General features: G+C 72.7%; 49 protein-coding genes and 1 riboswitch. Of the genes, 22 read left to right on the plus strand and 27 right to left on the minus strand.

Translation table 11 applies throughout. From position 1 onward, the window contains the following. Both purQ and purS read right to left on the minus strand, forming a co-directional pair. The coding region (gene purQ / locus VFV89_RS08580; RefSeq protein ID WP_329705508.1) for a phosphoribosylformylglycinamidine synthase subunit PurQ at positions 1 to 434 on the minus strand (434 nt) is incomplete at its 3' end. After that, positions 431 to 685, minus strand: a complete 255-nt coding sequence (purS, locus tag VFV89_RS08585; RefSeq protein WP_329705509.1) for a phosphoribosylformylglycinamidine synthase subunit PurS — start codon at positions 683 to 685, stop codon at positions 431 to 433. The genes purS and purQ, both read right to left, overlap by 4 nt. 93 nt (positions 686 to 778) lie before the next feature. Here purS and ppdK point away from each other — a divergent pair, with 93 nt between their 5' ends. After that, entirely contained in the window at positions 779 to 3,442 is a 2,664-nt protein-coding gene (ppdK, locus tag VFV89_RS08590; RefSeq protein WP_329705510.1) for a pyruvate, phosphate dikinase, read from the plus strand. A gap of 4 nt (positions 3,443 to 3,446) precedes the next feature. On the opposite strand, the gene VFV89_RS08595 is transcribed toward ppdK, so the two are convergent. Then, on the minus strand, positions 3,447 to 3,671 hold the full coding sequence (locus VFV89_RS08595; protein ID WP_329705511.1) for a hypothetical protein: 225 nt from the start codon (positions 3,669 to 3,671) through the stop codon (positions 3,447 to 3,449). A gap of 86 nt (positions 3,672 to 3,757) precedes the next feature. On the opposite strand from VFV89_RS08595, the gene VFV89_RS08600 reads away from it, so the two are divergent. Next, entirely contained in the window at positions 3,758 to 4,273 is a 516-nt protein-coding gene (locus VFV89_RS08600) for a general stress protein (RefSeq protein ID WP_329705512.1), read from the plus strand. An 18-nt stretch (positions 4,274 to 4,291) separates the two neighbouring features. On the opposite strand, the gene VFV89_RS08605 is transcribed toward VFV89_RS08600, so the two are convergent. The 4 genes from VFV89_RS08605 to VFV89_RS08620 are packed head-to-tail and all read right to left on the minus strand — an operon-like array spanning position 4,292 to position 7,521. Further along, positions 4,292 to 4,531 carry a hypothetical protein gene (locus tag VFV89_RS08605; RefSeq protein ID WP_329705513.1) on the minus strand — a complete coding sequence of 80 codons (240 nt, stop codon included), beginning with the start codon at positions 4,529 to 4,531 and terminating at the stop codon, positions 4,292 to 4,294. A 13-nt stretch (positions 4,532 to 4,544) separates the two neighbouring features. Continuing rightward, entirely contained in the window at positions 4,545 to 6,170 is a 1,626-nt protein-coding gene (locus VFV89_RS08610; RefSeq protein ID WP_329705514.1) for a long-chain fatty acid--CoA ligase, read from the minus strand. A gap of 20 nt (positions 6,171 to 6,190) precedes the next feature. After that, complete coding sequence (locus VFV89_RS08615) at positions 6,191 to 6,613, minus strand: SRPBCC family protein (RefSeq protein ID WP_329705515.1); 423 nt, start codon at positions 6,611 to 6,613, stop codon at positions 6,191 to 6,193. Further along, positions 6,613 to 7,521 (minus strand): phosphoribosylaminoimidazolesuccinocarboxamide synthase, encoded by a 909-nt coding sequence (locus VFV89_RS08620; RefSeq protein WP_329705516.1) that lies wholly within the window; start codon positions 7,519 to 7,521, stop codon positions 6,613 to 6,615. The genes VFV89_RS08615 and VFV89_RS08620 overlap by 1 nt, the downstream gene beginning before the upstream one ends. Positions 7,522 to 7,595: 74 nt before the next feature. Between VFV89_RS08620 and VFV89_RS08625 the strand changes: the two genes are divergently transcribed. Beyond that, positions 7,596 to 8,213 carry a hypothetical protein gene (locus VFV89_RS08625; RefSeq protein ID WP_329705517.1) on the plus strand — a complete coding sequence of 206 codons (618 nt, stop codon included), beginning with the start codon at positions 7,596 to 7,598 and terminating at the stop codon, positions 8,211 to 8,213. 2 nt (positions 8,214 to 8,215) lie between these two features. Here VFV89_RS08625 and dacB read toward each other — a convergent pair whose 3' ends face one another. Beyond that, a complete protein-coding gene (gene dacB, locus VFV89_RS08630; RefSeq protein ID WP_329705518.1) occupies positions 8,216 to 9,673 on the minus strand; it encodes a D-alanyl-D-alanine carboxypeptidase/D-alanyl-D-alanine endopeptidase in 1,458 nt (485 codons plus the stop codon). A 54-nt stretch (positions 9,674 to 9,727) separates the two neighbouring features. Between dacB and VFV89_RS08635 the strand changes: the two genes are divergently transcribed. Then, a complete protein-coding gene (locus tag VFV89_RS08635) occupies positions 9,728 to 10,222 on the plus strand; it encodes an inorganic diphosphatase (protein WP_329705519.1) in 495 nt (164 codons plus the stop codon). Here the strand turns inward: VFV89_RS08635 and VFV89_RS08640 are convergent. From VFV89_RS08640 to VFV89_RS08665, 6 genes are all read right to left on the minus strand, one after another. Continuing rightward, on the minus strand, positions 10,188 to 12,176 hold the full coding sequence (locus VFV89_RS08640; RefSeq protein WP_329705520.1) for an acyl-CoA dehydrogenase family protein: 1,989 nt from the start codon (positions 12,174 to 12,176) through the stop codon (positions 10,188 to 10,190). The two genes, VFV89_RS08635 and VFV89_RS08640, sit on opposite strands and share 35 nt — an antisense overlap. A gap of 23 nt (positions 12,177 to 12,199) precedes the next feature. Continuing rightward, positions 12,200 to 13,546 (minus strand): C40 family peptidase, encoded by a 1,347-nt coding sequence (locus VFV89_RS08645; RefSeq protein WP_329705521.1) that lies wholly within the window; start codon positions 13,544 to 13,546, stop codon positions 12,200 to 12,202. Positions 13,547 to 13,759: 213 nt separating this feature from the next. Then, a complete protein-coding gene (locus VFV89_RS08650) occupies positions 13,760 to 14,806 on the minus strand; it encodes a phosphatase PAP2 family protein (RefSeq protein ID WP_329705522.1) in 1,047 nt (348 codons plus the stop codon). 67 nt (positions 14,807 to 14,873) lie between these two features. Beyond that, positions 14,874 to 15,896 (minus strand): ABC transporter ATP-binding protein, encoded by a 1,023-nt coding sequence (locus tag VFV89_RS08655; RefSeq protein WP_329705523.1) that lies wholly within the window; start codon positions 15,894 to 15,896, stop codon positions 14,874 to 14,876. Beyond that, on the minus strand, positions 15,896 to 17,536 hold the full coding sequence (locus VFV89_RS08660; protein ID WP_329705524.1) for an ABC transporter permease: 1,641 nt from the start codon (positions 17,534 to 17,536) through the stop codon (positions 15,896 to 15,898). The genes VFV89_RS08655 and VFV89_RS08660 overlap by 1 nt, the downstream gene beginning before the upstream one ends. Before the next feature lie 19 nt (positions 17,537 to 17,555). After that, positions 17,556 to 18,578 (minus strand): thiamine ABC transporter substrate-binding protein, encoded by a 1,023-nt coding sequence (locus VFV89_RS08665; RefSeq protein ID WP_329705525.1) that lies wholly within the window; start codon positions 18,576 to 18,578, stop codon positions 17,556 to 17,558. Between the two features lie 20 nt (positions 18,579 to 18,598). Then, positions 18,599 to 18,705, minus strand: a riboswitch (TPP riboswitch). A 37-nt stretch (positions 18,706 to 18,742) separates the two neighbouring features. Between VFV89_RS08665 and VFV89_RS08670 the strand changes: the two genes are divergently transcribed. Next, positions 18,743 to 19,660 carry an alpha/beta hydrolase gene (locus VFV89_RS08670; protein ID WP_329705526.1) on the plus strand — a complete coding sequence of 306 codons (918 nt, stop codon included), beginning with the start codon at positions 18,743 to 18,745 and terminating at the stop codon, positions 19,658 to 19,660. Further along, the gene (locus VFV89_RS08675) at positions 19,657 to 20,091 is read left to right on the plus strand and encodes a GNAT family N-acetyltransferase (protein ID WP_329705527.1); all 435 of its coding nucleotides are present in this window, start codon (positions 19,657 to 19,659) and stop codon (positions 20,089 to 20,091) included. The genes VFV89_RS08670 and VFV89_RS08675 overlap by 4 nt, the downstream gene beginning before the upstream one ends. Positions 20,092 to 20,164: 73 nt before the next feature. On the opposite strand, the gene VFV89_RS08680 is transcribed toward VFV89_RS08675, so the two are convergent. Genes VFV89_RS08680 through VFV89_RS08695 form a run of 4 tightly spaced genes read right to left on the minus strand, consistent with a single transcriptional unit; the run spans position 20,165 to position 24,375 of the window. Next, a complete protein-coding gene (locus VFV89_RS08680) occupies positions 20,165 to 21,232 on the minus strand; it encodes an MBL fold metallo-hydrolase (protein ID WP_329705528.1) in 1,068 nt (355 codons plus the stop codon). A gap of 9 nt (positions 21,233 to 21,241) precedes the next feature. Next, positions 21,242 to 22,057, minus strand: a complete 816-nt coding sequence (locus tag VFV89_RS08685) for an SDR family oxidoreductase (RefSeq protein ID WP_329705529.1) — start codon at positions 22,055 to 22,057, stop codon at positions 21,242 to 21,244. Further along, positions 22,054 to 23,166, minus strand: a complete 1,113-nt coding sequence (locus tag VFV89_RS08690) for a diacylglycerol kinase (protein WP_329705530.1) — start codon at positions 23,164 to 23,166, stop codon at positions 22,054 to 22,056. Before VFV89_RS08690 ends, VFV89_RS08685 begins: the two co-directional genes overlap by 4 nt. Before the next feature lie 36 nt (positions 23,167 to 23,202). Then, complete coding sequence (locus VFV89_RS08695; RefSeq protein ID WP_329705531.1) at positions 23,203 to 24,375, minus strand: NADH:flavin oxidoreductase; 1,173 nt, start codon at positions 24,373 to 24,375, stop codon at positions 23,203 to 23,205. A gap of 50 nt (positions 24,376 to 24,425) precedes the next feature. Between VFV89_RS08695 and VFV89_RS08700 the strand changes: the two genes are divergently transcribed. After that, a complete protein-coding gene (locus VFV89_RS08700) occupies positions 24,426 to 24,782 on the plus strand; it encodes a hypothetical protein (protein WP_329705532.1) in 357 nt (118 codons plus the stop codon). Then, on the plus strand, positions 24,779 to 25,513 hold the full coding sequence (locus VFV89_RS08705) for a DUF3817 domain-containing protein (RefSeq protein ID WP_329705533.1): 735 nt from the start codon (positions 24,779 to 24,781) through the stop codon (positions 25,511 to 25,513). The genes VFV89_RS08700 and VFV89_RS08705 overlap by 4 nt, the downstream gene beginning before the upstream one ends. Positions 25,514 to 25,523: 10 nt before the next feature. On the opposite strand, the gene VFV89_RS08710 is transcribed toward VFV89_RS08705, so the two are convergent. Continuing rightward, positions 25,524 to 26,342: a DUF427 domain-containing protein gene (locus VFV89_RS08710; RefSeq protein ID WP_329705534.1), complete on the minus strand. Its 819-nt coding sequence runs from the start codon at positions 26,340 to 26,342 to the stop codon at positions 25,524 to 25,526. A gap of 10 nt (positions 26,343 to 26,352) precedes the next feature. On the opposite strand from VFV89_RS08710, the gene VFV89_RS08715 reads away from it, so the two are divergent. After that, positions 26,353 to 27,165, plus strand: coding sequence for a putative protein N(5)-glutamine methyltransferase (locus tag VFV89_RS08715; RefSeq protein WP_329705535.1), 813 nt, complete (start codon positions 26,353 to 26,355; stop codon positions 27,163 to 27,165). Between the two features lie 105 nt (positions 27,166 to 27,270). Here the strand turns inward: VFV89_RS08715 and VFV89_RS08720 are convergent, their stop codons facing one another. From VFV89_RS08720 to VFV89_RS08730, 3 genes are read right to left on the minus strand one after another with little or no spacing between them, the layout of a single operon-like run. Next, positions 27,271 to 27,825 carry a TOPRIM nucleotidyl transferase/hydrolase domain-containing protein gene (locus VFV89_RS08720; protein WP_329705536.1) on the minus strand — a complete coding sequence of 185 codons (555 nt, stop codon included), beginning with the start codon at positions 27,823 to 27,825 and terminating at the stop codon, positions 27,271 to 27,273. A gap of 4 nt (positions 27,826 to 27,829) precedes the next feature. Beyond that, complete coding sequence (locus VFV89_RS08725; protein ID WP_329705537.1) at positions 27,830 to 28,735, minus strand: alpha/beta fold hydrolase; 906 nt, start codon at positions 28,733 to 28,735, stop codon at positions 27,830 to 27,832. A gap of 59 nt (positions 28,736 to 28,794) precedes the next feature. Next, positions 28,795 to 29,943: an acyl-CoA dehydrogenase family protein gene (locus VFV89_RS08730; RefSeq protein ID WP_329705538.1), complete on the minus strand. Its 1,149-nt coding sequence runs from the start codon at positions 29,941 to 29,943 to the stop codon at positions 28,795 to 28,797. A 108-nt stretch (positions 29,944 to 30,051) separates the two neighbouring features. Here VFV89_RS08730 and VFV89_RS08735 point away from each other — a divergent pair, with 108 nt between their 5' ends. The 9 genes from VFV89_RS08735 to VFV89_RS08775 are packed head-to-tail and all read left to right on the plus strand — an operon-like array spanning position 30,052 to position 38,027. After that, positions 30,052 to 30,741 carry a helix-turn-helix domain-containing protein gene (locus tag VFV89_RS08735; protein ID WP_329705539.1) on the plus strand — a complete coding sequence of 230 codons (690 nt, stop codon included), beginning with the start codon at positions 30,052 to 30,054 and terminating at the stop codon, positions 30,739 to 30,741. Between the two features lie 55 nt (positions 30,742 to 30,796). Next, entirely contained in the window at positions 30,797 to 31,666 is an 870-nt protein-coding gene (locus VFV89_RS08740) for a carbohydrate kinase family protein (protein ID WP_329705540.1), read from the plus strand. Continuing rightward, on the plus strand, positions 31,663 to 32,583 hold the full coding sequence (locus VFV89_RS08745; RefSeq protein ID WP_329705541.1) for a pseudouridine-5'-phosphate glycosidase: 921 nt from the start codon (positions 31,663 to 31,665) through the stop codon (positions 32,581 to 32,583). The genes VFV89_RS08740 and VFV89_RS08745 overlap by 4 nt, the downstream gene beginning before the upstream one ends. A 45-nt stretch (positions 32,584 to 32,628) precedes the next feature. Next, positions 32,629 to 33,828 (plus strand): hypothetical protein, encoded by a 1,200-nt coding sequence (locus VFV89_RS08750; protein WP_329705542.1) that lies wholly within the window; start codon positions 32,629 to 32,631, stop codon positions 33,826 to 33,828. Next, a complete protein-coding gene (locus VFV89_RS08755) occupies positions 33,825 to 34,166 on the plus strand; it encodes a hypothetical protein (protein ID WP_329705543.1) in 342 nt (113 codons plus the stop codon). The genes VFV89_RS08750 and VFV89_RS08755 overlap by 4 nt, the downstream gene beginning before the upstream one ends. After that, on the plus strand, positions 34,163 to 34,588 hold the full coding sequence (locus VFV89_RS08760; RefSeq protein WP_329705544.1) for a hypothetical protein: 426 nt from the start codon (positions 34,163 to 34,165) through the stop codon (positions 34,586 to 34,588). The genes VFV89_RS08755 and VFV89_RS08760 overlap by 4 nt, the downstream gene beginning before the upstream one ends. Next, positions 34,585 to 34,770, plus strand: a complete 186-nt coding sequence (locus VFV89_RS08765; RefSeq protein ID WP_329705545.1) for a hypothetical protein — start codon at positions 34,585 to 34,587, stop codon at positions 34,768 to 34,770. The genes VFV89_RS08760 and VFV89_RS08765 overlap by 4 nt, the downstream gene beginning before the upstream one ends. 17 nt (positions 34,771 to 34,787) lie before the next feature. Then, positions 34,788 to 35,846, plus strand: coding sequence for a threonine aldolase family protein (locus VFV89_RS08770; RefSeq protein ID WP_329705546.1), 1,059 nt, complete (start codon positions 34,788 to 34,790; stop codon positions 35,844 to 35,846). 42 nt (positions 35,847 to 35,888) lie between these two features. Further along, entirely contained in the window at positions 35,889 to 38,027 is a 2,139-nt protein-coding gene (locus tag VFV89_RS08775; RefSeq protein ID WP_329705547.1) for a thiamine pyrophosphate-dependent enzyme, read from the plus strand. Positions 38,028 to 38,045: 18 nt separating this feature from the next. On the opposite strand, the gene VFV89_RS08780 is transcribed toward VFV89_RS08775, so the two are convergent. The 4 genes from VFV89_RS08780 to VFV89_RS08795 are packed head-to-tail and all read right to left on the minus strand — an operon-like array spanning position 38,046 to position 43,045. Next, positions 38,046 to 39,566, minus strand: coding sequence for an aldehyde dehydrogenase family protein (locus VFV89_RS08780; RefSeq protein ID WP_329705548.1), 1,521 nt, complete (start codon positions 39,564 to 39,566; stop codon positions 38,046 to 38,048). 23 nt (positions 39,567 to 39,589) lie between these two features. Then, the gene (locus VFV89_RS08785) at positions 39,590 to 40,699 is read right to left on the minus strand and encodes an FAD-binding oxidoreductase (RefSeq protein ID WP_329705549.1); all 1,110 of its coding nucleotides are present in this window, start codon (positions 40,697 to 40,699) and stop codon (positions 39,590 to 39,592) included. Further along, entirely contained in the window at positions 40,696 to 42,051 is a 1,356-nt protein-coding gene (locus tag VFV89_RS08790) for an FAD-dependent oxidoreductase (protein WP_329705550.1), read from the minus strand. Before VFV89_RS08790 ends, VFV89_RS08785 begins: the two co-directional genes overlap by 4 nt. Before the next feature lie 4 nt (positions 42,052 to 42,055). Beyond that, positions 42,056 to 43,045 carry an AraC family transcriptional regulator gene (locus VFV89_RS08795; RefSeq protein WP_329705551.1) on the minus strand — a complete coding sequence of 330 codons (990 nt, stop codon included), beginning with the start codon at positions 43,043 to 43,045 and terminating at the stop codon, positions 42,056 to 42,058. A gap of 177 nt (positions 43,046 to 43,222) precedes the next feature. On the opposite strand from VFV89_RS08795, the gene VFV89_RS08800 reads away from it, so the two are divergent. Both VFV89_RS08800 and VFV89_RS08805 read left to right on the plus strand, forming a co-directional pair. Next, the gene (locus tag VFV89_RS08800) at positions 43,223 to 44,623 is read left to right on the plus strand and encodes an FAD-binding oxidoreductase (protein WP_329705552.1); all 1,401 of its coding nucleotides are present in this window, start codon (positions 43,223 to 43,225) and stop codon (positions 44,621 to 44,623) included. Next, positions 44,623 to 45,744, plus strand: coding sequence for an FAD-dependent monooxygenase (locus VFV89_RS08805; RefSeq protein ID WP_329705553.1), 1,122 nt, complete (start codon positions 44,623 to 44,625; stop codon positions 45,742 to 45,744). The genes VFV89_RS08800 and VFV89_RS08805 overlap by 1 nt, the downstream gene beginning before the upstream one ends. Before the next feature lie 10 nt (positions 45,745 to 45,754). Here the strand turns inward: VFV89_RS08805 and lhgO are convergent, their stop codons facing one another. After that, on the minus strand, positions 45,755 to 46,960 hold the full coding sequence (gene lhgO / locus VFV89_RS08810; RefSeq protein ID WP_329705554.1) for an L-2-hydroxyglutarate oxidase: 1,206 nt from the start codon (positions 46,958 to 46,960) through the stop codon (positions 45,755 to 45,757). Between the two features lie 92 nt (positions 46,961 to 47,052). Here lhgO and VFV89_RS08815 point away from each other — a divergent pair, with 92 nt between their 5' ends. Both VFV89_RS08815 and VFV89_RS08820 read left to right on the plus strand, forming a co-directional pair. Beyond that, complete coding sequence (locus VFV89_RS08815) at positions 47,053 to 49,305, plus strand: sensor histidine kinase (RefSeq protein WP_329705555.1); 2,253 nt, start codon at positions 47,053 to 47,055, stop codon at positions 49,303 to 49,305. Then, positions 49,302 to 49,949 carry a response regulator transcription factor gene (locus VFV89_RS08820; protein ID WP_329705556.1) on the plus strand — a complete coding sequence of 216 codons (648 nt, stop codon included), beginning with the start codon at positions 49,302 to 49,304 and terminating at the stop codon, positions 49,947 to 49,949. Before VFV89_RS08815 ends, VFV89_RS08820 begins: the two co-directional genes overlap by 4 nt. Positions 49,950 to 50,038: the final 89 nt, after the last annotated feature.

Here is a 50,038-nt window from a genome sequence, read left to right on the forward strand (position 1 = left end):
CCGCCCTCGCCGTTCTTGATCACGATGGTGACCTCGGCGCCCTCGGCGTACGACGAGGTCCACGGCGTGCGGGTGTTCTCGATGCGCAGCCGCTGGTCGCGGCAGACGAACCTGCGGTGGTCGTTGCGGATCAGCGCGCCCGGCAGCAGGTGGGACTCGCACAGGATCTGGAAGCCGTTGCAGATGCCGAGCACCGGCATCCCGCGGCCGGCCGCCTCGACGACCTCGGTCATCACCGGCGCGAACCGCGAGATCGCGCCGCAGCGGAGGTAGTCGCCGTAGGAGAAGCCACCGGGCAGCACCACGGCGTCGACGCCCTTGAGGTCGTGGTCGCCGTGCCAGAGCGCGATGGCCTCGTGGCCGGCGACCCGGACCGCGCGCTGTGCGTCGACGTCGTCGAGCGACCCGGGAAAGGTGACGACGCCGACCTTCATGCGTCACTCTGCTCGACACGGACCGAGAAGTTCTCGATCACCGGGTTGGAGAGCAGCGTCTCGGCCATCTGCCGGACCTGCTCGAGCACGTCGTCGGTGACCTCGCCCTGCACCTCGAGCTCGAACCGCTTCCCCTGGCGGACGTCGGTGACCCCGGAGAAGCCGAGCCGGGGCAGTGCACCGAGGACGGCCTTGCCCTGGGGGTCGAGGATCTCCGGCTTGGGCATCACGTCGACGACGACCTTCGGCACGGGGCGAGCCTATTGCGCTGGGCGAAGATGGTCCCGGTCGGGTCGGGTCCTTGTTCCCTGCCGGTACGTGCCACGAGACCTGATGCTCGAACCATGGGCCACTACGTCAGGGCGTTCACCGAGGGCAGCAAGGAACAGAAGGACCTCCTGGGAGGCAAGGGCGCCAACCTGGCCGAGATGACTCGGCTCGGGCTGCCGGTGCCGCCGGGGTTCACCATCACGACCGAGGCGTGCCGCTTCTACCTCGCCACCGGCACCCTGCCCCCGGGGCTCGAGCAGGAGGTCGAGGACCACCTCGCCGCTCTCGAGCTGGAGATGGGCCGCTCGCTCGGGGATTCGGACGACCCGCTGCTGGTCTCGGTGCGCTCGGGAGCCAGGTTCTCGATGCCTGGGATGATGGAGACGGTCCTCGACATCGGCCTCAACGACGAGTCCGTCCTGGGCCTCGCGGCCGCGAGCGGCAACGAGCGGTTCGCCTTCGACTCCTACCGTCGGCTGCTGCAGATGTTCGGGGCCACCGTGCTCGGCGTCGACGCCGACGCGTTCGCGGTCGAGCTCGACAAGCTCAAGGCCGAGCGCGGGACGTACGCCGACGTCGAGCTCGACGCGGCGGACCTGCGCGGGCTGGTCGCGACCTTCAAGGAGGTGATCCGCCGGCACACCGGACGCGACTTCCCGCAGGACCCGCGCGAGCAGGTGCACGCCGCGGTGCTGGCGGTGTTCTCGTCCTGGCTCACCGAGCGGGCGGTGGTCTACCGCCGCCAGGAGCAGATCCCCGACGACCTCGGCACCGCCGTGAACGTGCAGGCGATGGTGTTCGGCAACCGGGGCAGCCGATCGGGCTCCGGCGTCTGCTTCACCCGCGACCCCGCGTCCGGCGCGCCGGGTGTCTACGGCGACTACCTCGCCGACGCCCAGGGCGAGGACGTCGTGGCAGGGATCCGCAACACGGTCCACCTCACCGAGCTCGAGGCCATCGACAAGACGTCGTACGACGCCCTGCTGGAGGTGATGCGCCTTCTCGAGCGGCACTACCGCGACCTGTGCGACATCGAGTTCACCATCGAGGCCGGCCGGCTCTGGATCCTGCAGACCAGGGTCGGCAAGCGGACCGCCGAGGCGGCGTTCCGCATCGCACACGCCATGGTCGGGGAGGGGCTCATCGACCCCGACGAGTCACTTCGCCGGGTCACCGGCGGACAGCTCGCCCAGCTGCTCTTCCCGCGCTTCGACAGGTCCGCCGCGCGCGAGCTGCTCACCATCGGCGTCGGGGCCTCCCCGGGCGCGACGTCCGGCCGGATCGCGCTCACCTCCGCCAGGGCGGCGACGTGGGGTGCGCTGGGCGAGGACGTCGTGCTCGTCCGCCGCGAGACGAACCCCGACGACCTGCCCGGCATGATCGCCGCGCGCGGCGTGCTCACCGCGCGGGGCGGCAAGACCTCGCACGCCGCCGTGGTCGCCCGAGGCATGGGCCGCACCTGTGTCTGCGGCGCCGAGCAGCTCGACATCGACGTCGAGCGCGGCGAGGTCATGGTCTCCGGGCACACCCTGCAGGAGGGCGACGTCGTCTCGATCGACGGCACCACGGGCGAGGTGTTCCTCGGTGCCGTGCCGGTGACCGACTCACCGGTCCTGCGCCACCTCGAGGGGAGCTCGCCGGACGAGGCGGACGAGCTCGTCGCGGCGGTGGCGTTCGTGATGGAGCACGCCGACCGGGTCCGGCGGCTCGAGGTGCGCGCCAACGCCGACACTGCCGAGGACGCCGCCCGGGCCCGCAGGTTCGGGGCAACCGGCGTGGGGCTGTGCCGGACCGAGCACATGTTCCTGGGTCCCCGGCGCGAGCTCGTGGAGCGGCTGATCCTGGCCGCCGATGACGCCGCCCGCGAGGCCGCCCTGGCCGAGCTCCAGCCCCTGCAGCGTGCGGACTTCGTGGAGCTCCTCCGGGAGATGGACGGGCTGCCCGTCACCATCCGGCTCATCGACCCGCCCCTGCACGAGTTCCTGCCCGACCACACCGAGCTCGCGGTGCAGGTGGCCCTGGAGGACTCCCTGGGCAAGCGGGACGAACGTCATCACACGCTGCTCGAGGCCGTGGCCCGGCTGCGGGAGCAGAACCCGATGCTCGGCCTGCGCGGGGTCCGGCTCGGCATCGTCGTGCCCGGCCTGGTCGCCATGCAGGCCCGGGCGGTCCTCGAGGCGGCCGCCGACCGCGTGGAGGCGGGCGGCGACCCGCGACCGGAGATCATGATCCCGCTCGTGGCGACCGCGCCCGAGCTCGCACTGGTGCGGGCACAGGTCGAGGAGATGGCTGGGTCGATCCGCGCCGACCGCGGCGTCGAGCTGCCCGTGCGGATCGGCACGATGATCGAGGTCCCACGTGCGGCGCTCACCGCTGACGAGGTCGCGCAGCACGCCGACTTCTTCTCCTTCGGCACCAACGACCTGACGCAGCTGACGTGGGGCTTCTCGCGCGACGACGTCGAGGCGGCGTTCTTCCCGACCTACCGCGACCGCGGCATCCTGGCGGCCTCCCCCTTCGAGTCCATCGACGTGGAGGGGGTCGGGGCGCTGGTGACCTCGGCCGCAGACCTCGGGAGGCAGGTCCGGCCGGAGCTGCACCTCGGCGTGTGCGGCGAGCACGGGGGTGACCCGCGCTCGATCCACTTCTTCGAGCGGGCCGGGCTCGACTACGTCTCCTGCTCGCCGTACCGGATCCCGGTCGCCCGCCTCGAGGCGGCCCGGGCCCGGCTGGTCTGAGCGCTCACCGGTCGACCTGGTCGACCCGGTCGACCGGGTCGCCTCCGGTGTCGTCCGGATCGAGGATGGTCGCGTCGCCGTACTGGTTGACGGGCTGGTCGTCGGAGCTGAGCGAGCCGGCCTGGATGGACAGCGCGAGCACGGCGGCGGATGCGGTCAGGCCCGCGGTGTGGAACACGCGCTTGCGCCGCTTGGCCTTGCGTTCTTGGGAGGCGGAGTCGTCGACCACGGGACGAGGATGACGGGCGATCCCAAGAGAAGCCGGAGCACAGGCTGAGAGCGGGCGGGTTCGCAGGCTTCGGGCAGACTGGAGGCATGAGCATGCGCACTCCGACCTCGGGCCCCGGCGGCGCCTCGCCGCTCGGCCTGGACTTCCCCCAATCGCTGGCCGTCTACGACGACTACGCGGCCGCGCAGAAGGCGGTCGACTTCCTCTCCGACAACAAGTTCCCCGTCGAGCAGTGCATGATCGTCGGCACCGACCTCAAGCGCATCGAGCGGATCACCGGCCGGCTCACCACCGGCCGGGTCGCCCTCGGCGGTCTGCTCACCGGCATCTGGCTCGGCATCTTCGTCGGGCTGGTGCTCTCGCTGTTCGCGGACGACGAGAACTTCTGGGCCACGCTGCTCGCCACCGTGGCCTTCGGCGCCGTGTTCGGCGTCGTCTGGGCGCTCATCGGGTACGCCGCCACCCGCGGCCAGCGCGACTTCTCCTCGGTCACCGCGATCGTGGCCACGAAGTACGAGGTGCTGGTCGAGCACAAGTCGCTGGCCGCGGCCCGCGAGCTGCTGGCCAAGCTCCCGGGTGGGCTGCCGGACCCGTTCGCCTGAGCTTGGCCGGCCGACCGCCTACCGCCGGCCGCCGTACCTCTTGTCGAGGTCGGTGCCGTCGTCGCGGCGCGCCCTGCCGACGATGGTGATGATGAGCGCGACGCCGAGCCCGGCCACGATCGGCCCGACGATCGCCCAGAACGACTCACCGGACATCGAGCTGCCGCCGATCCACCCGAGCCCCTGGCCGGTCCACAGCGCGCCGACCAGGATCATCAGCCCCGCCAGCGAGAGGCCGAGCGCCCGGCGCATGGTCATCGGTCGTCCAGGGTCACTGGAGCTCGCGCTTGAGGATCTTGCCGGTCGCGGTCATCGGGAGCGACGGGACGAACTCGACGATGCGTGGGTACTTGTAGGCCGCCATCTGCTCCTTGGCCCACGCGACCAGCTCGTCCTCGGTGGTCGTGGCGCCGTCCTCGAGGATCACCACCGCCTTGACCTCCTCGCCGAGGCTCTCGTGGGGGACGCCGATGACCGCGGCGAGGGAGACGTCGGGGTGGGTCATCAGGACCTCCTCGACCTCGCGCGGGTAGACGTTGTAGCCGCCGCGGATGATCATGTCCTTCGACCGGTCGACGATGTAGTACCACCCGTCCTTGTCCCGCCTGGCCAGGTCGCCGGAGCGGAACCAGCCGTCCCGGATCGCCTCGTCGGTCGCCTCGGGCCGGCCGTAGTAGCCCTTCATGATGTTGTGACCCCTGATGGCGATCTCGCCGACCGCGTCGGGATCGCTGTTGTCGGCGTTGACCTCCTCCCAGCCACCGGGCTCGATCAGCTTCATCTCCACACCGGGGATCGGGATCCCGATCGAGCCGACGCGGGGCTCGGCGTCGGCCGGCGAGAAGCTCGCCACCGGTGAGGTCTCCGAGAGGCCGTAGCCCTCGAGGATCGTCACGCCGAACTTCTCCCGGAAGGCCCGGTGCACCTCGACCGGGAGCGCGGAGCCTCCCGCCGCGGCGATCCGGAGGTTGGCGGCGATCTTCTCGACATCGACGGACTGCACTGCCGACGACTCTGCCGATGACCCTGCCGACGACTGAGCCTCCTTCAGGGCTCCGAGCAGCCCCCAGTACATCGTCGGCACGCCGGCGAAGAAGGTGATCCCCTCGTCCTCCATCAGCCTCAGCGCGGCGCCGGCCTCGAAGCGCGGCAGCATCACGATCGTGCTGCCGGTCGCCGTTCCGGCGTTCTGGACCACGGTCTGGCCGAAGGAGTGGAACAGCGGCAGCACCAGCAGGAACCTCTCGGGGTGCTCCGGGTCGATGCCCCAGATCGACTCGCCCAGCGAGGCGTTGTCGCGCATGTTGCGGTGCCGGAGCTCGGCACCCTTCGGGTGGCCCGTGGTGCCGGAGGTGTAGAGGATCACCGCGGTGTCGCCCTCGTCGGTCTGCACGGTGTCGAACGTCGGCGCCTGGCCGCCGAGGGCCTGGCCGAGTGTCTCGACGCCCTCGAACGGCGACGCGCCGTCCATCGCCGCGGTGATGACGATGAACAGCTCGCAGCCCTCGGCGTCCTGGAAGCCGGCGTAGCCCTCCTTGCCGATCGGGAGCTCGTCGGACCCCTCGAAGCAGAAGTAGACCTTCGCGTCGGAGTCGTCGAGGTGGTAGGCGACCTCGCGCGCCTTGAGCAGCACGTTGAGCGGAACGACCGTGGCGCCGGCCTTGAGGATCCCCCAGTAGACGATCGAGAAGTAGGGCAGGTTGGGGCAGCTGAGCGCCACCTTGTCGCCGGGCTCGACGCCGCGGCTCACCAGCAGGTTGGCCACCATGTTGGCGGCCGCGTCGACCTCCGCGTAGGTCAGCCGCCGGCCGGTGGCCGGGAAGACGATGGCCTCGCGCTCGGGGTACTTCCGGGCGCTGTTCTCGAGCAGGGTGGCGAGGTTGTACGTCGCGGACACGTCGCCAACCTACTCACGAGTCACGCTCTGGACGAGAGGATCCTTGCGGCCCTTCGCAGGTCGGCGCGGACGGCCGGCACCGAGAGTGCACTGACGGCGAGCCCCACCGGGCCGAGGACGCGGATGCGGAAGTCGAACCGTACGTCGCACGCCTGCTCCCCCGTCGGGTCGAAGAGCAACGCGAGCTCGGCTCGCACGGACCGCCAGGTGCCGGACTCCGCCCACCGCCACGGTCGGTCGAACACCTCGGTGCGCATGGCCGGCCGCAGCCCGGGCCAGGTCACGTCGGTCCAGCTCTGTCCGGCGCGCGGCTCGCCGTCGACGTCCTCGACCCGGCGCAGGGAGGACTGCCACTCGGGCCGGTTGCGGGGGTCGACCAGGTAGTCGAACGCGACCTCGGCCGGCACCGCGAAGGCCACGGTGCCCCCGAGCCGGCGTTCCATCAGAACGTGAGGCCGGTGAGCAGCTCGTAGGCCTCGAGGTAGCGGGCCCGGGTCAGCTCGACGACCTCGGCCGGCAGGGGCGGCGGGGGCTCGCCCGAGGACCGGTCCCAGCCGGAGGCCCGGGACAGGGCCCAGTTGCGGACGATCTGCTTGTCGTAGGACGGCTGCGCGCGACCGGGCTCCCACTCGTCGGCCGGCCAGAACCGCGACGAGTCCGGGGTCAGCACCTCGTCGGCGAGCACCGTCGTCCCATCGGCGCGGGCGCCGAACTCGAGCTTGGTGTCCGCCAGGATGATCCCCCGCTCGCGGGCGATCCCTTCGGCACGGCGATAGACCTCGAGGGTCAGGTCGTGGAGCTCGGCCGCACGCTCGGCGCCGACGGTGGCCACCACGGCCTCGTAGGAGACGTTCTCGTCGTGCTCGCCGAGCTCGGCCTTCGGGGCCGGGGTGAAGATCGGCTCCGGCAACCGGCTGCCGTCCTCCAGGCCGGCCGGGAGCGAGATGCCGCACACCCTGTGCCCACTGCTGGCGGTGGCGCGGTAGTCGAGCAGTCCCGAGCCGGTGAGGTAGCCGCGGGCCACGCACTCGACGGGGTACATCTCGAGCCGCTCGCAGACCACGGCCCGGCCGCGCACCTCGTCGGGGACGTCGGTCGACACGACGTGGTTGGGCACCAGGTCGGACAGCTGGTCGAACCACCACAGCGACATCCGGGTCAGCAGCTCGCCCTTGTCGGGGATCGTCGTGTCCAGGATGAAGTCGAAGATCGAGATGCGGTCGCTGGCCACCATCAGCAGCCGTCCCGCGTGCGGTCCCTCGGTCAGCTCGTAGAGGTCGCGAACCTTGCCGGAGTGGAGGTGCCGGGCGCCGGCGAGTGCGGGGGCGGACTGTGCGGTGACGTCGGGCACGGCACCACTCTATGGACACCCTTGGGGACACCCCTGGCAGCGAGGCCGCATCGACCGGATGGCAGGGTCACTCCATGGCCGAGTCCGCCGAACAGGTCCACGCTCGCATCCGCGAGGTCGTCGGCGAGCGCGGCCGGCTGGCCGCGCCGCCGAGCAACGAGTGGGACAACTTCCCCTGGGAGGTCGTCGACGGTGCGATCGTGCCCCGCGTGCTGCCCCCGCCGGCCGACGAACCGGCACGTGCCGGCGAGACGTCCGACCAGCCCTGCCCGTCGTGCTTCGGCACGCCGGCGGAGAACGTTGTCTGGGACGACGACGTCTGGGTGCTCAAGCACTTCGGCCGGCCGAGCGGCCTGCCCGTCGTCCTCATCCTCGAGCCGCGGCTGCACCTCGACTTCGGCCAGCTCGACGACGAGCTCGCCTCACAGCACGGACGGATCTCCAACCGCCTGGTTCGGATCATCGAGGGGCTCGACAACGTGGCCCGCTGCCACGTGCTGCGCTACGGGGACGGCAGCGCCCATGCCCACACCTGGTTCGTCGGCCGGACCGCACGGCTCTCCGGCGTGATCGGCTCCCCCACCATCGAGTGGGACGACGTCCTACCGTCGGGACCGGAGGACGTGTGGCGTGACGACATGCGGACGATCGCCACCAAGCTCGCCAACTGGGGCGGCGAGGCGCGCGCCTGACCTCACCTGGAGGCGGTCTGCTCCCCTGCACCGCAGTGGCACGCGCCGAGCGCGCCGGCCGCGGCGTCGAGCGCGTGCTGGGCCTTGGTCTCGTCGGGCTTGTCGATCCGGTCGGCCAGCAGCGCGAACAACATCTCGTGGCCGTCCTGGTCGACGGCGATGCCGGCCAGGCTGCTGACGTTGGTCAGCGTGCCGGTCTTGGCGCGGACCAGCCCCCGGGAGTCCGGGAACGGCTTGTCGAACCGGTTGGTCAGCGACCCGGTGAACCCGGCCACCGGCAGTGCGGTCGCGATCGGGTTGAGCTCCGGGTGCGCGGGGTCGAGGGTCAGCCTGAGCACCTGGACCAGCGCCAGCGGCGTGACGCGGTTCTCGCGGGACAGGCCGCTGCCGTCGTGGATGGCGAACGGCGCTGTCACGCCGAGCCCCTGCAGCGTCGTGGTGACCGTGGCCGCGCCGTCGGCGAAGGTCCCGCTGTGCGCGACCGCCACACCGACCTGGTGGGAGACCACCTCGGCGCCCTCGTTGTCGCTGACCTCGAGGATGTGCGCGACGATCTCGCGCAGCGGCGCCGACTGCACGGCGGCCAGCTCGCGCCCGCCGGACGCGACGCCGTGGGCCGGCGAGCCGACGACCTTGATGCCGTTGGCGGCGAGCGCGGCGGCGAAGGTCTGCGCGGCGTACAGGCTCGGATCGTCGACCCGGCCGGAGCCCTCCGACGGCCGGCCCTCGTCGACCCACAGCGCGGTGACCCGCGAGACCACGTGCTCGGGGAGGTAGTGCGCCGGCCACGCCGGGTTGAACGACGGCTCGGAGAAGAGCGAGTCGTCGTAGCCGAGCCGGACCCGGGTCCGGCCCTCGGCCTTCAGCGCGGACGCGGTCTGCGCCGCCAACGTCGCGACGTCGGCGCGCTGGGGGTAGGCCGAGGGCAGCGGCTTCGACGCGAGGAAGGGGTCACCGCCACCCACGAGGACGATCCGCCCCTTGCCGCCGGCCACCACCCTCGTGGTGAACCGCGCCTCGGGGCCCAACACCGACAGCGCGGCGGTCGTGGTGAACAGCTTGGTGGTGGAGGCCGGCATCGCCGCACCCCCGCCGCCGACCCTGACCACGGGACGACCTGCAGTGAGGTCGGCGACCGCGCCGACGACGTGCTTCCCGAGCACCGGGTCGGCGAGGTAGGGCGCCACCGCGGCCTGCACCAGCGCGGGGTCGATCCGGCCCGGCGGGGTCAGCGCGCTGCCGACCGGCGCCGGGTCGGTCAGCGGCGGCAGCTCGAGCCCGGGCGGAGGAGGCACCGCGGCCGGGCCGGCCGGCGTACCGGTGTCCGCCTCGCCGCCGCCGCCGAGCCGGCCGACGAGGTCCAGGCGCCACGCGGCCACTCCCCCGAGGAGCAGCGCCACGACCACCAGCGCCACCACGGCGCGGCCCAGCGCACCGTGGCCCCGGTCACGCGCCGCCACTGGTCTCCTTCATCCGTCCTACGTGTCGAGGACATTGTGCGGGAGGATGCCTGAATGGACTTCGACGTGCTCGTGGAGATCCCGAAGGGGCAGCGGAACAAGTACGAGGTGGACCACGAGTCCGGGCGGATCCGGCTCGACCGGACCCTGTTCACCTCGACCCAGTATCCGGCCGACTACGGCTTCATCGAGAACACCCTCGGTCTCGACGGCGACCCGCTCGACGCGATGGTCATCCTGCAGGAGCCGACCTTCCCGGGCTGCCTGATCAGGTGCCGTGCGATCGGGATGTTCCGCATGACCGACGAGGCCGGCGGCGACGACAAGGTGCTGTGCGTGCCGTCGACCGACCCGCGGCTCGAGCACATCCGCGACATCAACCACGTGCCCAAGTTCGACCGGCTGGAGATCCAGCACTTCTTCGAGGTCTACAAGGAGCTCGAACCCGGCAAGTCCGTCGAGGGCGCCGAGTGGGTCGGGCGCACGCAGGCCGAGGAAGAGGTCCTCGCGTCGTTCAAGCGGTTCGAGGAGAGCCCGTCCGGTCACTGAGCCCCAGGAGCTCGGCGCTGCGCAGCATCTCCGGGGGTACGCCGAACGCGTCGACCAGGTCACCGGCCAGCGGCCGGAGCCGGCGGCACAGGGCGTTGACCTCGCGGCTGATCGCCTTGGACCGGCTGGCGGTGAGCCGGCCGTGCTCCATGAACCAGGCCCGGTCGGCCTCGATGACCGACAGGGCGTGCAGGTCGAGCAGCATGCCGAGCACGACCTTGTTGTCGCCGTCCTCCATCGCATCGACCTTGTCGACGAAGGCGTCGAGCACCAGCCGCTCGACGTGCGCGCGGGCGGCGTGGATGACGTGGTCCTGGACCAGGGAGAAGACCTCGCCGGGGTTCACGCCCTCGTCGATGCCGCGCTTGAGCCGGCGGGCGACGCCGCCCAGCATGTGCTCCTCGCGGAACTGCAGCATCGCCTGCTGGTAGGCCGAGTCGAACAGCCCGGCCTCCTGGTCCCACTCGTCGCCGCCGGGCAGCAGGTCGCGGACCCGCTCGAGCAGGTTGTGCGCGCTGGTGCGCTCGACGACCGTCTCGACGGCCAGCCCCGCGACGTAGCGCACCATGCCGAGCTGGTCGAGCTCCTCGAACTCGCTCGCGTAGTCGGTGAGCAGCCCCTTGGCCACCAGCTGCAGCAGCACCGTGTTGTCGCCCTCGAAGGTCGTGAAGACGTCGGTGTCTGCCTTCAGTGCGGTGAACCGGTTCTCGGCCAGGTAGCCGGCCCCGCCGCACGCCTCGCGGCACTCCTGGATCGTGCGGGTCGCGTGCCAGGTGCCGAGCGCCTTGGTCCCGGCCGCCCGCGACTCGAGCTCGCGGCGCTGCTTCTGCTCGTCGGGGTCGCCGTCCACCTCCCCCGAGAACACCCGGTGGCACTCGCCCGCGACGACCTCCTGCGCGAAGTGCAGGGCGTAGGTGTGGGCCAGCAGCGGGAGCAGCCGTCGCTGGTGCTGCCCGTAGTCGAGCAGCAGCTCCTCCTGGTCCTGCGAGGTCGCCTCGAACTGGCGGCGCCGCAGCGCGTACCGGATCGCCACCGCCAGGGCGACCTTGCTGGCGTTGATGCCGGCACCGCCGACGCAGACCCGGCCCTGCACGAGGGTGCCGAGCATGGTGAAGAAGCGGCGGTCGGGGTTGTCGATGTCGCTGGAGTAGGTGCCGTCCTCGGAGACGTCGGCGAACCGGTTGAGCAGGGCCTCCCGCGGGACGCGCACATGGTCGAACCACAGCCTGCCGTTGTCGACGCCGTTGAGCCCCATCTTGAGGCCGTCGTCCTCGATGCTCACCCCGGGCGCGGGCTTCCCCGCCCCCGGTCCGGCACCAGTGCGGATGGGCACCACGAACGCGTGCACGCCGTGCCGCTCGCCTGCGACCTCCAGCTGGGCGAAGACGACCGCGAGCTCCGCATGGGCCGCGGCGTTGCCGATGTAGTCCTTGTTGGCGTCCGGCTCGGTCGTGGTGATCACGAACTCGCCCGCCTCGGCGTCGTAGGTCGCCACCGTGCCGAGCGCCTGGACGTTGGAGCCGTGGCCGGTCTCGGTCATGGCGAAGCAGCCCATCAGCCGGCCGGTGATCAGGTCCGGGAGGTACGCCGCGTGGTGCGGCTCGGTGCCGAGCTGCAGGATCGCGCCGCCGAACAGCCCGAACTGGACGCCCACCTTGACCAGCACCGACAGGTCGCCGAAGGCCAGCGTCTCGAACGCCGCGAGCGAGGCGCCGATGTCACCCCCGCCGCCGTACTGCTCCGGGAAGCCCATCCCGGTCTGCCCGGTGGCGGCCATCTCGACCACGAGGTCGCGCACCCGCTCGCGGAACGCCGCCCGGTCGAGCGTCTCGGCCTCCTCGAGGACCGAGGCGTACTTCACCAGGTTGGTGCGGACCAGGTCGCGGACCTCGGCGTAGCGCCCGTCCAGCAGCGCGGTCAGGGCGGCGAGGTCGACCGACGGGTCCGTGGACACGCCGGGAGGGTACCCAGCAGCGGTCAGGGCCTCGCGAAGTAGTTCGGGGCGATCCACTCATACATGGAGACCTCTTCGACCGTCTTGCCCGGCCGCGGGGCGTGGACCATCATCCCGTTCCCGGTGTAGATCGCCACGTGGTAGATCGACGAGGGGCCGGCGTCGCTCCAGAAGAGCAGGTCGCCCGGCTGGAGCTGGGCCGCCGTGACCGGCGTCGACCGCGCGTACTGCGCGGCCGAGTAGTGCGGCAGCGACTTCCCGCCGGCGGCCCAGGCCATCATCGTCAGCCCCGAGCAGTCCCAGCTGTCCGGGCCTGCGGCGCCGTAACGGTAGGGCTCGCCGATCTGCGCACGCGCGAAGGCGATGGCGGCCGCCGCGTTGCCGCTGGGCGGCGGGGGCGGCGGGGGCGGCGGGGGCGGAGGCGGCGGGGTGGTGGGTGTCGCCGTGGGCGGTGTGGTCGGGGTCGTCGGGGTCGTCGGCGTCGGACCGGCGCTCGGGGTGGCCGCGACCGTGGGCGCCGCAGTCGGCGTCGGCTGACCGGTGGGGGTCTGCTGCTGCTGCTCTTGTTGCTGCTGTTCCTCGGCCTGCTGCTGGGCGGCGGCCGCCGCGGCCGCGGCGGCCGCGGCCTCGAGCTGGTCCTGGCGCTGGCCGGCCAGGTCGGCGCTGATGCCCTGCAGCCGTGCGAGCTGGCCGATCAGCCGGTCGCGCTCGGCGGCATAGGCACCGGCCTCGGCGGCCGCGGCCTGCTCGGCCGCACGTGCCGCGTCCCTCGTCGTCCGGGCCCGGTGGGCGGCGGCTCGCGCGTCGGCCAGCGCGGTCTCGGCGCGAGCGTCGGCGGCCTTCGCCTGCTTCGCAGCCGCGCGGTAGGCGTCGTAGCGGCCCTGCAGTGCCGACTGCGCGTTCTGGAGCGCGGCCACGCTCTCGAGCACGTCGGTGACGCCCTCGGCTGCGCTGATCGCGCCGACCGCCCCGAGCTGGGGAGACATCTGGTAGGCCGCCACCGCAGCCCCGGCGTACGCCGCCCGCTGCCGTTCGAGGTCGGCGTCGGCTGCCAACGCCTGCTGCTGGGCGAGCGCGGCCGCGTCGGCGGCCTGCTGCGCCTCGTAGCGGGCGCCGTTGAAGACCTCCCCCGCCTTGGCCGCGGCGACCTGGGCGTCCTCGAGCCGGCTCTCGGCGGCGGCCAGCCCGGCCCGCACCGACGAGACGTCGGCGGCCTTGGCGTCGACCGCGGCCTGAGCCGCGTCGACGTCCTGCTGGGTGACCTGACCGTCCGGGTCGGACGCCCAGGCTCCCGGGACCACCAGGCCCGCGGCGCACACCAGCGCCAGCCCTGCGACGCACTTCCCCACGACGTACTTCCGGGCACGCACCGGCCTCGACCCCTCATACGGTTCGCGACCGGCTCCTTCCCCGAGTCGGTCTCTGCGTGCACCTCAGTCACACGTCCCACACGTGTCACTTCTGCCGCACGAACACCAACCTAGGGCGATCTGGGGCCGCGTCAACCCGAAACGGCCAGATTTCTTCGGTTCACCGGCGTGTCGGCTTGACGGGCTACACGGATGTAATTCGCACGGTTGGGCTCAGTCGCGCAGGACGGGGACCGCCGACGTGGTCGTCGTCGGGTGCGAGCGGAGCCCCTTGCCCTCGAACTTCTGGCCGCTGGCCAGGCCACCGACGTAGAAGCTGACCAGCGCGATGAGGATGCCCGCGACGTCGTCGGCGATGTAGTGCCAGCCGAAGTATAGCGTGGCGATCGCGGTCACACCGAAGTTGACCCAGACCGCGATCCGCAGCCACCGGATGTTGATCGTGTACTGGACCATCAGCGCGACCAGCATCGTGATCCCGCAGTGCAGGCTCGCGAAGCCGGCCACCGACTGCACCGCACCTTCGACGGTGCCGGCGATGACGTTGTGGCGGGTGTCGGCCAGCGAGGCCATCAGCCGGCCGGAGGGCGTCGACGGCAGGTCGGTGTAGAGGTAGACGTAGCGGAAGCCGGGGCCCAGGGTCGGCAGCGCGTAGTAGGAGATCGTGCCCAGCGTCCAGGCCAGGCACTGCGAGGTCACGAACCAGTAGCCGTAGGACAGGTTGCGCGCCCACACCACCCACGCGGTGACGACGAGCGGCACCATCGGCAGGAACCACAGGTAGACGTAGGACAGCACGTGCGCGGCGACGCCGGTGCCGAGCACGGTGTGCAGGAACGTCGCCGGGTCGTGGCCGAACAGCAGCGCATGGTCGACCAGGTGCAGCTCGCGGTCGTACTTCGTCGAGATGACGAAGGGCAGGAACGACTTGATGTTGCGGTAGGTCACGTAGACGACGTAGAAGCAGGTGATCCCCATCGCGACGAGGGTCCACCGCTCCTTGTTCCAGTGGTTGCGCAGCCGGTCGCGGATGACCGAGGGGATGGTGCGTGGTGCCCGCCACGACCGCCAGATCGTCAGTGGCAGCAGGTCGAGCAGCAGCGCGCCGAGGAGCAGCAGCGGGAGGCGGATGTAGGACGGGCCGAGGAAGCTGCCCTCGGGGTCGACCAGCCGCTTGTCCAGGGCGATCGCCAGCGCGATGGCCCATGTCGCCATGCCGACCGCCAGGAACACCATCAGGGTCCAGGCACGGCGGTACACGCAGGTCAGTCTATGGAGCCGGGCCCCGCGTGGCTCATCGGTGCTGGCGCCGCATCACGGCGTCGATTCACCGGCCGCCGACGACCGCGGTGCGAGTCGCGTCCACCGAGAGCCGGACCGGCTCACCCGGACCCGGGTGCTGGTCGAGCGGCGCGACCGCGTCGAGCTCGCCGATCCCCTCCACGTCGACGACCAGCCGCACCTGCTCGGGCGTCGTCCGGGCCTCGACCACCGCGCCCTTCAACCGGCCGTCCGGGTCCACGCGGAACGCGCTGCGGCGTACGGCCAGCCGGACCGCCGGGATAGTCCGTGACGAAATGGCTGTGGAGAACGGTGTTCGGTGTTCCACTTCGTCACGGACTATCGCAGCGGCGGGACCCTCGAGCACCCGGGCGTAGCCGAGGAAGAGTGCGGTCTCGGCGTCGACGGGGGCACGCCAGACCTCGCCGATCTCGCCCTGCTGGACGATCCGGCCGGACCGCATCACGGCCAGCCGGTCGGCGACGGTGAACGCCTCGTCGTGGTCGTGGGTCACCATCAGCGCGGTGATCCCCTCCTGGGTGAGGATCGCACGCAGGTCGGCGGCCAGCCGTTGCCGCAGCCCCGCGTCGAGGGCGGAGAGCGGCTCGTCGAGCAGGAGCAGCCGCGGGCGTACGGCGAGGCAGCGGGCCAGCGCCACGCGCTGACGCTCGCCGCCGGAGAGAGTGGCCGGGAGCCGGTCGCCGTACCCCTCGAGACCGACCAGGGACAACAGCTCCTCGACGCGGGCCTCGAGGCCCGGGGTGTGGCGGAGCCGCAGGGCGTAGCCGACGTTGCGGGCCACGGTGAGGTGGTTGAACAGCTGCCCGTCCTGGAACATAAGCGCGAACCCGCGCTTGTGGGTCGGCACCCGGGTCAGGTCGCGGCCGTCCCAGGCGACTGACCCGGAGACGAGCGGTTCGAGCCCGGCCACCGAGCGCAGCAGCGTGGACTTGCCGCAGCCGGACGGACCGAGGACGGCGAGGACCTGGCCGTCCGGCAGCTCGAGGTCCACGTCGCGGACGGCGGGTGTGCCGTCGTAGGACACCGACAGGTCGGTGAGCCGCAGCATCAGAACGTCCCGAGCGACCGGGTGCCGAACCGGTCGACGACGAGGACGACCAGCGCGGTGGCCGCGGCGAGCACCACCGAGGCGGCCAGCGCCATGCCGAAGTTGTCGCTGCCCGGGCGGCCGATCAGCTGGTAGATCACCACCGGCAGGGTCGGGTGCTCGTCGCGGAAGAGGAACGACGTCGCACCGAACTCGCCGAGCGAGATCGCGAACGCGAAGCCCGCGGCGGCCAGCAGCGGCCTCCAGACCAGCGGGAGGTCGACGGTCGCGAACGCCCGCAACGGGCCGGCGCCCAGCGAGGCCGCGGCCTGCCGCTGGCGGTCGTCGGCGCCGGCCAGCACCGGCACCAGGATGCGCACCACCAGCGGGAGCGCGACCAGGGCCTGCGCGATCGGGACCAGCAGCGGTGACTCGCGCAGCTCGAGCGGCGGCCGGTCGAGGGTGATGAGGAAGCCGAAGCCGAGCGTCACCGCGGAGACGCCGAGCGGCAGCATGAAGATCCCGTCGAGGGTGCTGCGCAGGCGACGTTCGGCCGGGCTGACCGAGCGCCGGCTCACGACGACGGCGATCAGGCCGCCGAGCAGCAGCGCCATCCAGGTGGCGTCGACCGCGGTGCGCAGGCTGGTGACGAGAGCGCTGGTCACCGGCACCAGGAGCGCGTTGCCGGCGCCGACCGAGTCGAGGTTGCGGTAGTTGGCCAGGGTCCACTCGCCGTGCGCCCGGAGTGAGCCGAGGACGAGGGTGAGGATCGGCGCGGCCACGAGCGCCAGGGTGAGGAAGGTCAGCGCGAGCTGGCCGGCGTCCTGCCGGCGGACCGGTCGCGGTCGGGCCGTACGGCGCTCCACCGTGGGGTCCGGGACCCGGCGGAGCCGGCCGGCCAGGACCAGCAGCGCGGTGACCGCGAGCAGCTGCAGGATCGAGAGCGCGGCCGCTGCCTGCAGGTCGAGCAGCTGGGTGGTCAGCAGGTAGATCTCGGTCTCGACCGAGGAGTAGCGCAGGCCGCCGAGGGTGAGCACGACACCGAACGAGGTCGCGCAGAACAAGAACACCACGCTGGCCGCCGAGACCAGCGCCGGCCGGAGCGCGGGGAAGGTGACGGTGCGGAAGACCTGCGCGGGCGTCGCGCCCAGGGCGGCGGCCGCCTCGGCCGGCCTCGGGTCCAGGGACTCCCAGGCGACCCCCACCGCGCGGATCACCACGGCCACGTTGAAGAAGGTCAGCCCCGCGATGATCGCCACCGGCGTCCCGTCGAGACCGAGGAAGCCGAGCGGTCCGGACTCGCCGACCAGCAGCCGGAAGGCGACGCCCACCACCACGGTCGGGAGGACGAACGGCACCAGGAGCAGGGCCCGGACCAGGTTACGCAGGGGGAAGGCCAGGCGGTGCAGGACGTAGGCGGCGGGCAGGCCGAGCACCACCGAGCAGATCGTGGCCAGCCCGGCGGACCAGACCGTGAACCACAGCACCCGGTGGGTGCGTGGCCGGCCCAGGACGTCGACGACACCGCTGACGTCGAACCGGCCGTCGACCACGAAGCCGCGGCCGATCATCCCGCTCACCGGCAGCACGAAGAAGACGGCGAGCACCAGCAGCGGCCCCAGCGCGAGGCCGGCCATGGTGAGCAGCCGTCTCCCCCTCATCACCCGCTCGCTGTCCGGCTCATCGACTGGTGACGTCGCTCCAGTCGCGCAGCCACTCGTCGCGGTGCTCCGCGATCTGGGCCGGGTCGACGGTGAACGGGTGCTCCGGCTGCCTGGCGAACCTCGCCCAGTCCTCGGGCAGCGCGACGCTGGAGTCGACCGGGAAGACGTACATCGCGTCCGGCAGCGCCTCCTGGAACGGTTCGGACAGCATGAAGTCGACCAGCGCCCGGGCGCCGTCCGGGTTGTGCGCGCCGGCCAGCACGCCGGCGTACTCGACCTGGCGGAAGCACGTGTCGAGCAGCGCGCTCGTGGTCGTGCCGCCCTGGCCGTCGAGGGTGAACGCCGGTGAGGAGTCGTAGGACAGCACGATCGGCCGGTCGCCGTTGCCGCCGCCCTGGGTGAAGTCGACCTCGTAGGCGTCCGACCAGCCCTGGGTCAGCTCGGTGCCGTTGGCCATCAGCCGGCCCCAGTAGTCCTGCCAGCCGTCCTCGCCGAACTCGGCGATCGTCGCGAGCAGGAAGGCCAGGCCCGGCGAGCTCGTCGTCGCACCCGGGGTGACGAACAGGTCCTTGTAGTCCGGCTTCACGAGGTCCTCGAGGCTCCTGGGCTCCGGGATCCCCTTGTCAGCGAACCAGGTGTCGTCGACGTTCACGCACACGTTGCCGGTGTCGACCGGCGTGAGGGCGTGCTCGTCGTCGCCGGCGAGTGCGTAGGTGCTCGCACCGTCCGGCAGCTTCGCGGCGTACGGCGCCAGCACGCCCTCGTCGATCGCGCGCGAGCCGAAGGTGTTGTCGATCCCGAACACCGCGTCGCCGGTCGGGTCGTCCTTGGTGAGCACCAGCTTGTTGGTCAGCGCGCCGGCGTCGCCGGACGCCTTGATGACCAGGTCGTAGCCGCTCTCGTCCTCGAACTGCTTCTGCAGCTTCTTCGACATCACGAACGACTCGTGCGTGACCAGCACGACCTTCGTGTCGTCGTCGCCGCCGTCGCCGCTGCCGACCAGCGAGCAGGACGCGGTCAGGAGGGCGGCGGAAACCACCGCGACCGCAACGGGAATACGCCGCATCTGTTGTGACTCCCTTCGCCGGTGCTAACCGGAGCAGGTTCGGAGGGTCTGCGGCTGCACCGCACTCTCAGCGCCATCGGGCGCTCCCCTGTCGTCGTCGACCACCCTAGCGCGGCGGCATGTGGAAGATTTCGCGCATGTCCTCCCGACGGCCCAGCCGCCGCCACGAGCTGCTCGCAGCCGTCGTCCCGCGCGTGCGCAGGTCGCGCGAGCTCGACAGCCCCGAGGCGGAGCGGGCCCGGCTGGTGTCGTGGCACGCGACGCTCGACCGGCGGTTCCCGACCGGCGTGGTGCCCCTGTTCGCGCGCCGCTATGCCGTGGTCCGCGAGGAGCTGCCGGCCGGTTTCCCGTCGTACACGCTGACCCGGCGCGGCATCACCCACGGCCGGACGGTCGTCTATGTGCACGGCGGCGGGTTCGTCGCCCCGATCGACCCCTTCCAGGTGCGCTACGCCGCGCGGCTCGCGTCCGGGCTGGGCGCCCGGGTGGTCATGCCCGACTACCCGCTCACGCCCGAGCACACGTGGCGCGACGCCCACGGGCCCGTCGTCGAGCTGGTCGAGCGGCTGCTCGCGGACGGCGAGGACGTCACCCTCGTCGGAGACTCCGCCGGAGGCGGCCTGGCGCTGGCCGTCGCGCTGGCGGTCCGCGACCGGGGCGGCCCCCAGCCGGGCCACCTGCTCCTCATCTCGCCGTGGGTCGACCTCACGATCAGCACCCCGGAGACCTACGACGTCACGAAGACCGACCCGTGGCTGTTCATCGGCAAGATGCAGGCGTACGCCGAGTGGTGGGCGGGCTCGCCCGGCGACCTCGGCCGGCCCGAGGTGTCCCCGGCGCTGGCCGACCTGGCGGGGCTGCCGCCGGGCTTGATGTTCTTCGGCACCCGCGACTCGCTGGCCCCGGGCGGGCGGCTGCTCACCCGGCGCGCCGCCGAGGCCGGCTGGGAGCTCACCTCGGTCGAGGAGCCGGGGCTGATCCACGTCTACCCGATCCTGCCGTTCCTGCCCGAGGCCGGGCGGGCCTGGACGACGACGCTGGAGTTCCTGACGTGAAGATCTCAGCCGTGCCGTTCGCGGCGCTCGACCGCCTCACGGCCTACAGCCTGTGGAAGCTGCGGCAGGACGTGTTCGTGGTCGAGCAGGAGTGCCCCTACCCCGACCTCGACGGACGCGACCTGGCGCCCGAGACCCGCCACATCGTGATGGAGAACGACGACGGGGTCGTGCTCGGCTGCGCCCGCGTGCTCGACGACGGCGACGAGTGGCGGATCGGCCGGGTCGCGCTGCACCGCACCGCCCGCGGCCAGGGCTGGGCCGACCGGCTGATGGAGGCTGCGCTCCAGGTCTGCCCGGACCGCGACGTCGTGCTGGACGCCCAGACGCCGCTGGCGGGCTGGTACGCCGGGTTCGGCTTCGAGGTCTGCGGCCCGGAGTTCCTCGACGATGGCATCGCGCACCTGCCGATGGTGCGCCGGGCGGGCTGAGACACCTCCGCCGGGATAGTCCCAGACCTTTCCAACACCACTTCCGCGGGCGGCGTGTTGGGAACGTCTGTGACTATCCCGCGGCGGCGAAGCTCACGAGACCATCGGCTGCTTCGGACCGGACGGCGAGGCCACGGGCGACGAGGAGCTCGAGGTGGGCCTTGGTCTCCATGGCGGCCATGCCCCGCGCGAACACGTCGAGGTCGTCGTAGGCGGTCTCGTGCCGGGTCCAGCCCAGTTGGGTGGCGACCTCGGCCGCGGTGTGCCGGCCGCCGGCCAGCGCCGCGAGGCACAGGTCGAGCCGGTGCTCGTGGTGGACCAGCAGCTCGTCGACCCGGGCGTGCGAGGACGGAGCCACCGGTCCGTGGGCGGGCAGGATCCTCAGGTCGGGCAGTGCGCGGACCTTGGTCAGCGAGGCCATGAAGTCGCCGAGCGGCTGCGGGGTGGGTGGCACCGTGAAGCCGATGGACGGCGTGATCGTCGGCAGCACGTGGTCACCGGCGAACAGCAGCCCGTCGGCCCGGTCGGCGAAGACGTAGTGGCCGGGCGTGTGCCCGGGCGTGTGCACCGCGTCGAGCGTGCGGGTGCCCAGCGGGATGGTCACGTCGCCCTCGAGCCAGGTGTCGGGGTACTGCCACAGGCTCAGGTCGACCTCGCCGTCGTTGCGGCCCCGGTCCCAGAGCTCGGCGACGTCGGCGGCACCGGCGGTGCGCAGCACGGTGACGAACGGGTTCTCGGGCAGCGAGCCGTAGTCGCTGTGGAACAGGTCGAGCCCCGGCTTCTCGTCGATGCCGAGTGCGACGTCAGCGCCGAGCTCGTGGCCGAGGACGGTGGCCATCGTGAAGTGGTCGCGGTGGATGTGGGTGACCAGGAACCGCCGGATGTCACCGAACCCCGAGCCGATCGAGCGCAGGCAGCGGTCCAGCAGCTCACGCGCCTCCGGGATCGCCCAGCCGCCGTCGACCAGGACCAGCCCGTCGTCGCTGGCGACGACGTAGACGTTGACCGCCTTGAGCCCGTCCATGGGCAGCGGCAGCGGGATCCGGAAGATGCCGTCGGCCACCGGCCAGGCACCCTCGGCGGTCCAGTGCTCGCCCGAGTCGGGTGAGACGGCGTACGCCGTGGGCGTGGACGAGGTCACCAACGAAGCCTAGGAGGAAGGGTCGGGCTCGAGGTCGGGCAGCCCCAGGTCCATGGTCGGCTGCTGGATGCCGCCGTCGACCTCGATGAGCTTGCCGGTGACGTACTGGCCCGCCTTCGAGGCGAGGTAGAGCACGCACGCCGCGATGTCGTCGGGTTCCCCCACCCGGCCCAGCGGCGTCCTGGACTCCAGCTGCTCCATCAGCTCCGGCTGCGAGGCGACGTACTCCAGCGAGCTGGTGAGGATCGAGCCGACGTAGACGCCGTTGACCCGGATCCGGGGCGCGAGGTCCTGAGCCACCATCCTCGTCCAGTGCGCGAGCGCGGCCTTCGCCGTGCCGTAGGCGACGAAGCCGCGGTCGGCGGTCCGGCCCATCATCGAGCTGATCGTGACCACCGACTGCCGTCCGTCGGCGTTCTTGAGCATCAGTGGCACCGCGGCACGGGTCAGCGCGTGCGCAGTGCCGACGTTGAAGCTGAATGCGCGCTCGAGGTAGCCGGGAGTGGTGTCGAGGAACGCGCGCGGGAAGGTCCCGCCGACGTTGTTGACGACGGTGTCGAGGCGGCCGAAGGCGTCGTAGGCCGCCGGAGCGAGCGCGGCGACGGACTCGAGGTCGCTGAGGTCGGCGGGGACGACGACGCACTGCCGGCCGGTGGCGCGCACCTGCTCGGCGACGGCGTCGAGCTGCTCCTCGGTGCGCGCGGAGATCAACACGTCGGCCCCCGCCTCGGCGAGGGCAACCGCGGTCGCGGCACCCAGGCCGCGGCCGGCACCGGTGACGATCGCCGCCGTACCGGGCACGGCGAACCGGTCCAGGATGCTCATCGGGCGACCGGTCGGGCGACCAGGCCGCGGCCGGTCACCAGCGGCAGGTCGACGGCCCGGACGAGCCCCGGCTCGGCGGCGACCACGGCCGGCACCGTGGTGATGAGGCGCTGGGCGGTGGTGATCATCCCGGAGACGTTGTGGTCGCCGTGCTCGCCGTGGTGGGTGAGATCGACCTGCATCATCGGCTCGCCGGTGATCCGCACCCGGTAGCAGCCGCCTGACCCCGGTGGCGGCTTCTCCCACTCGGCCACCTGGTCGGGGTCGATCCGGGTGATGTGCTCGAGGACCACCCGCGGTGTGCCCTCGACCTTCCCGAGCACCGCGAACCTCACCGCACCCATCGTCCCCTGCTTCACCTCGCCGCTGACGCTCTCGGTGTCACGCTCGGCGGGCCGCCGGTCGACCTCCTCGGTCAGCGGCTCGTCGAGGGTGACGTCGAGTCCGGCTGCGATCTGGCGGACCACGCTGCCCCACGCCATGGAGAGGATGCCGGGCTGGAAGAGCATGCCGACCTCGTCCATCGGCCTGCCGAACCCGAAGATCTCGTTCATGACGACCGGCTGGTAGTAGGTCGAGTAGTCGCAGATCTCCATGACCCGGACCTCGTCGATGCGGCGGCTGAGGCTGGTCATCACCAGCGGCAGCACGTCGTTGGCGAAGCCCGGGTCGATGCCGTTGACGTGCAGGCTCGCGCCGCCGCGTGCGCACGCGTCCTCGATCCTGGCGATCATCTCCGGCGGCAGGATCTGCTCGGGCCACTGCAGCAGCACCGGGCCGCTGCTGGTCACGTTGATGCCCGCCTCGACGAAGGAGACCAGGTCGTCGATCGCCTCGAAGACGCGGTCGTCGGTCATCGCGGTGTGCACGATCGCGTCCGGGGCCAGCCCGACCAGCGCGTCCCGGTCCGTCGTGGCCATGATGCCCAGCTCGCGTCCGAGCCCGGCCAGCTCGCCGGCATCCTTGCCCTCCTTGGCCGCGGTGGACGTCCACACCCCGACCAGCTCGAGGTCGGGGTGCGCGTCGACGCCGGCGATCGCGTGCCTGCCGACGGTGCCCGTCGACCAGACGACCACGCGCAGCGGCTTGTCGGGGATGACCTGGCCCATGGGGCGAGGCTAGAACAGGTTCTAGTTCGTGGGAAGTCAGACCGGGTCCAGCACCACGCACCGGGTGCCGGAGTAGATCGTCGGCATGCACCGGTTGCAATGGATGCATGCGCCATCCGCCTGGCGGCCCGCGATGAGCTCGTTGACCAGCGTCGGCTCGCGCAGCAGCGCCCGGCCCATGGCGACGAAGTCGAAGCCGAGCCGCATCGCCTCCTCCATCGTCTCGCGGCGGTTGATGCCACCGAGGAGCATCAGCGGCATCGAGAGCCGCTCGCGGAACCGCATCGCCTTGTCGAGGAAGTAGGCCTCATGGAACTCATACTCCTTGAGGAACCGCTTGCCCGCCGGCGTGCGCATCCCCAGCCGCACCGGGAGCGGCATCGCGGCCGCGAGCTCCCTGACCGGTGTCTCGCCGCGGAAGAGGTACATCGGGTTCATCAGCGAGCTGCCGCCGCTCAGCTGCAGCGCGTCGAGCTGCCCGTCGGCCTCGAGCATCGCCGTCACCTCGAGGCTCTCATCGGTCGTGACGCCACCGCGGAAGCCGTCGCTGACGCTCACCTTCGCCGTCACCGCGGCCGCGTCGCCGACCTCCTCGCGGACCGCCTTCGCGACCTGCCGGGCCAGCCGGGCCCGGTTCTCCAGCGTGCCACCGAAGCGGTCCTTGCGGCGGTTGAGCCCCGGCGCCAGGAACGACGAGATCAGGTAGCTGTGGGCCATGTGCAGCTCGAGCACGTCGAAGCCGGCTCGCACCAGCGTGCGCGCGGTGGCGACGTAGGCCGCCGTGATCCGGGTCAGGTCCCGCTCGGACGCCGCGTGGACCAGCTGCATCGACAGCGGGCTCGGCATCCGGCTCGCGCTCAGGGCATGGACGCCGTTCGAGCGACCGTTGGCCACCGGCCCCGCGTGCCCGACCTGGCCGGCGAGCTTGGCGCCGGTGCGGTGGATCGCCTCCGCCAGCCGGGTCAGCCCCTTCTCGGTGTCGGGACCCACCACGATCTGCGCGCGGTGGGTGCGCCCCTCCGGGGCCACGGCCAGGTAGGCCACCGTGGTCAGCCCGACGCCGCCCTCGGCCACGGCGAGGTGGTAGTCGATCAGCTCGTCGGTGACCTGCCCCTCGGGCGTGCGCCCTTCGAACGTCGCCGCCTTGACCGTCCGGTTGCGCAGCGTGACCGGCCCGAGCCGGGCCGGTGCGAACACGTCGGGTGCCACCGGACCAGGTTAGAACGCGTTCCAGTTTCTGGCCACGGGACAATGGCCGGGTGTCAGTGCTCGACCAGATCAGCTGGATCGTGACCGGGTACGCCGTCCTGGTCGCGGTGCTCGCCGGCTGGTCGGCCTATCGCTGGCGGCGCCGGCCGCCGTGGCTGGACTCGATGGCGTGGATGCTCGAGGCGCTGCTGGTCCTCCGGGCGGTGGTCGGGCTGGGGTCGCTGCTGCAGGGACACCGGCCGGAGCAGGAGAGCACGCACCTGATCTACCTGATCGCGTCGGTCTGCGTGATGCCGCTCGCGCTGCGCTCGGTGCAGGGCGACGACGGCGCCTGGTCGCTGGGTGTGGTCGGGGTGGCAGCGGTCGTGGTGGCGGTGATCAGCGTGCGGATGGTGATGACGCTGTGACCGAGCCTGTGACCGGGAAGGCGACCATGACCCGGCCCGCGCCGCCGGCCGCGTCGCGGTCGGGCGCGCACCAGGTGCTCCTGCTGGTCTACGCGGTCTTCACGCTGTCGGCGGGCGCCCGGGCGGTCGTGCAGCTCGCGACAAAGGCCGACCAGGCCCCGATCGCCTACTCGCTCTCGCTCGTCGCCGCCGTCACCTACGCCCTGGGCTGGGTGGCCATCCGGCGCGCGTCCGAGGGGCACACGGCGTTCGCCTCCCGGATGCTCTGGATCGAGCTCGCGGGCGTGCTCAGCGTCGGGACCCTCAGCCTGCTGGTGCGGGACTGGTTCCCGGACGCCTCGGTCTGGTCCGACTACGGGATCGACTACGGCTTCGTGCCCGTGGTGCTGCCGGTGGCCGGGCTGCTGTGGCTGCGCGCCCAGGACCCCGAGCGCAAGGCCGGCGCCGCGACGGCGTTCCGCGTGGTCGCCTTCGCCGAGGCGCTGAGCTGGCTGGGGCTGCTCACCGGCATGTTCTTCAAGTACGTCGTCGACGCCGGCGAGCTGGGCGTACAGATCTTCGGGCCGGTGCACGGCATCGTCTTCCTCACCTACCTCGTCGTCACGCTGATCACCTGGCGCACCCAGCGCTGGTCGTTCCCGGTCGGCGTGCTCGCGCTCGCCGCCTCGGTGCCGCCGTTCTGCACCGTCGCGTTCGAGGAGTGGGCACGGCGCACCGGCCGGCTGGACTGAACGGCTCGGATCAGTCCGGCTCGGCCCAGGGCGTCCACATCCGAGGGACCGGCGTCCCGTCGATGGAGAGGTCGAGCCGCTCGGTGAAGAAGCAGACCAGCCCGCGGACCTGCTCGGCGTCGTGCAGCGGCTCCTCGTAGCTCCACGCGATCCGGTGGAGGACGGGGTCGTCGCCCGGCACCGACCAGTAGGTCGCCCGTCCCTTGTAGGCGCAGAAGGTGGGTCGCGAGTCGTCGATCACGAGCGGCACCGCCACGTCCTCGCGCGGGAGGTAGTGGCGGACCCACCCGAAGGTGCCCTCGAAGAGCCACATCGCGCGGCTGCTCTCGGCCAGGAGCCCGCCGTCCCGCTCGATCCGGACCGTCCGGCTGCTGCGGCAGACGTCGATGCGGTGGCAGGGGTCGCGGGGGTGGCTGACCAGCGGCTCGTCCTCGTCGAGCCAGTCGAACGCGCCGAAGTCGAGCACGATCAGCCCCGCCACCTCGGGGTCGGTCAGCCGGAACGCCGCACCTTCTGCCAGGGTGCCGTCGCCGAGTCGCACCGACAGGGCTTCGCCGGGCGCGGTGTGCACCGTGAACGGCACCCTCGGGTCGAGCACCGGCCGGTCCGAGCCGCCCGGCTCGCCGTCATGGGGCACGAGCTCGGCGCGCACGTCCGACTCCGGGACGGCGTACGACGCAACGACCCGGCGTGGCTCGCAGACCAGCCGGGCACTGGTCGAGTCCGCCACGGTCTCGCCGCCGTGGAGGGCGCGGACCCGCTTGACCACCGCCCGGACGCGGAGCTCCCCGTGGCCGGCGCGGTCCTGGGCGTCGAGGTCGAGGGTCATGATTCGGAGTATGGACCTCGCGGCCGCCGAGCTCGACCGCCTCGTGCGCCGGCTGCGAGCCGCGGGCTGCGTCTTCGCCGAGGACGAGGCCGCGCTGCTGGCCGAGGCGGCCACCACGCCGGACCAGCTCGAGGGACTCGTCGTACGCCGGGAGGCCGGCGAGCCGCTCGAGCAGCTCGTGGGGTGGGCGGAGTTCTGCGGGCTGCGGCTGGCGGTGGCGCCGGGCGTGTTCGTCCCCAGACAGCGCACGGCCCTCCTGGCGCGGGAAGCCTCGGCGCTGGTGGCGCCGGGTGACGTCGTGCTGGACCTGGGCTGCGGGACCGGGGCGATCGCGGCCGCGGTGCTCGCGCGGGTCCCGGGCGCCGAGCTCTACGCCGTCGACGTCGACCCGGCAGCGGTGGCCTGCGCCCGGCGCAACCTGCCCCCGGACCGCGTGCTCGAGGGCGACCTCTACGAGCCGCTGCCGCCGGGGCTGCGCGGACGGGTGGCGGTGATCGCGGCCAACGCGCCGTACGTCCCCACCGACGCCGTGGCCCTGATGCCGCGGGAGGCCCGCGACCACGAGCACCGGGTCGCTCTCGACGGCGGCGCGGACGGACTCGTGGTGCAACGCCGCGTGATCGCGGCCGCGCCGGCCTGGCTGCGACCCGGCGGCCACGCCCTGGTGGAGACCGGACGCACCCAGCTCGACGCGACGACCGCGGCCTTCCGGGACGCCGGGATGGAGGTCTCGGTGAGCTCCGACGACGAGTCCGGTGGGCTCGTGGTGCGGGGGTCGAAGTACCCCAACAGTGGTATGGCTGCCGGTTCGGCGTCGTCCTAGACTCGACCGACCGAGAGTCACTCTCGGCCGGCGACGGCTCCCATCCCCATGTACGCCGCAGCCCCGGTGGGGGGTGGCTGCGTTCGGGGGCCGTCGCCCTCGGGGTCACCCGAGTGCGTCGGCGAGCACCCGTGCCAGGGGTGCCGGCACCTCGTCGTCGCGGAGGGCCTCGACCAGCAGCCGTGCATAGCGGAGCTTGCGCCCCGACCCGGACCCGAGGAACCGGTGCAGCTGGTCCCCGGTGGGCCGGTCGCGCTGGGCAGGCTGCTGCTGGAGCCCCCGGAACGGTCCGAGGTCGCCCTCCGCCTCGACCACGGCCAGCACCCGCGCCACGCCGAGCGCCCGGATCAGCTCGTCCTCGAGGTCCTTCTCGCAGCCGTGGAACCCGAGCCCGGCCAGGTCCGTCCCCGGCCGGAGGCCGCCCCGCTCCAGCGCGTCCCGGACGTACCGCTCCTCCCCGGCGTCGTACAGCCCGGCCAGGCTGAGCCCCCGCCCGGCCGGTCCCAGCTCGGCGACGTAGCGCGCCACATTGGTGATCCCGCCCATCGCCACCACCTCGACCCCGTCGAGCGGTGCCGCGCGACGGGCCGCCAGCGCGAGGACCGCGGCGCGGTCGCTCTCACCCTCGACGAGCACCGCGACCCGGCCCGCACCCGACACGGGGCTACGCCTCGGGGGCGGACTCGGTGGCGGACTCGGTGACGAACTCGGCGACCAGCCGGTTCACGACGTCCGGCCGCTCGAGGTGCAGGAAGTGGCCCGCGCCGGCCACCATCTCGAGCCGGGCCGTGCCGGGCAGGTTCCGGGCCGCGTGCTCGGCGTACCCCGGCTGCATGGCGCCGTCGTCGGCCCCGTGGAGGACCAGCAGCGGCACCGTCGGGACCGCGCCGAGCGTCCTGGCCCAGGCCCGGTAGGACGGCGGCACCCGCCACGGTGCGCGGATCGCGCGGTAGTAGCCGACCGCCGCGGCGACGTGGTCGCGGGTGGGCCAGGCCGCGCGGACCATCGCGACGTCCTCGGCGGCGTCGTAGCCGGGCGACCAGTCCCGCCACAGCCTCGGCAGCCAGCGGTCGACGGTGCGCTCCGGCAGCAGCGGGAGCTGGTTGAAGACCGTGTACCAGCTCATCCGCAGCTGGCGCGGCGCCAGCCGCAGGCTCGCGCCCCGGACCGCTCCCAGCGGCGGGACGGCGAGCGCCACGACCCGGCGGTACGGCGAGTCCGGGTGCGCGCCGAGCGCGTTCGCGGTGATCGCGCCCCAGTCGTGCCCGACGAGCACGGTCCGAGCGTCCCCACCGAGCTCGGAGTGCAGCCCCACGGCGTCGGCCATCAGCGCACCGACGTGGTAGCCGTCGCGAGCCAGGCCGCTGGGCGCGTAGCCACGCAGGTACGGCGCGACCACCCGGTGGCCCCGCTCGGCGAGGTGGGGACCGAGGTGCCGCCAGGTCCGGGCGGTGTCCGGGAACCCGTGCAGCGCCACCACCAGCGGCCCGTCGGCCGGGCCCCAGGCCAGGCACGACAGCCGGACCGCGGGCAGCCCGACCTCGAGGACCTCGGGCTCGGTGGACGGCACCTGCTCAGGGTAGGGACGACCTCCTCAGCCCCCGGCGGCCCGGGTCGGTGATCGGCGGGTCACTCCTCGGCGGCGAGCACCTGCTGGGCCGCGAGGAGGAGCGTCTCCTCGGGCGTGGTCGGGTGGAACTTCGCCGCCCGGATGTCGCGGTAGCACCGCTCGACCACCGAGCCGCGGAAGAACGACGCGCCACCGGTCACCTCCATCGCGATGTCGCAGACCTCGATGCCGGCGAGAGCGATCTCGCGCTTGGCCAGCATCACCGAGGTGAGCGTGTCGATGGAGGGTGCCGGGTCGTCGCCGACCAGGTCCAGGGCTCCGTCGAGCGCCCACCGCGCCACCTGCAGCCGGTGCTTCATCAGCCCCACCTGCCGCCGGACGGTCGGGTTGCCCGAGCGGTGCCGCACCGACTCGACGGCCGCGGTGAACGCCGCCTCGGCCACGCCGAGGTAGGCCCCGGAGATGATCGGGAAGGCGATGCTGCCGATCACCTGGAGGGGCGGGTCGATGACGCCGTACGGCCGATTGGCCAGGACCCGCTCGTCGGGGACGAACACGTCCTCGAAGACGATGTCGTTGCTCGCGGTGCCGCGCATGCCGAGGGTGTCCCAGTTGTCGAGCACCTTGACGCCCTCCGACGCGAACGGCACGGCGAGGTTGAGGACGCGTCGCCCCTGCTCGGGGTCGTCGTAGGCGAACATCGTCGACATCACGGTGCCGACGCTCGACTGGCTGGCGAACCGCTTGCGGGCACTGACCCGGAAGCCGCCCTCGACGCGCACGGCCTCACCCTGCGGGTGGGTCCAGTCGCCCCCACCGGTGGAGACCAGGAGGATCCCCTCCTCGGCCACCCGGCGCAGGGTCGCCTCGGCACCCGGCATCCCGCGCCGGTGGCGCCACGCGGTGAAGCAGACGACGTGCTGGTGCATCGAGCTCGCCAGTGCGGTCGAGCCGCAGTGGTGGGCCAGCCGGCGCTGGAGCTCGGCGAGCTGCCGGGGACCGGCACCGAGGCCGCCGAGCTCGACCGGCACGGCCGCGGCGAGCAGGCCGGCGTCGTGCAGGGCGTCGAGCGACTCGGACACGAACGTGCCCTCGACGTCGTGCGGGCCCGCATGTCGGGCGAGCACCGGTGCCACTTGGGCGACGCGCTCGTCGAGGGAGACGCTGGGGTCGAGGGGACGGGTCTGGGGCTGCTGGAGAGTTGTCATGCCCGGAAGCGTGCAGGGCGCAACGAACCGTGCCCAGTGCAGCTTCTGGACCTCGGTGGTACAGATTCTGGACTACCGGACCGGCGCACCGGATGCCACGATGACGTGGTGCCGGACTACGGACGGTTCTGCCCCGTCGCACTCACCACCGAGGTGTTGGCGGACCGCTGGACGCCGATGATCGTGCGCGAGCTGGTGCTCGGGAACACCCGGTTCAACGACATCGCCCGCGGGCTGCCCGGCATCTCCCGCACCCTGCTGACCCAGCGGCTGCGCCACCTCGAGAGGCGCGGCTGCGTCGAACGCTGGCCGTCCTTGGCCGGCAAGGGCTACGAGTACCGGCTGACACCGGCCGGGCGCGACCTCGAGCGGGTCATCGACGCCTTCGGCCGCTGGGCCATCGAGTGGCTCTTCGAGGACCTCTACCCGCAGGAGGTCGACCCGCAGACGCTGATGTGGTGGATGCACCGCCGCACCGACCCGCACCGGTTCCCGGACCCGCGGGTGGTGCTCGAGTTCGCGTTCACTGCGCCCGACCCGATGTCGATCTGGATAGTGCTCGAGCACGGCGAGGCCTCGGTCTGCATGCAGCACCCCGGCTTCGAGGTCGACATCCACCTGCGGGCCACGACGGCGGAGTTCAGCTACCTGTTCAACGGCAGGACGACCTGGCGCGACGCGGTCCGGGACGGTCGGATCGAGGTCGCCGGCCCGCCCCGCCTGGTCCGGGAGATCCCCACGTGGTTCCTCTGGAGCCCGTGGCACGACGTGGTGCAGGAGCGGATGGCGCGGGCCTGACCGACACGGCCTGGGCCACAGAGCCTTCCCGACAGCGGGTCACTAACCTCGGTGCGTGACCCCGGAGGTAGTCGTGGTCGGCGGCGCCAACGTCGACATGAAGGCCAGGGTCGCCGCACCGCTGGTCGCGGGGACGAGCAACCCCGGCTCGGTCGTCCGCACCCCCGGCGGAGTGGGCCGCAACGTCGCCGAGAACCTCGCCCGCCTCGGCCGCGTGGTCGCGCTGGTCTCGACCGTCGGCAACGACCCCGACGGCGACTGGCTGCTGGAGTGGACCGCGACGGCCGGCGTCGACGTCGCCCCGGTGCTGCGCGGCGGGCAGACCGGGCGGTACGTCGCGGTCCTGGACGTGCACGGCGACCTCTCGGTCGGCGTCTCGGACATGGCCTCCACGGAAGCCCTGGGCCCTGAGGTGCTCGACCACGACCTGATCCGGTCCGCCACCCTCGTCGTCGTCGACGGCAACATCCCCGCCACCACCGTCGACGCGGTGCTCGCGCTGAGCGCCTCGGCCGGCGTCCGCGTCGTCATCGACCCGGTGAGCGTGGCCAAGTCCCGGCGGATCGCACCGCTGCTGCGCACCGAGCGCCCGGTCTTCGCGATCACGCCCAACGAGGACGAGCTGGCCGCGCTGGGCTCGGTCGCCGGGCTGCACCGCCGCGGCGTCGAGGTGGTGTGGGTGCGCCGGGGTGCGGCCGGCTCCACGCTGAGCACGGCCGCGGACCTCGTCGAGCTCGAGGCGCCGCACGTCGACCCGGTCGACGTGACCGGCGCCGGCGACGCGATGCTCGCGGCGTTCTGCCACCGGGTACTCGCCGGCGACGACCTCGAGACGGCCGCACGCGCCGGCCACGAGGCCGCGGCGCTGACCGTGGCGAGCCCGCACACCGTCCGGCCCGACCTGCACGCGATGATGACGCCGTGATCGAGTGGACCGACGAGGTCGCGGAGGCGGTGGACGCGGGACGGCCGGTGGTCGCCCTGGAGAGCACGATCATCAGCCATGGGATGCCCTACCCGCAGAACGTCGCGATGGCGACCGAGGTCGAGGGCATCATCCGCGAGCACGGTGCGGTGCCGGCGACGATCGCGGTGCTGGGCGGCGTACCCAAGGCCGGGCTCTCGGCCGACGACCTCGAGCTGCTCGCCAGCGACCCCACCGTGGTGAAGGCGAGCGTGCGCGACCTGCCCACGATCATCGCGCGGGGCGGCCACGGGGCCACGACGGTCGCGGCCACCATGCACCTGGCGAACCTGGCCGGGATCCGCGTGTTCGTCACCGGTGGCCTCGGTGGGGTGCACCGCGGCGCGGAGACCTCGTTCGACATCAGCGCCGACCTCACCGAGCTGTCCCGGACGCCGGTCTGCGTCGTGTGCGCCGGGGTCAAGAGCATCCTCGACATCGGCCTGACGTTGGAGAGCCTGGAGACGCTCGGGGTGCCGGTACTGGTCGACGGCAGCGACGTGTTCCCGTCGTTCTACTCGCGCGGCAGCGGCTTCCCGGCCCCGCTGCGCGTCGACGGCCCGGACGAGGTCGCGCGGGCGATGCGCGCCGCCTGGTGGCTGGGGCTCACCAGCGGCCTGGTGGTCGCCCACCCGATCCCCGAGGCCGACGAGATCCCGGCCGCCGAGATGGACCCGGTGATCGCGCAGGCGCTGGCCGACCTCGACGCCCGCGGCATCTCCGGCCGGGACGCGACGCCGTTCCTCCTCGGCCGCATCGTCGAGCTCACCGACGGCCGCAGCCTGACCGCCAACATCGCCCTGGTCCGCGAGAACGCCAGGGTGGGCGCGGAGATCGCGGTTCGCTACGCCGCCCTGCAGGGGCAGGAGCAGGAGTAGCCACCGGACGTTTGGACCCCGGCCGATCGGGCGAGGCTGGAGGTCATGGGCGACCAGATGGTGATCAGGTACGACACGTTGTCCCTCTCCCAGCAGGTGCTCGAGCGCCAGGAGGGGCACGCGCACCACATCGCGTCCTACCTCCCCGCGCACGCGGACATCGGTGACTCGACCGGTCTGCTGCTGTCGATGTTCGACCCGCTGTCCAGGCTGGCCGTGCAGGTCGGCAGCGACGCGGCCTCGGTGCTCGCCGAGCTCGAGCAGGCCATGGCCGGCGCGGTGGGCGACACCCAGGTCGACGTAGCCGACCAGGACGGCCACGTCGGGGACGCCTTCACCAAGCTGCTGGGCCGGCTCGGCCCGGACGGCGCCGACGACAGCTACCCCGAGCTCACCCACGGCCCGACGCTGCCGGCCGCCGGCGAGAGCGCGCCGAGCGACTACGGCGACGTGGAGTCGTTCTTCTGGCAGAAGGGTGAGGCGACCGTGCAGGCGATCAGCGGTGGCGTGGGCGACGTCAAGGGGCTGATCGACGGGCTGACCCCGACCAGCCAGGTGACCGAGCTCGTCGACGCCTCGTCGTTCCTGGTCGCCCCGCAGGCGCCCGACAACCCGGTGTCCGACCTGCGCTGGAGCGCCGGCGCGCTTCTGGGCAGCATCGACTGGGTCGCGGAGAAGTTCGTCGGCTTCTCGATCCTCGACCGGTGCGTGTTCCACCCGTTCGCGGGCGACTGGCAGGGGATCTTCACGTGCTCCGAGGCCTGGCACCACGCGGGCGACGCCGCACAGGCGATCACCCGCAACCACGCCGGACTGGTGGCGTCGACGCCGCAGACCTGGCAGGGGCTGTCGGGTGACTCCTTCCGCGCGGCGATGACCACGATCGCGGCCGCGACCTACGGCCTGAGCGCGGCGTACTCCTACGCGGGCGACCTGGTCAAGACGCTCTCCACGGTCACCAAGCTGGCCTGCGTCGGGATCGGCAGCCTGCTCAAGCTGATCGCAGACAAGCTGCTCAAGATGGCCGCCGAGGCGGCGACACCGCTGATCGGCTGGGCGATCGGCGCGTTCACCGCCTACAGCGACATCCAGGACATCATCACGTGGGTACGCCGGGTCAACACGCTCATCGAGACGATCTCGTCGGCGATCCAGGACTTCGCGGAGGCCAAGACCTCGGTCCTGGGCAAGTACCGCATCATCGAGGACCTCGCCCAGGGCGCGGCCGGTAGCGCCGCGGCATGAGCTCGCGCGAGGAGGAGCTGATCCGGCGGGTCGAAGCGGTCATCGCCGCGACCCGGCGGGACGCCGAGCGGGTGGCCCGCGACCACGCCGCCCTCGAGGCGCGGCGTGCGCCCGCGGCGCGCCGGGGCGACCTGGGCCGGGACTGGCAGGAGGTCCAGGCGCGGATCGACGCCGGCCGGACCACCGTGGCAGACGTGTTCGGCGGTGCGGACGAGTCGCCGGCCGCCGTCCGGCTGCGGGAGCGGTCGCGGGCGCGGCTCGAGGCGATGACGCTGCCCGACGAACTGCCCGACGACCTGGCCGCCGAGGTCGAGGCGCTGCGCGCGGAGCTCCCGTGACCAGCGTGCCGATCGAGGTCCCGGACTGGCTCGGGGCGAAGTCGTTCACGCCGCGGATGACCGCGTCCGTCGGGCTGCCGGTGAGCGACGCGCTCTCGCTCGTGGCCGATGCGCTCGTCGCGCGCGGCTACAAGGTCAAGGACCGGACCGGCTCCGGCTTCCGGGCCTCGTGGGTCGACAAGTGGGTGCTCCTCGGGATCGCCGCGGCCACCGACATCGACGTCAAGCGGACCCGGCTGGCGGTGTCCGCGGTCCCGTCCGACGGCGGCTCGACGCTCACGATCGCCGTGGAGAAGGGCGGCGAGCACCGGGCCGGCCGGCGCCGGGGCCGGGAGGCGCTGACCGAGGCGTTCCAAGACGCCCAGCGCCGCGGGGTCCCGGTCTCGACCACGTCCTGGGCCTCAGGCACCATGGGGACATGAGCTCGTCCCCCTTCGACGATGCCGACGAGGCCGACGTCGCCGACCAGCAGCGTCCCGCCATCGACACCGACGACGACGAGCCGCCGCCGCTCCCGACCAAGCTCCCCGACGAGGCCGACGAGGCCGACGTCCTCGAGCAGGTCACCGTCGTCGGCGAGGACGACGACGACTTCGACCGCTGAGAGAGCAGAGTTGGCGCGTGATCGAGCTGCGCAGCGACAACGCGGCCGGCGTCGCACCGGAGATCCTGGCCGCCGTTGAGGCGGCCAACACCGGTTCGGCCCTGGCCTACGGCGGAGACGACCTGACCGCACACCTCCAAGAGGTCGTCCGCACCGTCTTCGAGCACCCGACCGCCCGGGTCTTCCCGGTGACCAGCGGGACGGCTGCGAACTCCCTCGCCCTGTCGGCGGCCACGCCCCCGTGGGGCGCGGTCCTGTGCCACCCGACGGCGCACATCATCGGCTCGGAGGGTGGGGCCACGTCCTTGTTCGGGGGCGGGGTCGTGATGCGAGGCGTCGACGGTGCGCACGCGCTGGTCGAGCCGGCCCGGCTGCGGGCCACGCTCGAGCAGGTCAGGTGGGGCGACCCGCACGAGAGCCAGCCGAGCGTGCTCTCGCTCACCCTGCCCAGCGACTACGGGACGGTCTACCTCCCCGAGCAGGTCGGTGAGCTCGTCTCGATCGCGCGGGAGTTCGGCCTGCGGGCCCACCTCGACGGTGCGCGGATCGCGAACGCCGTGGCCGCCCTGGGCTGCGCGCCGGCCGACGTCACCTGGCGGGCCGGGGTCGACGTGCTGTCGCTGGGCGCCACCAAGAACGGCGCGCTGAGCGCCGAGGCGATCGTGGCCTTCGACGACCGGATCGCCGACGAGCTCGTCTACCGCACCAAGCGGGCAGGCCACGTCACCAGCAAGATGCGGTTCCAGTCGGCCCAGCTCACGGCGTACCTGACCGACGGCCTGTGGCTGCGCCTGGCCGGCCACGCCAACGAGCGGATGGCCGAGCTGGTCGCCGAGCTGCAGTCACTCTCGCCGTACGGCGTGCGGCTCGAGGAGCGCGTGGACGTCAACATGGCCTTCGTCGAGCTGCCGGCGCCGGCGATCGATGTGGCGGCCGAGGCCGGCCTGCAGTTCTACCGGATGGGGCCGTCGACCGTGCGGCTCGTCACCAGCTGGCAGACCACGGTCGAGGACGTCAAGGAGGCGTGCGCCCGGCTCCGGGAGGCCGTGCTGGGCGCGGACGGCAGCACCGGCTGAAGCGGGTCCCCACGGCGCGTCCGGCTGTGCCACGCTCGGAGCGTGGAGGCGATCGACGAGCACTTCGTGCAAGCGGTCGAGGCGATGGCGGTCGAGGTGATGGCGGCGCCCGAGCGAGCCGCCGCCGGGCCACCGCGCGCGCAGCTCGAGGCACTGTTCACCGCGCAGGCCGAGAGCCGGCACCTCGACTTCGCGGCGCGCTACCTGCAACAGCAGGGCGCCGGCTTCTACACGATCGGGTCGGCCGGCCACGAGTCCAACGCGGCCCTCGGGCTGCTCTCGCGGACCACTGACCCGGCGCTGCTCCACTACCGCTCGGGCGGCTTCTTCGCGGCTCGGGCCAACCTCGACGGGACCGTCGACCCGGTCCGGGAGACGCTCCGCAGCCTGACCGCCTCGGCGTCGGACCCGATCTCGGGCGGCCGGCACAAGGTCTTCGGCCACCACAAGCTGCACGTCGTCCCGCAGACCTCGACCATCGCCTCGCACCTGCCGCGCGCGGTCGGGCTGGGGTTCGCACTCGGGCTGGCCCGGCAGCTGGACCGGGAGACTCCGTGGCCGGACGACGCGGTGGTGCTGTGCAGCTTCGGGGACGCGTCGGTCAACCACTCGACGGCGACGGGGGCGCTCAACGCGGCGGCGTACCTCACCCACGTGCACCGCAGCTGTCCGGTGCTCTTCGTCTGCGAGGACAACGGCATCGGCATCAGCACCCGCACGCCGCGGGGCTGGGTGGCGGCGGCCCTCCGGAGCCGGGGGCTGCCCTACCACCACGCCCACGGCCACGACCCCGCAGAGCTCCTGTCCACGGCCGAGGAGGCGCTGGCCCTGGTCCGCGGCAGCCGCGGCCCGGCCGTGCTGCACCTCCGCACCGTCCGGTTCATGGGCCACGCCGGCTCCGATGTCGAGATCGCCTACCGCTCCGCGGCGGCGATCTCGGCCGACCACGCCCGCGACCCGCTCCTGGCCACCGCGCGCGCCCTCGTCGAGGGCGACCACTGGACCCCAGCGCAGGTGCTGGAGCGCTACGAGGAGCTGCGCCGGACGGTCCGCAGGGTCGCGAGCGAGGTGAGCGCCGAGCGCCGCCTCGAGACCCGCGAGGAGGTCATGGCTCCGCTGGCCCTGCGCAGGAGGCCACCGCGGCGTCCTCCGCCACCCGCCACCGAGCCCGGAGCACCGGTGACGCTGGCCCAGGCGATCAACGCGACGCTGGCCGACGAGCTCGAGACCGACGACGCGGTGCTCGTCTTCGGCGAGGACGTGGCGGCCAAGGGCGGTGTCTACGGCGTGACCCGCGGGCTGCCTGGTCGGTTCGGAGCGGCCCGGGTCTTCGACACGCTGCTCGACGAGCAGACCGTCCTGGGCACCGCGCTCGGTGCCGCGCTGGCCGGCTTCCTGCCCGTGCCGGAGATCCAGTACCTCGCCTACCTCCACAACGCCGAGGACCAGCTGCGCGGCGAGGCGGCATCGCTCGGCTTCTTCTCGGCCGGGCAGTACGCCAACGGCATGGTGGTGCGGGTCCCCGGGCTGGCCTACCAGAAGGGCTTCGGCGGTCACTTCCACAACGACAACTCACTGACCGTGCTCCGTGACGTCCCCGGCCTCGTGGTGGCGGTCGCCAGCCACCCGCAGACCGCTCCAGCCCTGCTGCGCTGCTGCCTCGACCTGGCTCGCGACGAGGGCCGCGTCTGCGTGTTCGTCGAGCCGATCGCGCGCTACCACACGCGGGACGTCTTCGAGGGCGACGGCGGCTGGCTGGCGCCGTACGACGCCTCCTCCCGCACCTCGCTCGGCGACGTGGTGGTGAGCGGCAACGGGCACGACCTGCTGATCGTGACCTTCGGCAACGGGGTGTACATGAGCCTGCGGGTCGCGACGGCGCTGCGCGCCGAGGGGTTCGCGTGCACCGTGCTGGACCTCGCGTGGGTGGCACCGCTGCCCGTCGAGGGGTTGCTGCAGGCGGCGCACGGTGCCGCGGCGGTGCTGGTGGTCGACGAGACCCGGGCCAGCGGCGGTGTCTCCGAGGGGATCGTGGCCGCCCTGGCCGACGCCGGCTTCCCCGCCCCGGTCGCCCGGCTCACCAGCGCCGACTCCTTCGTCCCGCTCGGCCCTGCCGCGGACACGGTGCTCCTCGGAGAGGGCGAGATCCTCGACGCGGCCCACCAGCTCCTGCGCCGGTGAGCCGGTGCACCCCGTGGCTCAGACGGTGAAGTCGACCCCCTGCGCGAGCGGCAGCTCACCGGAGAAGTTCACGGTGTTGGTGGCCCGCCGCATGTAGGCGCGCCACGCGTCGGAGCCCGACTCGCGGCCGCCACCGGTCTCCTTCTCGCCGCCGAAGGCGCCGCCGATCTCCGCGCCCGAGGTGCCGATGTTGACGTTGACGATCCCGCAGTCCGAGCCCTCGGGTGACAAGAACAGCTCGGCCTCGGCCTGGTCCTCGGTGAACACGCTCGACGACAGCCCGTGCGGGACGGCGTTGTTGAGGGCGATGGCCTCCTCGAAGTCGTCGTAGGGCAGCACGTAGAGCAGCGGCGCGAAGGTCTCCTGCTGCACCACCGGCGACTGCGCCTCGATGCGCACGATGGCCGGCTGCACGTAGTAGGCACTCGGTGCCTGGTCCTCCAGCACGCGAGCGCCGCCGGCGACGACCTTGCCGCCCTCCTCGCTCGCGCGGCCGATGGCCGCCTGCATGCCGTCGTAGGCCCTGCCGTGGATCAACGGCCCGACCAGGGTGCCGTCGGCCATCGGGTTGCCGATCGGGAGCCGCTCGTAGGCCGAGGCGAGTCGGTCGGTGAGCTCGTCGACCACCGACCGGTGCGCGATCACCCGGCGCATCGTGGTGCAGCGCTGGCCCGCGGTGCCCGCGGCCGCGAACACGATGCCGCGCACGCTGAGGTCGAGGTCGGCACTGCCGCTCACCACGGCGGCGTTGTTGCCACCCAGCTCGAGCAGGGTGCGGCCGAAACGCTCCGAGACCCGCGGCCCCACGGCCCGTCCCATCCGGGTCGAGCCGGTGGCGCTGAGCAGCGCCACGCCGGGGTGCTCGACCAGCGCCCGGCCCGCGTCGGCACCGCCGAGGAGCACCTGGGAGACGGCGGCCGGCGCCCCGACGTCCGCGATCGCCTGCTGGAGGGTGGCGGCGCAGGCCAGAGAGGTGAGCGGGGTGAGCTCGGACGGCTTCCAGACCACCGGGTCGCCACAGACCAGGGCGACGGCGGTGTTCCAGGACCAGACCGCGGCCGGGAAGTTGAACGCGCTGATCACGCCGACCACGCCGAGCGGGTGCCAGGTCTCCATCAGGCGGTGGCCGGGACGTTCGGAGGGCATGGTCCGGCCGTAGAGCTGGCGGGACAGCCCGACGGCGAAGTCGCAGATGTCGACCATCTCCTGGATCTCGCCACGCGCCTCGGAGGTGATCTTCCCGACCTCGAGGCTGACCAGCGTCGCGAGGTCGTCCTTGTGCTCGGCGAGGAGCTCGCCCCACCGCTTCACCAGCGCACCCCGGGCGGGCGCGGGGACCTTGCGCCACTCGCGGAACGCGTCGCCGGCCCGCTGCACCGCGTCGTCGACGGCCGCCGCGTCGGCGTGGGGCAGTGCGCTCAGCGGCTCTCCGTTGACCGGCGAGGTCTGCTCGTGGTCGCCGCTCGGCGGCTCGGCCCCGACCCGCGCGAGCGCGGCTCCGGCGAGGGTGGTGAGTTCGTCGCGCGTGGGGATCGGCACGCCCCAGTCCTACACGATCTGTCCTACACGATGTTGAGCTCGGGGCGCGCCCCGCGGCCCTCGAAGCGGCCTACGTCGAGCGCACTGACGTCCACGACCGGCCGGCGCCCGAGGTAGAGGTCCCGCACGACCTCGCCGACCGCGGGGCCCATCAGGAAGCCGTGGCCGGAGAAGCCGGTGGCGTAGAGGAACCGCTCCATCCCCACGGCCTCGCCGATCAGCGCGTTGTGGTCGGGGGTGTTCTCGTAGAGGCCGGACCAGCCGGAGGCGACGCCGACCCCGCGGAGCGAGGGGGTACGCCGCTCGACCGCGGCGGGGATGAGGTCCGGGTCCGACATCCCCATCAGCAGTCCGGCACCTTCGGCGTGGAAGTAGAAGCTGGTCGTGAAGTCGATCGTGAACGGCGTCCGCGGGTCCAGGCCCGGGATCGGCTCGGTGACGAGGATGTCGCGGCGCTCCGGGGTCACCGGCAGGTCGACGTCCACCATGGCGCCGACCGCCCGCGACCACGGGCCGGCTGCGCAGACCACGGCGCCCGTCTCGATCCGACCCGCGGACGTCAGCACGCCGGTGATCGTGTCGCCGTCGTGCTCGATGCCGACGACCTCGGTGTGCCTCAGGACCGTGGCGCCGTGGCGGCGCGCCGCGGTGGCGTACCCCAGCACCACCGACTCGGGAGTGCAGTGCCCGTCGGTCGGCGAGTACGCCGCCGCGAGCAGCCCGTCGGTCTCGACCAGCGGCGAGAGCGTCTTCGCCTCGGCGACGTCGACCATCCGGCTCGGGACGCCGAGCCCGTTCTGCAGCGCGACGTCCCGCTCGAACCTCGCCACGTCGCCCGGGTCATCGAGCAGGAAGAGGTACCCGACCTGGTGCAGGTCGATCTCCTGCCCGAAGTCGTCGCGGAACGTCTCCAAGGTCCGCAGGCTGCGCAGACCGAGCTCCACGTTGACCGCGTCGGAGAACTGCGCCCGCACCCCGCCGGCCGCCTTGCTGGTCGATCCGGACCCGAGCTCGTCCCTCTCGACCAGCACCACGTCGCGGACGCCGGAGGCGGCGAGGTGGTAGGCGGTGCTCAGCCCGATCACGCCGCCGCCGACTACGACGACGGCCGCTCGCCCGGGGAGGTCACTCACGAGTCGAACCCGAGCCCGAGCCGGTCGAGGCCGCGCAGCCAGAGGTTCCGCTTGCCGGTCCGGTCGTGGCGGGACAGCGACCTCGTGGTGATCGCGATCCCGGCCCAGGCGAACGGCTCGGGCGGGAACGGCACCGGCTTCTCCCGCACCATCCTCAGCCGGGTGCGCTCGGTCTCCCGCCCGTCCAGCAGGTCGAGCATCACCTCGGCGGCGAACCGGGAGGCCCCGACACCGAGGCCGGTGAAGCCCGCGGCGTAGGCCGCGCGGCCGGCGTACGCCGTCCCGTAGAAGGCGCAGAAGCGGGTGCAGGTGTCGATCACCCCGGACCAGCGGTGGGTGAAGCGGATGCCGTCCAGCTGCGGGAAGGTCTCGGCGAAGTTGCGGGCCAGCGTCCGGAACGTCTCCGCGCGGTCGTCGTGGGCCGGCGCGATCGACCGGCCGAAGTGGTAGATCGCGTCGTAGCCGCCCCAGAGGATCCGCCGGTCCGGGGTCAGCCGGTAGTAGTGGAACCGGTTGCCGGAGTCGGCCACGCCGATGCCCGGGTCCCAGCCGAGCTCCGCGACCTGGCCCTCGGCCAGGGGCTCGGTGGCCAGCACGTAGTCGTAGACCGGCACCACCCGCCAGCGGTTCCGGCGCAGCGGCCCGGGGAAGACGTTGGTGGCGAGCACCACCTGCCGGGCACGCACTGCTCCGCCCGTGGTCGTCGCCCCGAGTCCGCTCGCTGCCTTGGTGAGCGACTGCAGCCGGGTCCCCTCGGCGATGCGTACGCCGAGCCGCTCCGCCGCGGCGGCCAGCCCCCAGGCCAGCCGCACGGGGTCGACCATCGCCGCCTCGTCGGCGTCGAGCCGGCCGGCGAGGTAGGTCGGGGAGTCCACCAGCCGGCGGACCGCCGCGGCGTCGAGGAAGCCGGGCCGGTCCGGCTCCAGCCACTCGACCTCGTGCGGGCGGGTGGCCACGGTCAGCTGTCCGCCGCGCGCCCAGCCGCAGTCGATGCCGTACTTCCCCAGCGACTGCTCGATCTCCTCGAGGTTGCGCAGCCCGAGCCGCTCGAGCTCGGCGTACTCCTCCGGCCACCTGGCCCGCCCGTTGGCCTCGCCGTGGGTCAGGCTCGCCTCACAGAAGCCGCCGTTGCGGCCCGTGGCGTGCTCCGCGATCCGGTCGGCCTCGACCAGCAGGACGCGACGGCCGGGCTCCCGCTCCACCGCGCGCAGCGCGGTCCACAGCCCGGTGAAGCCGCCGCCCACGACGAGCAGGTCGGTCTCCTCCGCGCCGGTCAGGGCCGGCCGGGGCTCGGGCCGCGCGGGGTTGTCGAGCCAGAGCGGCCGCAGCACCGAGCCGGCCAAGGGGTCCATGGGCTCATCCCACCGGCTTGGGGTCGGCGCGGTCCAGCCGCCGCCACGTGCCGGGAGACCGGCCGACCTGTCGCTTGAAGGCCCGGTTGAACGCGGACTCGGACTGGTAACCGACTCTCAGCGCCACCTGCGAGACGCTCATGGTCCCGCCCTGGAGAAGGCCGGCGGCGACCTGGAGTCGCCACCTGGCCAGGTAGGTCATCGGCGGCAGGCCCACGTAGGCCGAGAACCGATCGGCGAAGGAGGAACGGGACATTCCCACCTCGTGGGCCAGCCGCTCGAGGGTCCACGGCTCGGCGAACCGGCCGTGCACGAGCCGCAGAGCCGCTCCGATCTCTGGATCGCGCAGCCCCGCCACCCAGCTGCGTGCGTCCGGCGGGAGCCCGTCGAGATGTGCCCGGAGCGCCTCCACGAACATGAGCTCGGACAGCTTGGCGAGCATCGCCTCCTGTCCGGCATCACGCACGTCACTGGCTGCGATGGCCGCGTCGAGGAGGCCGGTCATCCAGCCCCAGCTCCGGGCGGACACCGGGGCGTGCACCATCCGGGGCAACGACTCCAGCAGCGGGTTGAACGGACGCTTGTCGCAGGCGAGGTAGCCGCAGACGATCCGGCACCCGTCGGCCTCGCTGTCGCCGTTGATGTCGATGACGAACGGCAGGGTCTCGTCGACCGGACGGTAGTAGCGCGGCAGGTCCGGTTGCCCACGCATCCCGGGCGCCGAGGCGAGTATGTTGCCCTCCCCGCCGGGGAAGATGACGATCTCGCCCGCCTGCATCAGCACCGGCGGTTCGGGGTCGTCGACGGCCTCGACCCAGCAGGAGCCTGCCGTCAGCACGTGGAAGGCGATGAGGTGCTCGGCGTCCGCGGCGACCTTGGCCGCGATCACGTCGGTCGGAGGGCTCTGGGCCACGAAGGGCGACCGGGCCTCGATGTCGTAGAACACCGCACCGGTGAGGCGCACGGCGAGCAGCACGTCGGACAGCACGTCCACGGCCTGCACCTCCGGACTCCGGGGCAACGCGGCCGGACGTAAGGCCAAGATCTGGCGTCCTCGCGGACGAACGGGCAAGACGACCGGTCAACTGGGCGTTCCGCACCGCGCCGCGCGCTCCCTAGCGTCGAACCCGAATCCTCGCACAGGGCGTGGGACCCGTAGAAGGAGAAGGACATGACCGCCATTGACACCGAGCCGGGAACCGAGGTCGAGGCGCTGCGCGGACTGGTGCGCGGCCGGGTCCTCGACCGGACCGACGAGGACTACGACAACGCGAGGTCGGTCTACAACGGCGCCGTCGACCGCCACCCGTGGGCTGTCGTACGCGTCGCCGACGTCGCCGACGTGATCGCGTGCGTCGACTTCGGGCGTGACCACGCGATTCCGCTCGCGGTGCGGGGCGGCGGGCACCACGGCGCCGGGTTCGGTGTCTGGGACGACGCCCTGGTCATCGACTTCGCCGAGCTGCGGTCGACCAACGTCGATCCGCTGCGAGGGACGGTCCGGGTGGATGCCGGCTGCACGTGGGGCGACGTCGACCACGCGACCGGTGCGTTCGGGATGGCAACGCCGTCCGGCTTCGTGTCCACGACCGGAGTCGCGGGGCTGACCCTCGGCGGTGGCACCGGCTATCTCACCCGGCACTTCGGGCTGACCGTCGACAACCTGCTCTCGGTCGACCTGGTCCTGTCCGACGGGACCTTCGTGACCGCCAGCGGAGGCAGCCACTCGGACCTGTTCTGGGCGCTGCGCGGCGGGGGCGGGAACTTCGGGGTCGCCACGTCCTTCACCTTCCGGTGCCATCCCGTCGGTGACGGCGGCACCATCATCGGCGGGCCCGTTCTCTACGACGTCGCGGACACCGAGGAGGTGTTCAGGTGGTACCGGGACCTGGTCCCGGAGCTGCCGGACGAGCTCAACGGGTGGATCGGCGTGCTGGAGATCCCGTCGGCGGCGCCCTTCCCGGAGGAGCTCTGGGCTCGGAAGGCCTGCGCGATCGTCTGGTGCTACTCGGGCCCGCACGAGGGTGCTGACAAGGTGCTGGCCCCCGTGCGCGAGTTCGGCTCCCCGCTCCTGGTGGGCCTGCAGCCGATGCCCTACGCCACCCTCCAGTGCGCGTTCGACGGCCTGCTGCCGACCGGCCTGCAGTGGTACTGGAAGGCCGACATCTACGAGGAGATCACCGACGTCGCCATCGCCGTGCACCGGAAGTACGCCGAGAGCATCCCGACACCACTCTCGACGATGCACCTCTACCCGATCAGTGGCGCGGCGGCCCGAGTGCCCGAGGACGCCACGGCGTTCGCGTTCCGTCGCGGTGGCTGGAACGGGGTCATCGCCGGCATCGACGCGGACCCGGCGAACCTGGCGACGATCACCGACTGGGCCCGGCGCTACTGGGAGGAGCTGCACCCGTCCTCGGCGGGCGGCGCCTACGTCAACATGATGATGGACGAGGGGCAGGAGCAGGTGCGCGCGGCGTACGGCGCGAACTACCCACGGCTGGTGGAGCTCAAGCGGCGCTACGACCCGCACAACCTGTTCCGGATCAACCAGAACATCGACCCGCGCTGATGCACGTCGCGGGACTCCGAGTCCTCGTCGTCGGTGCCGGCGTGGCCGGGCTGGCGGCGGCGCGAACCCTGCACGGTGCCGGGGCGAGCGTGCGGGTCGTCGAGCGCTCTGACCACCCGACCGCGGAAGGCGCGGGACTCTACCTGCCCGGCAACGCCGTGCGTGCGCTGCGCGAGCTCGGCCTCGAGGCCGAGGTCACAGAGCGGGCGCACCGGATCGAGCGACAGAGGTTCTCCGACCACCGGGGACGGCGCCTGTTCGAGGTCGAGGTGGAGCAGGTCTGGAGCGGGGTCGGTGCCTGCCTGGCCCTTCCTCGCGCAGAGCTGCACGCCGCGCTGTTGGCCGGCGTTGGCGAGGTGCCGGTGACGTGGGGGACGCGCCCCGACGACGTGACCATCGACGGCCAGCGCGTCGCGGTCGGCCTCGATGACGGCTCGGCCGGCGACTACGACCTCGTCCTCGGTGCCGACGGGGTCCACTCGACCGTGCGGCGGCTGGCGTTCGACGCCGCCCCCGACCCGCGCCCTGTGGGTCAGCACGCGCGCCGCTTCGTGGTCGCCGCGGAGCCGGCCGGGCTCGACCGGACCTGGTCGGTCCTCCTCGGCCGAGGCGCATCGTTCCTGACCATCCCCATCGCCGGCGGGCGTCTGTACTGCTACTGCGACGGGCCGGCGGACTCGGCCGCGATCCCCTTGCGCGAGCTGCTGGCCGGGTACGCCGCGCCGGTGCCGGATCTGCTCGACCTCCTCGAGGAGTCCCCAGGCACCACGATCCAGGAAGGCATCATCGAGGAGGTCGACCTCCCCACGTGGTCGCGTGGCAGCGTGCTGCTCGTCGGCGACGCAGCGCACGCAACCTCACCCAACATGGCCGAGGGGGCGGCGATGGCGTTGGAGGACGCGATCGTGCTCACCGAGAGCCTGACCACCGCACCTGACGTCGCCTCGGGCATCACGCTGTTCCAGCAGCGGCGCGCTCCCAGGACCACCTGGGTGCGGAACCAGACGCACCGCCGGGACCGGGCGCGCTCGATGCCGCCCGTCGTTCGCAACCCGCTGCTGGCCGGGTTCGGGCGCCACATCTTCATGTCCAACTACAGGCCCTTGCGCGAGCCGGCCTGACGACGACGAGTCAGCCCGCCCGCTCGACCTCGTCCACGACGTACCCGGCGATCGCGAACGAGGAGGTCGCGGCCGGCGAGGGAGCGTTGCGGACGTTGGTCACCCCGTCGCTGTGGGTGATCCGGAAGTCGTCGACGAGCGAGCCGTCACGCTCCACCGCCTGGGCGCGGACGCCCGACCTGGCGCGCACCACGTCGGCCAGGCCGATGTCGGGCACGTAGCGCTGCGCGAACCTCATGTAGGCGCGCTTGGAGAGGGTTCCGCGGACCTCGATCACCCCGGTGCGCCAGTGCTGGCGGGCCATCCGCCAGAAGCCGGGCCAGCTGAGGATGTCGCGCACGTCCCGGGCCCTCATGGCCGAGCGCCGGTAGCCCTCGCGCTCCAGGGCGAGGACGGCGTTCGGGCCCACCTCCAGCTCCCCGCCGACCCGGCGCGTGTAGTGGACGCCGAGGAAGGGGTAGCGCGGGTCGGGGACGGGGTAGACCATGCCGCGCACGTAGTCGCGCTTGGCGGCGGTGACCGTCATGTACTCCCCGCGGAACGGCACGATCCGCGGGCCGGCCTTCCGGTCGCCGCCGGCCAGCCGGTCCGACTGGAGCCCGGCGCAGACCACCACCCGGTCGACGGTCTCCGGGCCGCGGGCCGTGGTCACCACGACCCGTCCGCCGGTGCGCTCGATCCCGGCGACCGCGGTCGACAGCCGGACCTCGCCGCCGGCGGCCTCGATCTCCTCGGCGATGGTCCTGGCGATGGCACCGAAGTCGGTGATGGCCGTCTCGGGCGAGTGCAGGGCGACCAGGCCGGTCGCGTGCGGCTCGATCTCCCGGATCTCGGAGGCGTCGACCCGGCGCAGCCCCGGCACGGCGTTCGCGGTGGCCGTCCTCTCGAGCGCGTCGAACCTGCCCAGCTCGGACTCGTCGACGGCGACGACGAGCTTGCCGCACTGCTCATAGGGCAGCTGGTGCTCGGCGCAGTAGTCCCGGACCATCACCCGGCCCCGGGCGCACAGCTGGGCCTTGAGGCTGCCTGGCTTGTAGTAGAGGCCGGCGTGCACGACTCCGGAGTTGTGGCCGGTCTGGTGGACCGCGACCCGGTCCTCCTTCTCGAAGACCACGACGCGGGTCCCCGGCCGCCGGCGCAGCAGCTCGCGCCCCACGGCCAGGCCGAGGATCCCGCCGCCGACGATGCCGACCGTCTCCTCGCCCCCGACGTTCATGGTACGAACCTAGCGACCCAGCCGGACCGTTCTGGACCGTCGGGGCCGCAACGGTGTACGTCAAGGCGTCTGGGCGTCACCATGAGCGCAGGATGAGCCGCACCGGCCGCTGGGCCCTCGTGACGGCGGCCTGGGTCGGGCCGCTGGTCTGGCTCGCACTCTGGGCGTCGCTCACCCCGTCGGACGGCACCGTCGTCACCCGGCCGGGCGCCGTCCTGGGCGAGGGTCGCTGGGAGGATTCGCTGCTCGTCCTGGAGACCCACGGCGGCACGCCGCTGCACACCGGTGACCGGATCCTGGCCATCGAGGACACGGAGATGCCGAGGCTGGTGAGCGAGGCCCGGCTGGCCGACGCGTCGGAGGGCGACGTGCTGCGCTACCTGGTCCTGCGCGAGGGCGCCGAGCTGGACGTGCGCCAGCAGGTGGAGGTGCCGATCACCCGCTACGCCGTCATCGACGCGCTGCTTGACGACCCCCACCTGCTCGTGGCGCCGCTCGCCCTGCTGGTGGCCGGCACCTTCCTCGTCGTACGCCGGGCGCAACCGGTGGCCGCGGGGGCGACCCTCCTCGGTGGTGCCGCGGCCGGGATCGCCCTGACCGCACAACCCCTCGGGGTGCAGGCCTACGAGGCCGCCGGCGGGGGGACGCTCTGGCCGCACCTGGTCGGCGAGGCCGCGGTGGGCGTCGGCCTCGGCGCGCTGCTCGTCGCGGCCTGGGCCTTCCCGCAGCCACCGGACCTGCTGGTGGGCGGCCGCGGTTGGCTGCTGCTCGCCGTTCCGTTCGCCGCCTGGGCGTGCTGGCTGGTGGCCTACGCCGCCAGGCAGCCGGAGCCCGTACGGTCGCAGGCCGCGCTGGACCTGACCCTGCCCGCGGTCGCAGTGGCGGCGACCCTCACGGTCCTGGCCATCGCGAGCGGCGGCCGGCGCGCCCGGTCGATCGACCAGCACGTCGCGCTCCGCCTGGTCATGTCCGCGCTGCTCACCGCGCTCGTCGTGATCCTGGTCCTCGACCTCGTGCCGCTGGCCCTCCGGGGCAGCCCCCTTGTCGAGCGCGAGGTCCTGCTCGTCGTGCTCGTCCCGGTCGTGCTCGCCTGCTGGGTCGCCGCCGTCGTCGGCTACCGGATCGCCGAGCTCGACGACACGCTGCGTCGATCGCTGCTGCAGCTGGTGCTGGTCTCGCTCGTCGGCGCGGTCTTCCTCGTCGCCGCCAACGCGGTCAACCTCGCCGCGGGGACCTCGGTCCGCTCGATGGTGACCGGCGGGATCGTCGCACTGGCCCTCCTGCCGGCCGTGCTGCTGCTGCGCCGGGCGGCCGCCCGGCTGCTCTACGGCGACCGGGCCTTCCCCTACCGCGTGGTCTCCGAGCTGCGCCACCTCGAGCCGGCGACGGGTGCCGAGCAGCTCCTCGACCAGGTGCTGAGCACCCTCATCCGCCGGCTCAACCTCGCCTACGCGCGGATCGAGTCTGCCGGTGGCATCGACGTGGCGCGGGGCGAGCGGCGGGGGATCTCCACGACGGTGGACCTCGACGTCGGCGGCACCCTGGTGGGACGCCTCGAGATGGAGGTGGATCCTCGGCGCGCGCCGTTCGGCCCGCGCGACCGGCGGCTGCTCGAGGACGTCGGGACGCAGGTCGGCGCGCTGGTGCAGGCCCTGGACACCGGCCGCGAGCTCCAGCGCAGCCGGGAGGAGCTGGTGGCCGCGCGGGAGGAGGAGCGCCGCCGGCTCCGCCGCGACCTGCACGACGGCCTCGGGCCGTCCCTCGCCACCACGCTGATGCGGCTCGAGGTGGCGCGCGAGCTCGTGGACCGCGATCCTGCGGCCGCGCGGGACCTCGTGGAGCGGCTGGTCGACCAGACGGAGGCGGACATCGTCGAGGTCCGCCGGCTCGTCGACGGCCTGCGGCCTCCGGCGCTCGACCAGCTCGGCCTGGTCTCCGCGCTGCGCCAGCGCGCCGACGAGCACAACCACGCCGCGGCCCTCGGCTCGGGTGCGCCCCGATGGTCGGTCGTGTCCGGCGAGGTCGGAGCGCTGCCCGCGGCGGTCGAGGTGGCGGCGTACCGGATCGCGGTCGAGGCCGTGAACAACGCGACCCGGCACAGCGGCGGGACCGAGGTCACCGTGCGGCTGCGGCGGCTTCCGGATGCGCTCGAGCTCACGGTCCGCGACGATGGTGCCGGACTCGGCGAGGTGACCGGGTCGGGCGTCGGGGTCGGCTCGATGCGGGAGCGGGCCGAGGAGGTGGGCGGGAGCTGCACCGTGGCATCGCCGCCGGGCGGTGGCACGGAGGTGATGGCCCGGCTGCCGACGAGCAACCAGGCCGGCGATCGAGAGGAGACCCGATGAGCGAGCGACACCGCATCCTCGTGGTCGACGACCACGACGACTTCCGGCACGGGCTGGAGGCACTGGTGAACGCCACCGACACCATGGAGCTGGTCGGCTCGGTCCGCGACGGTGCCGACGCGGTGCGCATGTCACTCGACCTGCAGCCAGACGTGGTGCTGATGGACGTGCACATGCCGGGGCTGAACGGCATCGAGGCCACCCAGCGGATCGTCGAGGCCTCGCCGCACATCGGCGTGGTCGTGGTGACCATGCTCGAGGACGACGAGTCGGTGTTCGCGGCGCTCCGGGCCGGCGCCCGCGGCTACCTGCTCAAGGGGGCCCGCCGGGCGGAGATCGTGCGCGCGGTCGAGGCCGTGGGCTCCGGCGAGGTCATCCTCGGGCCGAGGGTCGCCGAGCGGGTCGCGGCGTACTTCCGGCAGGCCGAGGCGGCACCCGCGCCGGAGGTGTTCCCCGAGCTCACCGATCGCGAGCGGGAGGTGCTCGGCCTGATCGCCTCCGGGATGGAGAACGCCGAGATCGCGCGAGAGCTCGGTGTCTCGACCAAGACCGTCCGCAACCACGCCAGCAACATCTTCATGAAGCTCCACGTCGCGCACCGGGCGCAGGCGATCGTGCTGGCCCGCGAGGCCGGCCTGGGCTGAGGAAGGCAGGGCTGACGCGGGTCAGGGCTCGCAGCTGCCCTCGATCACGCCGTCCTCGGCGTCGGCCGCGACCCGGGCGGCGTACTCCT

Origin of the sequence: Nocardioides sp. (assembly GCF_036274455.1) — a bacterium.
Classification (GTDB): Bacteria; Actinomycetota; Actinomycetes; order Propionibacteriales; family Nocardioidaceae; genus Nocardioides.

Bases quoted from the DNA above. Each gene is read 5' to 3' on its own strand.
- ppdK (WP_329705510.1), top strand. From the start codon at position 779: ATGGGCCACTACGTCAGGGCGTTCACCGAGGGCAGCAAGGAACAGAAG.
- VFV89_RS08600 (WP_329705512.1), top strand. From the start codon at position 3,758: ATGAGCATGCGCACTCCGACCTCGGGCCCCGGCGGCGCCTCGCCGCTC.
- VFV89_RS08605 (WP_329705513.1), bottom strand. From the start codon at position 4,531: ATGACCATGCGCCGGGCGCTCGGCCTCTCGCTGGCGGGGCTGATGATC.
- VFV89_RS08615 (WP_329705515.1), bottom strand. From the start codon at position 6,613: ATGGAACGCCGGCTCGGGGGCACCGTGGCCTTCGCGGTGCCGGCCGAG.
- VFV89_RS08625 (WP_329705517.1), top strand. From the start codon at position 7,596: ATGGCCGAGTCCGCCGAACAGGTCCACGCTCGCATCCGCGAGGTCGTC.
- VFV89_RS08635 (WP_329705519.1), top strand. From the start codon at position 9,728: ATGGACTTCGACGTGCTCGTGGAGATCCCGAAGGGGCAGCGGAACAAG.
- VFV89_RS08655 (WP_329705523.1), bottom strand. From the start codon at position 15,896: ATGCTGCGGCTCACCGACCTGTCGGTGTCCTACGACGGCACACCCGCC.
- VFV89_RS08660 (WP_329705524.1), bottom strand. From the start codon at position 17,536: ATGAGGGGGAGACGGCTGCTCACCATGGCCGGCCTCGCGCTGGGGCCG.
- VFV89_RS08670 (WP_329705526.1), top strand. From the start codon at position 18,743: ATGTCCTCCCGACGGCCCAGCCGCCGCCACGAGCTGCTCGCAGCCGTC.
- VFV89_RS08685 (WP_329705529.1), bottom strand. From the start codon at position 22,057: ATGAGCATCCTGGACCGGTTCGCCGTGCCCGGTACGGCGGCGATCGTC.
- VFV89_RS08690 (WP_329705530.1), bottom strand. From the start codon at position 23,166: ATGGGCCAGGTCATCCCCGACAAGCCGCTGCGCGTGGTCGTCTGGTCG.
- VFV89_RS08710 (WP_329705534.1), bottom strand. From the start codon at position 26,342: ATGACCCTCGACCTCGACGCCCAGGACCGCGCCGGCCACGGGGAGCTC.
- VFV89_RS08715 (WP_329705535.1), top strand. From the start codon at position 26,353: ATGGACCTCGCGGCCGCCGAGCTCGACCGCCTCGTGCGCCGGCTGCGA.
- VFV89_RS08730 (WP_329705538.1), bottom strand. From the start codon at position 29,943: ATGACAACTCTCCAGCAGCCCCAGACCCGTCCCCTCGACCCCAGCGTC.
- VFV89_RS08750 (WP_329705542.1), top strand. From the start codon at position 32,629: ATGGGCGACCAGATGGTGATCAGGTACGACACGTTGTCCCTCTCCCAG.
- VFV89_RS08755 (WP_329705543.1), top strand. From the start codon at position 33,825: ATGAGCTCGCGCGAGGAGGAGCTGATCCGGCGGGTCGAAGCGGTCATC.
- VFV89_RS08765 (WP_329705545.1), top strand. From the start codon at position 34,585: ATGAGCTCGTCCCCCTTCGACGATGCCGACGAGGCCGACGTCGCCGAC.
- VFV89_RS08790 (WP_329705550.1), bottom strand. From the start codon at position 42,051: ATGGACCCCTTGGCCGGCTCGGTGCTGCGGCCGCTCTGGCTCGACAAC.
- VFV89_RS08800 (WP_329705552.1), top strand. From the start codon at position 43,223: ATGACCGCCATTGACACCGAGCCGGGAACCGAGGTCGAGGCGCTGCGC.
- VFV89_RS08805 (WP_329705553.1), top strand. From the start codon at position 44,623: ATGCACGTCGCGGGACTCCGAGTCCTCGTCGTCGGTGCCGGCGTGGCC.
- lhgO (WP_329705554.1), bottom strand. From the start codon at position 46,960: ATGAACGTCGGGGGCGAGGAGACGGTCGGCATCGTCGGCGGCGGGATC.
- VFV89_RS08815 (WP_329705555.1), top strand. From the start codon at position 47,053: ATGAGCCGCACCGGCCGCTGGGCCCTCGTGACGGCGGCCTGGGTCGGG.
- VFV89_RS08820 (WP_329705556.1), top strand. From the start codon at position 49,302: ATGAGCGAGCGACACCGCATCCTCGTGGTCGACGACCACGACGACTTC.